The organism is Pseudomonas fluorescens (genome assembly GCF_019212185.1).
Lineage (GTDB): Bacteria > Pseudomonadota > Gammaproteobacteria > Pseudomonadales > Pseudomonadaceae > Aquipseudomonas.
Genome location: NZ_CP078138.1, coordinates 4,638,284 through 4,694,470 on the forward strand (window position 1 = coordinate 4,638,284; position 56,187 = coordinate 4,694,470).

Here is a 56,187-nt window from a genome sequence, read left to right on the forward strand (position 1 = left end):
GGTACTTGACCCCGGCGCCATTGAGCAAGGCATCCCGCAGGATTGACACCATGGCAATACTTACTTTGACAGCCATATCAACCCCTAATAGCGTGCCGAAAACAGGTTCAATTAGAGATAGACCTTTTTCATGACCAGATCAATTGTCGCAAGCGGCACTGCACGGACGGCTAACACCCACTGGCTAGCGGGCATGGTAACCAGCCTGCTGTTTCTCGTTGTGTGCCTGAGTTGGGGCACTACTTGGCTGGGGATCAAAATCGCCGTCGAAAGCGTGCCGCCGCTGACGGCGGCCGGGCTGCGCTTTTTGATTGCGTTCCCGCTGTTCCTGGGCTTCGCCGCCTGGCGCCGCGAACCGCTGATGTTCCCCAAGGGCAGCCGCTGGTTTTTCCTGTTCGTCACCCTGGCGTACTTCAGCCTGCCGTACTACTTGCTCAACTACGGCGAGATGCACGTCTCATCGGGGCTCACCGCATTGCTGTTCAGCTGCATGCCGGTGTTCATCCTGATCTTCACCGCGCTGTTTCTGCGCGAAAGAATTTACGCCTCGCAAGTACTGGGAATCGCGATTGGCTTTGCCAGCCTGTTCATGATCATTCGCAGCCAGGGCTTGCACCTGGATCATGCGGAGCTGTTCGGTGTGCTGGCAATTCTGACGGCGGCGATTCTGCACGCGCTGTGCTACGTGGTGACCAAGAAACACGGCAGCGCCATCAGCGTCATCACCTACAACACCCTGCCCATCGGCATTGCCGGGCTGATGCTGTTTGTCGCCGGCCTGGGGCTGGAGAACCCAAACTTTTCGGCCATCAGCGCACGCTCATGGGGCGCCCTGCTGTACTTGGGATTGGTGGCTTCGGTGGGCGGATTTATCGTGTACTTCCTGCTGCTCAAGCGCTTGAGCCCAATCATCCTGTCGTTCGTGTTTATCATCTTTCCGGTGTTCGCGGTGATGATTGGCGCGTGGTACGAGGGGCAGGAGATTTCAGCGCAATTGATGGGTTATTCGGCGGTGCTGCTGGCAGGGTTTGCGATTACCAAACTGCCGGTGGAGAGGTGGTTCAAACGCTGAAAACTTGCTGTGGGAGCAGCCCGGGCGGCGTTCCGCTGCTCGCGATGGCAGAGTGTCAGGCAACATCAATTCTGCCTGTGCCAACACCATCGCGAGCAAGGGTGCGGGGTGACTAGAAGCAGTCACCCGGCACGCGCACCCAGCCTTCCATCAACACCCGCGCACTGCGGCTCATGATGGCTTTGGTGACGGTCCATTCGCCATCGACCAGATTAGCCTCGGCGCCGACGCGCAAGGTGCCGGATGGGTGGCCGAAGCGTACAGCGTTGCGCTCGATACCGCCGGCCGCCAGGTTCACCAGGGTGCCGTTGATTGCAGCCGCAGTGCCGATGGCCACGGCGGCGGTGCCCATCATGGCGTGGTGCAATTTGCCCATGGACAAGGCCCGCACCAGCAGGTCGACATCCCCGGTCGCCACCGGCTTGCCGCTGGAAGATACGTAATCGGTCGCCGGCGCAACGAACGCCACTTTCGGCGTGTGCTGACGCTTGGCCGCTTCGTCGACATTGGCGATCAGGCCCATGCGCAACGCGCCGTAGGCACGGATGGTTTCGAAAATCTGCAGCGCTTTCGCGTCACCGTTGATCGCGCCCTGCAGCTCGGTCCCGGTATAGCCGATGTCCTGTGCATTGATAAAAATTGTCGGGATGCCCGCGTTAATCATGGTCACTTTCAAGGTGCCAACGCCTGGAACCTCGAGGTCGTCGACCAGGTTGCCGGTGGGGAACATCGAACCACCCGCGCCCTCTTCCTCGGCTGCCGGGCTGATGAATTCCAGCTGCACTTCGGCGGCCGGAAAGGTCACGCCGTCGAGTTCGAAATCACCGGTTTCCTGCACCGCGCCATCGGTCACTGGTACGTGAGCGATGATGGTCTTGCCGATGTTGGCCTGCCAGATGCGCACCACGGCCACGCCGTTGTGCGGCACACGGCCGGCGTCGACCAGGCCGCTGCTGATGGCGAAGGAACCGACGGCTGCCGAGAGGTTGCCGCAGTTGCCGCTCCAGTCGACAAAAGGCTTGTCGATCGAGACCTGGCCGAATAGGTAGTCAACGTCGTGATCGGCCTTGATGCTTTTGGACACGATCACCGTCTTGCTGGTGCTCGATGTCGCCGCGCCCATGCCATCGATCTGTTTTTCATAAGGGTCGGGACTGCCGATGACCCGCAGCAGCAATGCGTCGCGGGACGGGCCCGGGACCTGCGCCGACTCGGGCAGATCCTGCAGGCTGAAGAACACGCCTTTGCTGGTGCCGCCGCGCATATAGGTGGCGGCAATTTTGATTTGCGGTGCGTGAGCCATGATGCTCCTTTTGGCCTGCGCGGGACCTGCGTCCCACGCGGCGCGTCGGGGGTTAAACGGCGGCTGCCGATTCGAGGAAGTCCTGGGCAAAACGCTGCAGCACGCCACCGGCCTCGTAGATCGAAACTTCTTCGGCGGTGTCGAGGCGGCAGGTCACCGGCACCGACACCTGCTCACCGTTCTTGCGAGTGATGACCAGGGTCAGGGTCGCACGCGGAGTGCGCTCGCCGACCACGTCGTAGGTTTCGGTACCGTCGATGCCGAGAGTCTTGCGGTCGGTGCCCGGCTTGAACTCCAGCGGCAACACGCCCATGCCCACCAGATTGGTGCGGTGGATGCGCTCGAAACCTTCGGCGGCAATCGCTTCGACACCGGCCAGGCGCACGCCCTTGGCCGCCCAGTCACGGGACGAGCCCTGGCCGTAGTCGGCACCGGCGATGATGATCAGCGGCTGTTTGCGGTCCATGTAGGTTTCGATCGCTTCCCACATACGCATCACTTGGCCTTCCGGCTCGACACGGGCCAGCGAACCCTGCTTGACCTTGCCGTTTTCCTGGACCATTTCGTTGAACAGTTTCGGGTTGGCAAAGGTTGCGCGCTGCGCGGTCAGGTGGTCGCCACGGTGGGTCGCGTAGGAGTTGAAGTCCTCTTCCGGCAGGCCCATTTTCGCCAGGTATTCGCCAGCGGCGCTGTCCATCATGATCGCGTTGGATGGCGACAGGTGGTCGGTGGTGATGTTGTCCGGCAGCACCGCCAATGGACGCATGCCCTTGAGCGGACGCGCGCCGGCCAGTGCGCCTTCCCAGTACGGCGGACGGCGAATGTAGGTGCTCATTTCACGCCACTCGTACAGCGGCGCCACTTTCGGGCCGGTGTCTTCGTGGATCGCGAACATCGGGATGTAGACCTGGCGGAACTGCTCCGGCTTGACCGAGGCCTTGACCACGGCGTCGATTTCCTCGTCGCTTGGCCAGATGTCTTTCAGGCGGATTTCCTTGCCGTCAACCACGCCCAACACGTCTTTTTCAATGTCGAAACGGATGGTCCCGGCAATAGCGTAGGCCACCACCAGCGGCGGCGAGGCGAGGAACGCCTGCTTGGCGTACGGGTGGATCCGGCCGTCGAAGTTACGGTTACCGGACAGCACGGCGGTGGCGTACAGGTCACGGTCGATGATCTCTTGCTGGATCACCGGGTCCAGTGCACCGGACATGCCGTTGCAGGTGGTGCAGGCGAAGGCCACGACACCGAAACCAAGCTGGTCCAGCTCTTGGGTCAGGCCTGCCTCGTCGAGGTACAGCGCCACGGTTTTCGAGCCCGGGGCCAGGGACGATTTGACCCATGGCTTGCGGGTCAGGCCCAGCTTGTTGGCGTTACGCGCCAGCAGGCCGGCGGCAATCACGTTGCGCGGGTTGCTGGTGTTGGTGCAGCTGGTGATCGCCGCGATGATCACCGCGCCGTCCGGCATCTGGCCAGGGACTTCTTCCCATTTGCCGGAAATGCCTTTGGCGGCCAGGTCCGACACCGCGACACGGGCGTGCGGGTTGCTCGGGCCGGCCATATTGCGCACCACCGACGACAGGTCGAAGGTCAGGCCGCGCTCGTATTGCGCGCCTTTGAGGCTGTCTGCCCACAGGCCAACCTGCTTGGCGTAGCTCTCCACCAATTGCACTTGCTCGTCTTCACGGCCGGTGAGTTTGAGATAGTCGATGGTCTGCTGATCGATGTAGAACATCGCTGCGGTGGCGCCGTATTCCGGGGCCATGTTGGAAATGGTTGCGCGGTCGCCGAGGGTCAGGGCCGAGGCGCCTTCGCCGAAGAACTCCAGCCAGGCACCCACGACTTTTTGCTTGCGCAGGAACTCGGTCAGCGCCAGCACCATGTCAGTGGCGGTGATGCCCGGTTGCAGTTTGCCGGTCAATTCGACGCCGACGCTTTCCGGCAGGCGCATCCAGGACGCACGACCGAGCATCACACTCTCGGCTTCCAGGCCACCCACGCCAATGGCGATCACACCCAGCGCATCGACGTGCGGGGTGTGGCTGTCGGTGCCGACGCAGGTATCAGGGAAGGCCACGCCATCACGGACCTGGATCACCGGAGACATTTTCTCCAGGTTGATCTGGTGCATGATGCCGTTGCCTGGCGGGATCACGTCGACGTTCTTGAACGCCTTCTTGGTCCAGTTGATGAAGTGGAAACGGTCTTCGTTACGGCGGTCTTCGATAGCGCGGTTCTTCTCGAACGCCTCGGGATCGAAACCACCGCGCTCGACGGCCAGGGAGTGGTCGACGATCAATTGGGTCGGCACCACCGGATTGACTTGCGCCGGGTCACCGCCTTGCAGGGCGATGGCGTCACGCAGGCCGGCGAGGTCGACCAGCGCGGTCTGGCCCAGAATGTCGTGGCAGACCACGCGGGCGGGGAACCACGGGAAGTCGAGATCGCGCTTGCGCTCGATGAACTGCTTCAGGGATTCGGTGAGCGTGGCCGGATCACAGCGACGCACAAGGTTTTCCGCCAGCACGCGGGAGGTGTACGGCAGGGTGTCGTAGGCGCCAGGCTGAATGGCTTCGACCGCCGCACGGACGTCGAAGTAATCCAGTTGGCTGCCTGGCAGCGATTTGCGAAATTCTGTGTTCATCGTCGGGACTCGGTCACGGTAGTTTCAAGAGGTGGGGCCAGGCGCCGAATTCGAAATTCACACTGTCCACTGTGGGAGCTGGCCTGCCAGCGATGGTGGGTCATTCAACATCATCATTGATTGACCCACCGCCATCGCGAGCAGGCTCGTTCCTACAGGGATCTGCGTTGATTCAGATCCCGCTACCGGCCCCCACCATTCAGCGTTGTTCGATTGGCACGAACTTGCGCTGTTCGACGCCGGTGTACTCGGCGCTCGGGCGGATGATGCGGTTGTTGGCACGCTGTTCGAACACATGCGCCGCCCAGCCAGTCAGGCGCGAGCAGACGAAGATTGGCGTGAACAGCTTGGTCGGGATGCCCATGAAGTGGTACGCCGAGGCATGGTAGAAATCGGCGTTGGGGAACAGTTTCTTCTGCTCCCACATGGTCTTGTCGATGGCTTCCGAAACCGGGAACAACACGTTGTCGCCCACTTCGTCAGCGAGTTTTTTCGACCAACCCTTGATCACTTCGTTACGCGGATCGCTGTCTTTGTAGATCGCATGGCCGAAGCCCATGATCTTGTCCTTGCGCTCCAGCATGCCGAGGGTGCCCTTGATCGCCTCTTCAGGCGAATTGAAGCGCTCGATCATTTCCATCGCCGCTTCGTTGGCGCCACCGTGCAGCGGACCGCGCAGCGAGCCGATGGCGGCGGTGATGCAGGAGAACAGGTCGGACAGGGTCGAGGCACAGACGCGCGCGGTGAAGGTCGAGGCGTTGAACTCGTGCTCGGCGTAGAGAATCAGCGAAACGTTCATCACCTTGACGTGCAGCTCGCTCGGCTTCTTGTCGTGCAGCAGGTGCAGGAAGTGCCCGCCGATTGACTCTTCGTCGCTCACGCAGTCGATGCGCTTGCCATCGTGGCTGAAGCGATACCAGTAGGTCATGATCGCCGGGAATGCGGCCAGCAGGCGGTCGGTCTTGTCGTGCTGCTCGGAGAAATCGTTCTCCGCTTCCAGGTTGCCGAGGAACGAGCAACCGGTGCGCATCACATCCATCGGATGGGCGTCGGCCGGAATGCGCTCCAGCACTTCCTTCAGCGCTTGCGGCAGGTCGCGCAGCTTGCTCAGCTTGGTCACGTAGGCAGCCAGTTGCGCCTTGCTCGGCAATTCGCCGTAGAGCAACAGGTAGGCCACTTCTTCGAAGCGCGCCTCGGCCGCCAGTTCGCGCACGTCATAACCGCGATACGTCAGGCCTGCGCCTTCCTGGCCAACGGTGGACAGTGCAGTTTGTCCGGCCACCTGGCCACGGAGCCCGGCGCCACTCAGTACTTTTGCTTCGGCCATTGCTGTCTCCAGTTTTCTTGAATTTGTTAGGGAATCGGCAAATACATTGATCGGGATTCACACCCGACCTTGTAGGAGCGAGCCTGCTCGCGATGCAGGTCCCGACACCACGGTGTGTCAGGGGGCCCGCGTTATCGTTGACGCCCATCGCGAGCGGGCTCGCTCCTACAGGTACAGGGGGTTCATCATTTTTTCGCGGCGAACAACGCATCGAGCTTCTGCTCGAAGGTGTGGTAGTCGATGCGATCGTAGAGCTCCATGCGAGTCTGCATGGTGTCGATGACATTTTGCTGGGTGCCATCGCGGCGGATTGCGGTGTAGACGTTTTCCGCGGCCTTGTTCATGGCGCGGAACGCCGACAGCGGGTACAGCACCAGCGACACATCGGCGGCCTTGAGCTGCTCGGTGGTGTACAGCGGGGTGGCGCCGAATTCGGTGATGTTGGCCAGGATCGGCGCTTTCACACGGCTGGCGAACAGCTTGTACATTTCCAGCTCAGTAATGGCTTCCGGGAACACCATGTCGGCACCGGCTTCGATGCACGCGGCGGCGCGATCCAGCGCCGACTCCAGGCCTTCAACGGCCAGGGCGTCGGTACGGGCCATGATCACGAAGCTGTCATCGGTACGGGCATCGACGGCGGCCTTGATGCGATCGACCATTTCCTGCTGAGTGACGATTTCCTTGTTCGGGCGGTGACCGCAACGCTTGGCGCCGACCTGGTCTTCGATGTGAATCGCCGCAGCGCCGAACTTGATCATCGACTTCACGGTACGGGCCACGTTGAAGGCCGAGGAACCGAAACCGGTGTCGACATCGACCAGCAGTGGCAGGTCGCAGACGTCGGTGATGCGGCGGACGTCGGTCAGCACGTCATCCAGGCCGGTGATGCCCAGGTCCGGCACGCCGAGGGAACCGGCAGCGACGCCGCCACCCGACAGATAAATAGCTTTGAAACCGGCGCGCTTGGCCAGCAGCGCATGGTTGGCGTTGATTGCGCCGACCACTTGCAACGGTTGCTCGCTGGCAACCGCATCACGGAAACGCTGGCCTGGTGTGCTCTTGTTGGAACTCATGACTCACCTCGTGGAGTGACTGTCTGATGGGCGCCGTCCTGATAGTGACGGGCGATGTTGCGTTTCGAGGCGCCGATGTGACGGCGCATCAGTAACTCGGCCAGCTCACCGTCACGGTCGGCGATGGCATCGAGAATTCGGTGGTGCTCAGCGAACGCCTGGCGCGGCCGATTGGGCGTGGCGGAAAACTTCATGCGGTACATACGCACCAATTGATACAGCTCGCCGCAGAGCATTTGGGTCAGCGTGCGGTTGCCGCTGCCCTGGATGATTCGGTAGTGGAAGTCGAAATCGCCTTCCTGCTGGTAGTAGCCGACACCGGCCTGGAACGCGGCATCACGCTCGTGGGTTTCCAGCACCTGGCGCAGCTCGTCGATTTCTTCATTGCTCATGCGCTCGGCGGCCAAACGACAGGCCATGCCTTCGAGGGACTCGCGAATTTCGTAGAGCTCAATCAGCTCGGCGTGGTTCAGCGATACCACACGGGCGCCGACATGGGGCACGCGCACCAGCAGGCGCTGACCTTCGAGACGGTGTATCGCCTCGCGCAGCGGGCCGCGACTGATGCCGTAGGTGCGCGCCAGCTCCGGCTCGGAGATTTTGCTACCCGGGGCGATGTCGCCTTTGACGATGGCTGCCTGAATACGCCGGAAGACGTTTTCAGAGAGGGTCTCCGAATCGTCAGGGGTAATCACCGGGGGATCGAGTTGATCCAGCATATTGTCGACACCTTGTAAGTCAATGAGGCAAAAACTAACCAATATCCTCATCGCAGTCAAAGGAAATAGTGAGATTGTCGACAATCGTCTAATAAACGTTTTTGCTAAAGCAAAATCAAAGGACCGCCTCGGCGCTGGCACCAGAAAAACAGCGTGTTAGAATGCCGCCCGCATTTGCCTGTCATCTTCGCGTGATAGGCATACGAGGGCGCTTGTGCAGTTAATGCCAGTCTCCTTGAACTGAAGAATGGACAGCAACGCGCCAGGATTTATGAGACTCAAGCACCTCCCTTCATTACTTTGCCTTCTCTGCCTTCCAGGCCTCGGTCATGCAGGCGAAAAAACCGTGTACGGCCTCAACGAGTACGCCCAACTGTCAGGCATCGACCTGGAAGTCGCAGCCAAGCTCGACACCGGGGCAAAAACCGCCTCCCTCAGTGCCCGCGACATCAAGCGCTTCAAACGCAACGGTGAGTCCTGGGTGCGTTTCTACCTGGCCATCGACGCCGCACATTCGCACCCGATCGAGCGTCCATTGGCGCGGGTCAGCAAAATCAAACGACGTGCCGGCGACTACGATCCCGAGGAAGGCAAGAAGTACACCGCGCGCCCGGTCATCGAACTGGATATCTGCATGGGCACCGCCTTGCGCAGCATAGAAGTGAACTTGACCGACCGAAGTGCATTCCAATACCCGCTCCTGATCGGCTCCGAAGCGCTGAAACGCTTCGATGCACTGGTCGACCCAAGCCTTAAATACGCTGCCGGCAAGCCTGCCTGCGCTACCGCCGCTCACACCGCAGAGTAATACCCATGCGCTCTCTTACCCTCCACCTGAAAGTCCTCATCGCCATCCTGGTGGTCCTGGGCATTTCAGTTACGGCCTACCAGATTTTCGTGCTGGGCATTCCGGTGACCGAAGACGCCACCGACGACCTGTGGAACATCGACGCCAAGGTCGAGTTCGTCGCCAGCGCCAAGGATCCGGTGAAGATCCAGATGTTCGTGCCGCCGCTGAGCCGCGACTACGTGAGCCTCAATGAGAGCTTCATCTCCAACAACTATGGGGTTGCGGTGAACCGTGTCGACGGCAACCGCAAGGTCACCTGGTCTGCTCGTCGCGCCAAGGGCAACCAGACCCTGTACTACCGCCTGGTGCTGACCAAGCGCTACACCGGGGAAAAACCCAAGGTCAAAGGCCCGACTTTCCGCGACAGCATTGCCATCGAAGGCCCGGAAAAAATCGCCGCCGAAGCCCTGCTCGCGCCGATTCGCCAGCACTCGGCGGACGTCGAGACCTTCATCAGCGAAGCGATCAAGCGGGTCAACAACAGCAACGACGACAACGCCAAGATGCTCCTGGCGGGCGACCCGACGCCGGCGCACAAGGCCAAGATCGTCGAACTGCTGCTGTCGATCGCCCACGTTCCGGTGGAAAAGGTCCACACCATTCGCCTGGTGGCCGACCAGCCGCAGTCTCCTGAACTGTGGCTGCGCAGCTTCAACGGCACCGACTGGCTGTACTTCAATCCGGAAACCGGCGAGCAGGGCCTGCCCAGCGATCGCCTGCTGTGGTGGACCGGCGATGACAACCTGATCACCGTCGACGGCGGCAAGAAAGCCACCGTGACCTTCAGCATGAACAACAGCGAAATGAACGCCATTCGCCTGGCCAAGCTGACCGACGAAAATACTGACGCCAACTTCCTCGAATACTCGCTGTACGGCCTGCCGCTGCAGACCCAGCAGACCTTCATGATCATGGTAATGATCCCGATCGGCGTGCTGGTGATCCTGATCCTGCGCAACCTGATCGGCCTGCAGACCCTCGGCACTTTCACCCCGGTACTGATCGCCCTGGCCTTCCGCGAGACCCAACTGGGCTTCGGCATCGTGCTGTTTACCGTAATCACCGCACTCGGCCTGTCGCTGCGCTCGTACCTTGAGCACCTCAAGCTGCAGATGCTGCCGCGACTGTCGGTGGTGCTGACCTTCGTCGTGGTGCTGATCGCCGCCATCAGTCTGTTCAGCCACAAGCTGGGCCTGGAACGCGGCCTGTCGGTGGCGCTGTTCCCGATGGTGATCCTGACCATGACCATCGAACGCCTGTCGATCACCTGGGAAGAACGCGGTGGCGGCCATGCGATGAAAGTGGCCATAGGCACGCTGTTCGCCGCGTCCCTGGCGCACCTGATCATGAGCGTGCCGGAACTGGTGTATTTCGTATTCACCTTCCCGGCGATCCTGCTGATCCTGGTGGGCTTCATGCTGGCCATGGGTCGTTATCGCGGCTACCGCCTGACCGAACTGGTGCGTTTCAAAGCCTTCCTCAAGGCTGATTCGTAATGTTCGGTTTCTGGAAGACCTGGAAGGCCCTGGAAGCGCGGGGCATCATGGGCATCAACCGGCGTAACGCCGACTACGTGCTCAAGTACAACAAGCGCAGCCTGTACCCGATCGTCGATGACAAGATCATCACCAAGGAACGGGCGATCAAGGCCGGCATCCATGTGCCGCAAATGTACGGGGTGATCTCCACCGAGAAGGAAATCGACAAGCTCGGCGAGATTATCGACGGCCACAGCGACTTCGTGATCAAGCCGGCACAGGGGGCCGGCGGTGACGGCATCATGGTGATCGCCGATCGCTTCGAGGGCCGTTACCGCACAGTGTCGGGGAAGATCATCAGCCACGAGGAAATCGAGCATCAGATCTCCAGCATCCTCACCGGCCTATATTCCCTGGGTGGGCACCGCGACCGTGCGCTGATTGAATACCGGGTGATCCCCGACCAGATCTTCAAGAGCATCAGCTATGAAGGTGTACCGGACATCCGCATCATCGTCCTCATGGGCTACCCGGTGATGGCCATGCTGCGCCTGCCGACCCGTCAGTCCGGCGGCAAGGCCAACCTGCACCAGGGCGCGATTGGCGTCGGCGTCGACCTGGCCACCGGCCTGACCCTGCGCGGTACCTGGCTGAACAACATCATCAACAAACACCCGGACACCACCAACGCCGTCGACGGCGTACAACTGCCCTACTGGGACGGTTTCATGAAACTCGCCGCCGGCTGCTATGAGCTGTGCGGCCTGGGTTACATCGGCGTCGACATGGTCCTCGACCAGGAAAAAGGCCCGCTGATTCTTGAGCTGAATGCGCGGCCGGGGCTGAACATCCAGATCGCCAACGACTGCGGGCTGACGTTGCGCACCCATGCAGTCGAAGCCCGCCTGGAAGAACTGAAGGCACGCGGTGTGACGGAGAGCGCCGAAGAGCGCGTTGCGTTTGTTCAGGAAATGTTTGGGCATATTCCGCCGGTTGAGGGTTGATCCAGATTTTTTCGCGAGCAAGCCCGCTCCTGTAGGAGCGGGCCTGTCGAATTGTCGCACCGTCGCGAAGCCCCTCTGACAAACACCTAAACCCTCAACCTGCCAATTCCCGACATCTCCTCTAGAGGCATTTCCTACAGAGGAATACAATCGCCACCCCGCCTCAATGGCTGATCTACCCCGCTCATGCAGACTTGCTCCGTATACCCCCTGCCCTATCGCTCCAATCCCGCCGACTATTTTGCGGCGATCCGCCATGCCCCCGGCAGCGTGCTCCTCGACAGCGGACGGCCGAGCGCCCAGCGCGGCCGCTACGACCTGCTCAGCGCCTGGCCATTGGCGACCCTGGCGGTAGCGCCAGAGGAAAGCGGTGCGACGTTTCTGCAACGCCTGCGCGACACCCTCGGCCAACTGGGCAACGCTTTGCTGCCGAGCGGCCTTGAATTGCCATTCGCCGGTGGCTTGATCGGCTACCTCAGCTACGACTTCGGCCGTCACCTGGAAGCCCTGCCCGCCCAGGCCCATGACGACCTGCAACTGCCCGACGCACGTTTCGGCCTGTATCCCTGGGCACTGATCAGCGATCACCAGGCGTGCAGCAGCCAACTGGTGTTTCACCCACAGTTGGTGGACAGCGAACGCCAGCGCCTGATCGACCTGTTCAGCCAACCAACCCTGGCCATCGACTCGAGCTTTCACCTCAAGGGCGTGATGCAGGGCGACTTGAGCGCCGGCGAATACCGGCAGGCCTTCGAGCAAATCCAGCAGTACATCCAGGCCGGCGACTGTTATCAGGTCAACTTTGCCCAACGCTTCCGCGCCCAGTGCCAGGGCGATGCCTGGGCCGCCTATTGCGCCTTGCGCGCAGCGTGCCCGACGCCATTCTCGGGCTTCCAGAGCCTGCCCGGCGGCGATGCGATTCTCAGCCTGTCACCGGAACGCTTCGTCAAAGTCACTGCCGGTCATGTCGAAACCCGACCGATCAAAGGCACCCGCCCACGCGGGGCAAACGCCAGCGAAGATGCGGCCAACGCCGCCGAACTGCTGGCCAGCCCCAAGGATCGGGCGGAAAACCTGATGATCGTCGACCTGCTGCGTAACGACCTTGGCCGCACCTGCCGTATCGGCTCGGTGCGGGTGCCGGAGCTGTTCAGCCTGGAAAGCTATCCCAACGTTCACCACCTGGTGAGCAGCGTCACTGGCGAACTGGCCGCCGATAAGGATGCCCTCGACCTGATCGGCGGAAGCTTTCCCGGCGGCTCGATCACTGGCGCACCGAAGATACGGGCGATGCAGATCATCGACGAGCTGGAGCCTACCCGCCGTGGCTTGTATTGCGGCTCGCTGTTGTATCTGGACGTGCGCGGGGAAATGGACAGTTCGATCGCCATCCGCAGCTTGTTGGTCAAGGACGGTCAGGTGTGCTGCTGGGGCGGCGGCGGGATCGTGGCCGACTCGGATTGGCAAGCGGAATACCAGGAATCGATCACCAAGGTCAAAGTGCTGCTGGACACCTTGCAGGGGCTATGAGGCTGACCGGCCGGGGGAGCGCACTCCCCCGCCAGTTACTTACAAGCTCAACTCACGATTCGACGCTTTGAGGAACTCTTGCTTGAGAGCGTCGAAGCTGTGCACCGCAGGGAATTGCGGGAATTCCCGAATCACGTTGTCCGGCGCATGGAACAGAATCCCGGCATCCGCCTCACCAAGCATGGTGGTGTCGTTGTACGAATCACCCGCCGCAATCACCCGGTAGTACAGGCTCTTGAAGGCCAGTACCGACTGACGCTTGGGATCTTTCTGACGCAGTTGATAGCCCGTGACGCGCCCGGTTTCGTCAGTGATCAGACGATGGCAGAGCAAGGTCGGGAAGCCCAGTTGGCGCATCAGCGGCTGGGAAAATTCGTAGAAGGTGTCGGACAGAATCACCACCTGGAAGCGCTCGCGCAGCCAGTTGACGAACTCGATGGCGCCGTCCAGCGGCTTCAGGGTGCCAATCACTTCCTGGATGTCGGCCAGTTTCAGGCCGTGTTCATCGAGAATCCGCAAGCGCTGCTGCATCAGCACGTCGTAGTCGGGAATATCCCGGGTGGTTGCCCTGAGGGATTCAATCCCGGTTTTTTCGGCGAAGGCGATCCAGATTTCCGGAACCAGGACACCTTCCAGATCGAGACAGGCAATTTCCACAACACACTCCCATTTGTACTGATTATTGAGTTGAGCGAGCAAAAGGACTGCCGAACTCTAGCGAGTCGCAACCGGCGGCGCAACGCAGACGAGCGCGCCAGGCGCCCCGGGTTTTTGTTACCATCGCCAACATATAGAGCGCTTAGCGCCACCGACCTGTAGGAAACCGCCCTGATGAGCCCATCGTTCGACGTCGCCGAACTCGCCGCGACCTATGCCAACAAATCCGCCCAGGACATTCTCAAGCTGGCGTTCGCCGAATTCGGCGACGAGCTGTGGATCTCCTTCAGCGGCGCCGAAGACGTGGTGCTGGTGGACATGGCCTGGAAGCTGAACAAGAACGTCAAGGTGTTCAGCCTGGATACCGGGCGCCTGCACCCGGAAACCTACCGTTTCATCGATCAGGTGCGCGAGCACTACAACATCCAGATCGAACTGGTCTCGCCGGATCACAGCAAGCTCGAGCCGTTCGTCAAGGAAAAAGGCCTGTTCAGTTTCTACAAGGACGGTCACGGCGAGTGCTGCGGCATCCGCAAGATCGAACCGCTGCGCCGCAAGCTGTCCACCGTGCGCGCCTGGGCCACTGGCCAGCGCCGCGACCAGAGCCCGGGCACCCGCAGCCAGGTGGCGGTGATGGAGATCGACAGCGCGTTCTCCACCCCTGAGCGCCCCCTGTACAAGTTCAACCCACTGGCACAAATGACCAGCGAAGAGATCTGGGGCTACATCCGCATGCTGGAATTGCCCTACAACAGCCTGCACGAGCGCGGCTTCATCAGCATCGGCTGCGAACCCTGCACCCGTCCGGTACTGCCAAACCAGCACGAGCGCGAAGGTCGCTGGTGGTGGGAAGAAGCCACGCAGAAAGAGTGTGGTTTGCACGCGGGCAATATCATCAAGAAAGCCTGATTCCCCTCTCCCCCGTAGGAGCCAGCTCCTACGGGGTGCAATTTGCCCGCCCCATATATTGCATGCAATTTTTGTATGCAATCATCTCGAACCACGGTACAACTGCCATTCCCGCACCCACAACAGAACGTTGCAAGGACGGTCCATGCGCATACTCGTGGTCAACGTCAACACCTGCGAATCCATCACCCAGGCCATCACTCGCCAGGCGCAAAGCGTGGCAGCGCCCGGCACCGAAATCATCGGCCTGACCCCGCACTTCGGTGCCGAGTCGATCGAAGGCAACTTCGAAAGCTATCTGGCAGCCGTCGCTGTGATGCAGCGGGTCATGGCCTATGACCAGCCGTTCGATGCAGTGATCCAGGCCGGCTATGGTGAACACGGTCGCGAGGGTTTGCAGGAGTTGCTTGAGGTGCCCGTGGTGGATATCACCGATGCTGCCGCCAGTACCGCGATGTTCCTGGGGCACGCCTACTCGGTGGTCACTAGCCTCGACCGCACGGTGCCGTTAATCGAAGATCGCCTGAGACTGTCCGGGCTCTGGCAACGCTGTGCCTCGGTGCGTGCCAGTGGGCTGGCAGTACTGGAACTCGAGCAAGATCCCGAGCGCGCCCTGCAGGCCATCCTGCAGCAGGCCGAAATCGCCGTACGCGAGGACAAGGCCGAAGTCATTTGCCTGGGCTGCGGCGGCATGGCCGGGCTGGCCGAGCAGATTCGCCAGCGCAGCGGCGTGCCGGTGGTGGACGGGGTGACAGCGGCGGTGACGTTGGCCGAATCGCTGGTCCGACTCGGCCTGTCGACCTCCAAGGTACGCACCTATGCCGCCCCGCGGGCGAAAGCCATCGTCGGCTGGCCCGCCCGCTGAAATCGAGGCTCAGAGCGCACTGAAACGCCGCGCCAGGCCCTGTTCGGTAAATTGCTCGATAACAAAATCGACGAACGCTCGGGTCTTGCCCGGCAACAGTTTGTGCTCGGCGTAATAGATCGAGATATTTCCATCATCGACATACCAGTCCGGTAACACTCGCTGCAGGGTTCCCGCCTGCAAATACCCCAGCGCGAAAGGCATGCTTACCAAAGCGATGCCCAGGCCCTGGGCCGCCGTGGCGCAAGCCGCCTCCGAATCGCTCATGGTCATCCGCGCCCGCAGGCTCAGCGGACTGTGCCGCTGATCACGACTCGTCAGCTGCCAGGAACGCACACGCCCGGTCTGCGGCGAACGAATCAAGATGCCGTCATGCAGTTTCAGATCATCCGGCTCGAGCACCGCAGGATTGCGCGCCAGGTACTCGGCGGATGCCACCAGCACCCGATGCGCCGGCGTCAGCTTGCGCGCCACCACGCCCTGGGGCAGTTCGAAACCGCCGCCGATGGCCGCATCGAAGCCCTGCCCGATCAAGTCGACCTGACGGTTATCGAAGTGCCAGTCAGGGTTGATCGCCGGAAAACGCCGCAGAAACTCGCCGAGCAACGGCACGATGTACAGGCGCCCGAACACCGTCCCCATGCTGACCTTGAGTGTGCCGGCCGGTCGCCCCTCGGCGCTGGCCAGGTTGGCCACCGCGTTCTGGATGGTGTGCAGGCTGGCGCTGACCTCACTCAAAAACAGCTGTCCGGCCTCGGTCAGTGTCAGGCTGCGGGTGCTGCGCTGGAACAGCCGCACACCGAGGCGCACCTCCAGTTTGGCGACACTCTTGCCCACCGCCGCCGGCGTCAGACTCAAGCGCCGCGCCGCCTCGGCGAAGCTGCCGACTTCGGCGCTGCGGACGAAGCATTCGATACTGCTGAAGGTTTCCATGGCCGCCACTATCAACTTCTGGTTTACACAGACTATCGCAATTACCGTCTACACAGCAGGTAATCGGAAATCGATACTAGGCTCCATCAACCGCGGCATCTCGCCTCGGGACTTTGGAGATCAACATGACCACTCACACCCTCAGCGGCAAAGTAGCGCTGATCCAGGGCGGCTCCCGCGGCATCGGTGCAGCCATCGTCCAACGCCTGGCCGCTGAAGGCGCCGCCGTGGCCTTCACCTATGTCAGCTCCGCCGCCAAGGCCGAAGCACTGCGTGACAGCATCACCGCCAATGGTGGCAAGGCCCTGGCGATCAAGGCCGACAGCGCCGACGCAGAGGCCATCCGCAGCGCGGTCAACGCCACGGTGCAGACTTTTGGCCAGTTGGACATTCTAGTCAACAACGCCGGCGTACTGGCAGTCGCACCGCTGGAAGATTTCAAACTGGAAGACTTCGACCAGACTCTGGCGATCAATGTGCGCAGCGTGTTCATCGCCACCCAGGAAGCCGCCCGGCACATGACTGAAGGCGGTCGCATCATCAACATCGGCAGCACCAACGCCGACCGCATGCCCTTCGCCGGTGGCGGGCCCTATGCCATGAGCAAGGCGGCGCTGGTCGGCCTGACCAAGGGCCTGGCGCGCGACCTTGGTCCACGGGGCATCACCATCAATAATGTGCAACCCGGCCCGGTCGACACCGACATGAACCCGGCCCACGGTGACTTTGCCGAGAGTCTGATCCCGCTGATGGCTGTGGGTCGCTACGGCACTGCCGAGGAAATAGCCAGCTTTGTCGCCTACCTGGTGGGCCCGCAAGCGGGTTACATCACCGGCGCGAGCCTGACCATCGATGGTGGTTTCGGCGCCTGACGCCAGACCAGCAAAACCAACGCCGGGAAACCCTGATCAGGTTACCCGGCGTTTTGTTCAGACCGCCTCGAACACCGGCAAGCCATAGGCCTGCAGCGGGAAGGCATCGAGACTGCGCAGAATGCGATCGGCATGAGCATACTTTTCATCGGCCATGGCCGCGTCCGGCACCGCAATGGCGGTCATGCCTGCCGCCTTGGCCGCGGTCACGCCGAACGGCGAATCCTCGAACACCAGGCAATCGGCGGGCGCCACGCCCAGGCGTCTCGCGGCGGTGAGGAAGATATCCGGTGCCGGCTTGGCCGCGCCCACCTCAGGGTCATCCGCTGTGACAATGGTGTCGAACAGGGCAAACCAATCACCATGCCGGGTGGCTTTCTGGGCGAATGAACCGCTCGAGGAACTGGTGCCAATGGCGATCGGAATCCGCCAGGCCTTCAAGTGCTCAACCAACTCGCGCGCGCCCGGCATTGCCGGGGCGTGGGGGAATCGCTCCTGCAGCAACGGCTCGCGAATCCGCAGGAACTCCTCGGCGCTGATCGGCAAGTCCAATGCCTGCACCACGTAACCCGCCAGGTCCAGAGCACCGCGACCAATGATGTTCTGCTTGATGGTCCAGTCGAAATGGCGGCCATAGCGCTGCGCAATGATCTGCGTAACCTCGGTGTAAATCCCCTCGGTATCGAGTAACAGACCATCCATATCGAAAATAACGGCCTTGATCGGGGCCAGCTTCAACGGTGCATTCATCGCATCTGATCCGTTATCAACACAACATTCCGGGAACGGCTCAGGTAAAGCCATGACCCAATCCACCTCGCAGCCTGGCGCGATGAAAGGGTTCAGCAGCATAGCGAGACAGGTTTACATGGAGCAACCATTTGCCAGCTACTCCTCTTCGATCCCTGTCTAGGGTGATTCGTGATCGCAAGGAAAGCGTGGATCAATGACTTATTTTTTTATAAGTCAACCATTGCAAGTCTTATTGATAACTTATTAAACTCTCATGAATTCAATTTTCTGGACCCGCAAAGCCGTCAAGCAGTTGTTGCGAATACACAGCGAACACCGTGTCAGGATCCGCGATGCGGTCACTCAACTCGAACACATGCCCGATGTGCCCAATGTCAAAGCTCTCACCTTGCACACCTATGGCTATCGGCTGAGAGCCGGCGATTACCGGGTGTTATTCGACTGGGACGGCGCGATTCAGGTGACCAGCATTCAAGAGGTTAAAAAACGCGATGAACGCACCTACTGACGTACAAATCATCCACGGCCCCGACGGCGAGCCGGCCTTCGTGGTGATCCCCTACCAGCAGTACGTCGCCCAGCAAGGTAGCGACGAACTGATTCCCCATGCCGTGGTCAGCCGTATTGTCGACGGCGCGACCCCAATCCGCGCCTGGCGCGAACACCTGAACCTGACCCAGGATGAAGTCGCCCGACGCCTGGGCATCTCCCAGCCGGCGCTTGCCCAGCAGGAAGCGGTCAACAAACCGCGCCGGGCGACTCGCGAAAAAATTGCCGCAGCGTTCGGCATCCGCGCTGATCAACTGGAGTTGTAACGGCTCCCGCGCCCCTCCCGGCACCATGCAAAAGCCCGGCATTTCGCCGGGCTCTGGTGCTGCAGACGGGGCGAAGGATCAGTGCCCTTTCTTGCCCATGCTGTTGCCCACTGCGCCACCTGCCGCGCCGCCAAGACCGGCACCGATAGTCGCGCCGTCCTTGCCACCCAACGAACGGCCGATCACCGAACCACCGGCAGCGCCAACGCCACCGCCGATAGCCGCCTTGGTGCGGTTACCCTTGTGCGCACCGGCTGCGCCACCGGCCGCACCCGCGACACCGGCACCGATGGTCGCGCCAGTGCTGCCGCCGAGCTTTTGTCCAACCACGTTGCCCAGCGCACCACCCAAGCCACCGCCCAGCGCTGCGGTGCCATTGCTGGCCGCCATTGCACCTTGAGCAACCAGAAGGCCCAGAACCAGAGCAGGCAGAGTTAAACGCATGACATGAACCTCAAAAAGTGTACGAATCCGTTGATTATTGGCTGCGGATGAAGGGCGTATGTTCAGCCAATACGGCGGCAACCCTTCTACGCGCGAGGGTTGGACAGCATTTTCGCCAAGAGTTTTATCGCAGGCAAAAAAAAGCCCGCTGGGGAACGGGCTGACAAACTTGCTTCTAACGGATGATTCAAGACTACGGCCTGAGTTGTGAAAGAAACGTGAAAGGACCAGGCCGTCCCAACCGACTTCAATACAAGATGTGACACCAATAAGCAGACAGAAAAAACCCCGCACATCGGCGGGGTCAGTGGGGCGTTGGATCACTTGCGCAAGCGCATTGCGACCTTGGGCATAAAGGGTTTCGTCGTGGTTTTGCTGGTTGAAGGTAACCGGGCTTGGCCTGGCTTGATCGGCGTTTCACCAAACCCCGAGACGTAATCCGTCTGCCCGCAGTGCACGCAGTTATTCACCGGGTACTCAGCGCCATCATCTTCAATATACGGATTGCTCATCTCTGCGTCCCTCCATACGGGCCTGCGCCGGCAAGCAACTGATTGCCTAAAGAACACAGCCCCTCAAGAGATTCCAGACTAGCCGGTCATTCCAGGACCACCCATTCAACCTGCAAGCAACCGACGAATGGCTCTAAACCGCCTATTTGAGCCTGACCGCCGTGCCCGTCACGAACACCACCAGCATACTGCCCTTGCCCGACGGCATGCTGATTTCAAAGTTGACCCCGACCACCGCGTCGGCTTGCAGTTTTGCAGCACGCTCCTTGAGCTCGTCGGTCGCCTGGGCCCGTGCTTCGCGCAAAGCTTTCTCCAGCGTCTGCGAGCGCCCGCCGAAGAAGTCGCGCATCCCGGCGAACATATCCCGCACAACGTTGATGCCCTGTACCGACTCGGCGCTGACGACGTCCAGGTAGGCAGCAATCTGCCGGCCCTCGACACTGTGGGTCGTGGTGATAATCATGAAGTGTTCCTTGTAGAACTGGCCGAAGCCTTGGAGACGTACATACTCAATGATGACGGCAGTTGCCTGCCGCTCAAGGATGCGCAGGAGTGTGTATGACGGTATTTCTGTTGCTGTACCTGTGCACCGACGCGTCGCGCAGCAGTTGCCAGGTGATCCCGGTCGAACACTGGGTGCAGGCTGACGCCTACCAACTGTGCGTCGCCGAGGCCAAGCGGTTGACCCGCGACCTTACCGCGAAAAACCGCCAAAGCAACTACTTCGTCTGCGAAACCCAGGTCGCCCCCTGACCTACAGGCAATCGCGCACCGCCTTGCGCAATGCCCCGGACTTGGCCCACGGCGGCCCCTGATAGAGCGAGACCTTGCTGCCGTCCTTGTATTTGACGATGTCCAGAATCTCGTCAGCGGTGATCAGGCTAGGTGCGTTGATCCTGTAACCATTGGATACCGAGGTCTGACTCGCTTTGGGCACCTCACGCTGCCAGGCTGGCAGCACGCATTCGGCGACCTCTTTGGGTGGCTTGGCCGATTCCTTGCTCAGGTTCGGCTCACCCGGCACCAGCGAAGCCGGCAACGAGCATCCTGCCAACAGCACACCCGCCAGCGCCGCGATCCATATCCGCATGATTGTTCCTTGCACCCAAAAGGGAAAATGTAGCTGCACTTGCCCTCCCCGACCAGCACCCACAACTGCCCAGACGCTGGCAACGGGCTGCAGCACCAACGCACAGGTCTTCGCCAACCAGCCGTTGGTGGCCAAGGTCAAAGACGGCATGAGCCAGGCCCAAGTCGAGCAAATCGGCGGCAAACCGCTCTCCACCAGCGCCCGCACCATCGAACCCGGCACCTGCAACGACTACCTGCTGACCCAGTCGGATCGCACGCAACACTACAACGTCAGTTTTGATGGCAACGACAAGGTCGATCACAAAAGCTTCATGACCTGCGCCGAATGGAGCATGGCGCAGAAAAAAGCGCGGGAACCTTCGAGTGGGGGTGGTGGGGGCGGGTATTGAGAATACTTGAGTCGAAATTCCCACGACCGCTCCCATATCACCCATTTTCCACACGCCAAAAACCACAAACCCCCGACTTTCTCTAGGAAAATCAGGGGTTTGTGTTTGCAGAATGTGGCGGTGAAGGAGAGATTCGAACTCTCGATACAGTTTCCTGTATACACACTTTCCAGGCGTGCTCCTTAAGCCACTCGGACACTTCACCGTATCTCTTCAAACAAGTTCTGTCTGTCGAGGCGCGCTAATGTAGTCGAAAGCTTTTCTGATGGCAAACATTTTTTTCAGAATTTTCATGCGCTTAAGCGATTTGGCGATTCCTGTGGGTTTGCGGACAGGGCAAACCGGCCAATCTTCGGCCAGGCGCGTGCGTCTATATAGAAGCGAAGGCTGTGCAAGCGTGGCTGATAGTAGCGGGCGGCGTTGGTTTGGCTGACTGGCCGGTCAGTCACGGCGCTTTACCTGGCCTGCGGCCATGGGTAACGTCTGCCCCACTTCTCTATAAGGAATAGCGTCATGAGTGAGTTGATTTCGTACCACCTCGAAGACGGTATCGCGACCCTGACCTTGAGCAATGGCAAGGTCAATGCCATCTCGCCGGACGTGATCGGCGCTTTCAATGCTGCGCTGGATCAGGCGGTGACGGATCGGGCGGTGGTGATCATCACCGGCCAGCCGGGCATCCTCTCTGGCGGCTACGATCTGAAGGTCATGACGTCCGGGCCGAAAGAAGCCGTGAGTCTGGTCACTGCCGGCTCAACCCTCGCCCGCCGGCTACTGGCCCACCCGTTCCCGGTGATCGTCGCGTGCCCTGGGCATGCGGTGGCCAAGGGTGCGTTCATTCTGCTGTCAGCCGACTACCGGATTGGTGTCGACGGCCCGTTCAGCATTGGCCTGAACGAAGTGCAGATCGGCATGACCATGCACCATGCCGGCATTGAACTGGCCCGTGATCGCCTGCGCAAGTCGGCGTTCCACCGCTCAGTGATCAACGGCGAGATGTTCGATCCGCAAGGCGCGGTGGATGCAGGGTTCCTCGACAAGGTGGTGACCGCCGAAGAACTGCACGGCGCAGCGTTGGCCGCAGCGCGCCAATTGAAGAAGATCAACATGACCGCACACAAGAACACCAAGCTCAAGGTACGCAAGGCCCTGCTGGATACCCTGGATGCAGCGATCGTCCAGGATCAGGCCCATCTGGTTTAACGGCTCAGCCGCCACCAAAGAAAAGTCCGACAAAAGAGTCGGGCTTTTCCCTACACAGTAGATGAATCCAGCCTCAACAGCTCTAGCCTGCGTCTGACAGCAAATCCCGGAAACATGCGCTTAAACATCGCCCATCTCCCGTCGCTATCGCAGTAATTGCCGAAAACAGTGCACATCCGTACACTGCGCCACCTTTTGTCCCCGGTGGGCCTGTTGATGCTGTTTGTGTTTCGTATGTTATTGATGGGCCTGCATTTTGTTCTGGCCGGCGTGCTCGGCGTGGTGCTCGGCCTGGTTCGCCCGTTCAATCCGGACAATAGTCGCCTGTGTGCCCGGCTGTATGCCTGGCCGGCCATGTGCATTCTGCGCTTGCGGGTCAGTGCCGATGTCGACTCGCTGACACACAAGCAACAGAGCTGCGTGGTGATTGCCAATCACCAGTCCAACTACGATTTGTTCGTGCTGGGCAACGTGGTGCCCCATCGTACGGTGTGCATCGGCAAGAAAAGCCTGAAGTGGGTGCCATTGTTCGGCCAGTTGTTTTGGCTGGCGGGCAATGTGCTGATCGACCGCGGCAACGCGCACAAGGCGCGCCAAGCGATGCTGACCACTACCGATACGCTGCAACACAAGGACACCTCGATCTGGGTGTTCCCCGAGGGTACGCGCAATCTCGGCAAGGAGCTGCTGCCGTTCAAGAAAGGCGCGTTCCACATGGCCATCGCCGCCGGCGTGCCGATTGTCCAGGTGTGCGTCAGCAACTACATCAATCACATGCGCCTCAATCGCTGGAACAGCGGCAGGATCCTGATCCGCTCGCTGCCGCCGATTCCGACCGCCGGCCTGACCCTGGATGACATACCGGCGTTGATCGAACAGTGCCAGGCGCAGATGCGCGAGTGCATCGATGGGCTGGATCGGCAACTGCAGGCGGCTTGAGCACCCCGCTCCACCCACAAGCAGGCTAAGCTGCACGCTGATTGTCACTGGAAGAAGTGAATAGGCACTATGGGTAGAGTCGTTGCGGCTGCTGTTTACAGCGCCGGGAAGAAAGTCACCAATATCACCCTCGATGAAGGCGCGGCCTGGGCGGCGAAACCGGATCACTTTGTCTGGATCGGTCTCGAAGAGCCGAACGCCCAGGAGCTGGCCAACCTGCAACGCCAGTTCAACCTGCACGAACTGGCCATCGAAGACGCCCTGGAAAAGCACAGTCGACCCAAGCTCGAGACCTTTGGCGACGCCCTGTTCATCGTCACCTACTCACCGGTGCGCGAGAACGGCGTACTGGTGTTTATCGAGACCCATATTTTCGCCGGCAACGGCTACATCATCACCTGCCGCAATGGTCACTCAGCCTCCTACGGCCACGTGCGCCAGCGTTGCGAAGCGCGACCGCTGCTGCTGGAGCATGGCGAAGATTTCGTGCTCTATGCCTTGCTGGATTTCGTGATCGAGAACTATCAGCCGGTGGGCGAAGCGATCCATGCCGAGATCGATGAGCTGGAGCGCAACGTGTTATGCAGCGCTCTCAACGAGCGAGATATCCAAAACCTCCACGGCCTGCGTCGCGACGTGCTCCGCCTGCGCCGCTATGCCGCGCCGATGGTGGAGATCAGTGAGGAATTGCAGAAGCTCAAGTTCCCGTTTATCGACAAGAACATGCGCCCCTACTTCCGTGACGTGCAGATCCATGTCACGCGGCAGATGGAAGACCTCACCACCCTGCGCGACATTGCCAGCCAGACCATCGAGATCGGCGTCCTGCTGGAGGCTTCACGGCAAAGCGTGGTGCAACGCAAATTCGCCGCCTGGGCGGCAATCCTCGCGTTTCCCACGGCCGTGGCAGGGATCTACGGGATGAACTTCCAGAACATGCCGGAATTGAGCTGGCACTACGGCTATTTCGGTGTGCTGGGGTTCATCACCGTCGGCTGTATTGGTTTGTGGGCGAGCTTCAAACGCTCGGGATGGCTATAGGAGGACTCACGTGCCCTCCCATTGCCGCAGGCGCACGCGGCAATGTTTCATCGCGTTGACGATTTGCTTCTCCACCAGGCTGCGGGAAATACCCAGGCGTTCGGCGATTTCCGGGTGCGACATGCCGTCGAGTTTGCGCAGCAGGAAACTCTCGCGGCATAGCGGCGGCAGTTCGTCCAATGCCCGTTGTAGCAAGTCCAGTCGCTGGCCGTGGTCGAAGCTGCCATGGGGTGACGGCGTCTCGAAACGCTCTTCGCTGTCGAGCACTTCCAGGGGCTCGACCTGACGCACGACATTGCGCCGATGACCGTCGATCACCAGGTTCAATGCGGTGCGATAGAGAAAGGCCCGGGGTTGCTCGATGGGCGTATCGCTGGCCCGCTCAAGCACCCGGACATAGGCGTCGTGCACCACATCTTCGGCCACCTGACGGTTGCCCAGCTTGGCGTTGATAAAACACACCAGCTCGCGATAGTAGTTTTCCAACCTGACTCCCGACCGCTTGAATGAGCAGCTTCAATCCCTGAACCCGAGCCATGCCTGCGAAAAAAAGGTAAAGGCACGATGATGGCAACTTCCAGTGGTGTAATTTATAGTAATTCTCATATAGATTTAAAGCACCGCTTCCGTTGCGCAGCAAATAAAGCTCGATCACAGGTAAAAACCTTTGTGTCGAGGCCTAAATTTGCGTGTTTTTTCTTCGTACTAAGGACAGTTCCCCATAGCTGCCAGTGGCATGGCGGCGCCCAGTGCTGCGCGGGACGCGCCGCCGGCTGGGCAACGGGACGATTTCCATTGACCGGAACCCTGCATGAAACACCCCCGAAAGCCTCGTCGTGCCCTGCTTGTCGCCCTGTGCCTGATTCCCGCAATTGCGTTCGCCGCCTGGCAGATGATTCCGCCCGGGCGCGATAAATTCGCTACCGTGCAGGTCAGTCGAGGCGACATCGAAAGCAGCGTCACCGCCCTCGGCACCCTGCAACCGCGACGCTATGTCGACGTTGGCGCTCAGGCGTCGGGGCAGATTCGCAAGATCCATGTCGAGGTCGGCGATCAGGTCAAGGAAGGCCAATTGCTGGTGGAAATCGACCCTGCGACCCAGAACGCCAAGCTCGATGCCGGGCGGTTTTCCATCGACAACCTCAAGGCGCAACTGCTGGAACAACGGGCACAGAACGAGCTGGCGCGACAGAAATACCAGCGCCAGCAAAACCTCGCCGCCGGCGGCGCCACTCGCGAAGAGGACGTGCAGACCGCCCACGCCGAACTGCGCGCGACCGAGGCGCGGATTCAGATGTTCCAGGCGCAGATTCGCCAAGCCGAAGCCAGCTTGCGCAGCGATCAGGCCGAACTGGGCTACACGCGCATCTATGCGCCAATGTCCGGCACCGTGGTCGCGCTCGACGCCCGCGCCGGCCAAACCCTCAACGCCCAGCAGCAGACACCGCTGATCCTGCGCATTGCCAAACTGTCGCCAATGACCGTCTGGGCGGAAGTCTCGGAGGCCGATATCGGCCACGTCAAACCTGGCATGCAGGCCTACTTCACCACCCTCGCCGGCGGTGCACGGCGCTGGCAAAGCACTGTGCGGCAGATCCTCCCGGTGCCGCCCAAGCCTCTGGATCAAAGCAGCCAGGGCGGTGGAGGCAGCCTGTCCAGCAGCAGTAAAAGCGGCAGCGGCCGGGTGGTGCTGTACACCGTGCTGCTCGACGTCGACAACACCGATAACGCGCTGATGGCGGAAATGACCACCCAGGTATTTTTCGTCAACGGCGAGGCAAAAAACGTCCTGACCGCACCGGTGTCCGCCCTGCAGAACGGCACGCAGGCCGGCATCCAACGCGCACGGGTCGTGGCGAAAAACGGCGACATTCAGCCGCGGGAAGTGCGTACTGGCCTCAGCGACCGCTTGCAGGTGCAGATCCTCGAGGGCTTGAACGAGGGCGACCACCTGTTGATCGGCCCACTCGACGGTCACGAGGGTTGAATGCAAACGCCGCTGATCGACCTTAAAGACCTGCGTAAATCCTACGGCGGCGGTGACGCCCCGCAAGTCCATGTGCTGCGCGGCATCGACCTGGCGATTCACGCCGGCGAGTTCGTGGCGATCGTCGGCGCCTCCGGTTCCGGCAAGTCAACGCTGATGAACATCCTTGGCTGCCTGGATCGCCCGTCCTCAGGCGAGTACCGCTTTGCCGGGGAGAACGTCGCCCATCTGGACAGCGATGAACTGGCCTGGCTGCGCCGCGAAGCGTTCGGCTTCGTGTTCCAGGGCTATCACCTGATTCCTTCCGGCTCGGCCCAGGAAAACGTCGAGATGCCGGCGATCTATGCCGGCACCCCGGCAGCCGAACGCCATGCCCGCGCCGCCGCGCTGCTTGCCCGTCTCGGCCTGGCCGAACGCACTGGCAACCGCCCACATCAACTCTCCGGTGGTCAGCAGCAGCGGGTGTCGATTGCCCGTGCACTGATGAACGGCGGGCACATCATTCTCGCCGACGAACCCACCGGCGCCCTCGACAGTCACAGCGGCGCCGAGGTCATGGCCTTGCTCGATGAGTTGGCGAGCCAGGGCCACGTAGTGATCCTCATCACCCACGACCGCGAAGTGGCTGCCCGGGCAAAGCGGGTGATCGAGATTCGTGACGGCCTGATCATCAGCGACAGCGCCGTCGACAATCCCGACGCGCAGCACTCGGCCAACCCCGGCGCCTTGCAGGCCGTCGATCTGCGCAAGCGTCTGAGCGAAGGCAGTGAAGCCACCGGTGCCTGGAAAGGCGAATTGATGGATGCGCTGCACGCCGCCTGGCGAGTGATGTGGATCAACCGCTTCCGCACCGCCCTGACCCTGCTCGGGATTATCATTGGCGTGGCCTCAGTGGTGGTGATGCTGGCGGTGGGTGAAGGCAGCAAGCGCCAGGTCATGGCACAAATGGGCGCCTTCGGCTCGAACATCATTTACCTCAGTGGCTCGGCGCCCAATCCGCGTACGCCGCCGGGCATCGTCACCTTGAGCGACGTCGCCGCTTTGGCGCGCCTCCCGCAGGTCAAGCGGATCATGCCGGTCAACGGCTCGGAGGCCGGGGTGCGTTCTGGCAACGCTGATCACCTGAGTTACGTCGGCGGTAATGACACCAATTTCCCGGACATTTTTAATTGGCCAGTGGTCGAGGGCAGTTACTTCACCGACGCCGACGAGCGCAATGCCGCCGCCGTGGCGGTGATTGGCAAGAAGGTCCGCGACAAGCTGTTCAAGGACATGGCCAGCCCCATCGGCCAGTACATCCTGATCGAAAACGTGCCGTTCCAGGTGGTCGGCGTGCTGGCTGAAAAAGGCGCCAGCTCCGGGGACTCGGACAGCGACGACCGCATCGCCATCCCCTATTCCGCCGCCAGCGTGCGCCTGTTCGGCAAGTACGAGCCGGAGTACATCGCCATCGCTGCGGCGGACGCGCGCAAGGTCAAGGAAGCGGAACAGGCCATCGACCAGTTGATGCTCAAACTGCACAACGGCAAGAAGGACTACGAGCTGACCAACAACGCGGCGATGATTCAGGCCGAAGCGCGCACCCAGAACACCCTGTCGCTGATGCTCGGCTCGATTGCCGCGATCTCGCTGCTGGTGGGCGGCATCGGGGTGATGAACATCATGCTCATGACCGTCCGCGAGCGCACCCGCGAGATCGGCATCCGCATGGCCACCGGCGCCCGTCAACGCGACATCCTGCGCCAGTTCCTGACCGAAGCGCTGATGCTCTCTGTGGTCGGCGGTATTGCCGGGATTGCCCTGGCCTTGCTGGTCGGCGGCGTGCTGATCCTCAGCGAAGTCGCGGTGGCGTTTTCCCTATTCGCGGTCCTCGGCGCCTTTGCCTGCGCACTGGTTACCGGCGTTGTCTTCGGCTTCATGCCGGCCCGCAAAGCTGCCCGGCTTGACCCGGTCACGGCCCTTACCAGTGAATAATCGAGTGATGAAGTCGCCCTTGAGCCTGTTGTCCCTGTGCCTGTTACTCAGCGCCTGCGCCTCCCCCACCGAGCCGTTGGACAGCGGCATCGTCGCGCCGTCGACCTGGCAATCACCCAACACCCGTGCCGCCGCCGAGCACCGCCAGCAATGGTGGACGACCTTTGGCAGCGCCGAACTCGACCGCCTGATTGCCCAGGCGCAACTCGGCAGCCATGACCTCGCCGCAGCGGTCGCGAGAGTGCGCCTGGCACAGGCCAGCGCGGTGGTCGCCGGCGGCCCGCTGCTGCCCCAGGTGCAGGCCGGCTTCAACGCCAGCCGCGAGAAGCTGCTGCGCGGCAATGGCTACAGCCAACTGGATGCCGACAGCAGCAATAAGGCGGTGGATTACTTCGACACCAGCCTCAGCGCCAGCTATGAAGTCGACTTCTGGGGTGGCCGCCACGCCGCCCGCGACAGCGCCTTGCAAGGAGTACGCGCCAGCGAATTCGACCAGGCCACCGTTGAGCTGACCCTGCTCAGCGGCGTCGCCAACAGCTACACGCAGAGCCTGGCGCTAATCGAGCAAAGGCGCATTGCCGAGCTGAACCTGAGCAATGCGCAAAGCGTGTTGAAGCTGGTGCAGACCCGCTATGACTCAGGCTCGGCCACCGCCCTGGAACTGGCCCAGCAAAAAAGCCTGGTGGCCGCCCAGCAACGGCAACTGCCGCTTGTACAGCAACAAGCTGAAGAAGCGCGGATCACCCTCGCCGCCCTGCTCGGCCAGCCGGTGCAGGCGCTGCCGCCCAGCAGCGAGCGCTTCGAGCAGTTGCATTGGCCGCAAATCAACGCCGGCGTGCCCAGCGACCTGCTGCGCCGCCGCCCTGACATTGCCCGCGCCGAGGCGCAACTGGCCGCCGCTCGGGCCGACGTCACTGTGGCCCGCGCCGCGATGCTGCCGACCCTGACGCTGACGGCCAACCTCGGCTCGGGCGCCGATACCTTTGGCGACCTGCTGCGCAGTCCTTTCTATAACCTCACCGCTGGCTTGGTGGCGCCGATCTTCAACAACGGCCGCCTCAGCGCCGAACGCGACCGCGCCACCGCGCGCCAGCAGGAGCTGCTGGAAAACTATCGCGGGGCGATCATCAACGGCTTTGCCGACGTCGAAAAAGCCCTGACCGCGATCCACGGCCTCGACCAGCAGCGTCAGTGGCAAACCGAAGAACTGAATCACGCGCAGACCGCCTTCGACATCGCCCAAAGCCGCTACCAGGCCGGCGCCGAAGACCTGCTGACGGTGCTGGAAACCCAGCGCACCCTGTACGCCGCCCAAGACCTCAACGTGCAACTGCGCCTGGCACGGGTGCAGGCCAGTGTCGGGCTGTACAAGGCCTTGGGGGGTGGCTGGTAACCCGACGGAAAAGCTGGTCCTAGAGCCGTAGCGAGCATGACTGTGAGAATTTCGTAAATAAAAACGTAGGAACTTTCCGGTTTCCCGAAGGTGCAACGTCTTACTTACAGCGAATAGAAATAGTTCTCAGTCAACACCTTGAAGAGTAAAAGAATAATGCCCGCATCACTCGGTCTCCACCCACTCGCCAAGGCTCTGCGCCTGCGCCATTCCTTCCGTCCACGCCTGCCGACGCTTTGCGCCCTGGCGCTGACCGCACCGCTGATGAGCCAGGCCCAGGCACAGGTGGTCGAGGTCAATATCCAGGCCCAACCCCTCGCCAGTGCGCTGCAGGAATTTGGCCGCCAGACCAACCTGCAAGTGCTGTACAGCCCGGATGACGTGGCCGGCCTGCGCAGCACCGCAATCAAGGGCAGCCTGGATTCCAACGCGGCGATTGCCCAGTTGCTGCAAGGCACCGGGATCAATTACAGCGTGCAAGGCAACACCGTGACCCTGCGGGTGCGCAGCAGCGCGAACTCGGTGGACCTCGACCCGACCAACGTATTCGCCATCCAGGAGCAGGCCTACGGGCCGGTCGACGGGATTGTCGCCAAGCGCAGCGGCACCGGCACCAAAACCGATACCCCGCTGAATGAAATCCCGCAGACCGTCAACGTGGTCACCGCCGACGAAGTCAAGGTGCGGGGTGCGCAGACTGTCACCGAAGCCCTGCGCTACACCGCCGGCATGACCGGTGGCGGCTTCTCCGACCGCGTAGGAATTTTCGACGAGCCGACCTCCCGTGGCTTCTCGCCCACACCGGTGTACCTCGATGGCCTGCACCTGCCCTACGGCGGCGGCAGCACCGGCGGTTCGCTGCAGATCGACCCCTACACCCTGGAACGCATCGAAGTGCTCAAGGGCCCGGCCTCGGTGCTCTACGGACAGAACCAGCCAGGCGGCATCGTCAACCTGGTGGGCAAGCGCCCGACCGCCACGCCGCTGCATGAAGTGGTGCTGGGCACCGGCAGCTACGACCGCAAATACGGCGCCTTCGACTTCGCCGGGCCAATCGACGATCAGGGCGAGTTCCTCTATCGCCTGACCGGCCTGGCCAGCGACGCCAACTCGAGCATCGACTACGCCGACACCAACCGCATGCTGCTCGCGCCCAGCCTGACCTGGCTGCCGAACGACCGCACCAGCGTGACCGTATTCGCCCAATACCAGAAAGACCGCGACACCCCGGAAGCCCAGGGCCTGCCGGCGGAAGGCACGGTGTTCGACAGCCCCAACGGCAAGATCAGCCGTGACCTGTTCATTGGCGAGCCGGGCCTGAACAAGTACGACCGCGAACAGTTCGTGATGGGCTACGACGTCGCCTACGAGCTCAACGACATCTGGACCCTCAAGCAGCGCACCAGCTACGCCTACGTCGATGACCAGTACGTCGCGCCGCTGCACGGTTACTCCTATGCGACTAACCCGAACACCGGGATCAATGACCGACGCTACCAGAATCGCTTCGGCGTGGACTGGTCGCAGACCAACAAGGTGTACGGCATCGACAGCACCGCCCAGGCCAAATTCAAGACCGGCGAACTGGACCACACGGTGCTCCTGGGCGTCGACTACTACCACTTCAACACCCAGTTCCTCGGACTGTACGACCGCAGCGGTCCGCCAATTGACCTGTTCAATCCGGTGTACGGCAGCGAATTCACTTTCACCCAACCCTATCGCTGGGACAACACCATCAAGCAGACCGGCCTGTACGTGCAGGACCAGATGAAGTGGGACAAATGGTTCCTGACCCTCGGTGGCCGATATGATTACGCCACCACCGAGAACACCCAGCCTGGCAGCGCTGCGGCGGATACCAAGTCCACCGACGAGAAATTCACCGGGCGTGCCGGCCTTGGCTATATGTTCGAGAACGGTCTGACGCCGTATGTCAGCTATTCCGAGTCGTTCCTGCCACAAGCCGGTGTCGACTTCGACAACAAGCCGTTCAAGCCCACCGAAGGCAAGCAGTACGAAGCCGGGGTGAAGTACGAGCCAACCATCATCGATGGCTTTATCCAGCTGTCGGTGTATCAGATCGACCAGGAAAACATGCTGACCAACGACCTCTTCAACCCGGGTCGCAGCGTGCAGAGCGGTGCAGTACGTTCGCGCGGTGTGGAGCTGGAAGGCAAGGTCAACGTCACTCAGAACCTGCGAGTGCTGGGTGCGGTGTCGCGCAATCAGATCAAATGGCAGAGCATCAACGACGGTCGCGAAGGCCGCACCCTGGCCACGATGCCGCCATTGACCGCCTCCGGCTGGGTTGACTACAGCTTCGACCAGGGCGCCCTCGCCGGCCTCGGCGCTGGCTTGGGTGTGCGCTACGTGCGCAGCAGCTACGGCTCGGATTACGAGGGCGATTCGTTCCAGATCCCGTCCTACACCGTGTACGACGGCATGGTCTCCTACGACCTCGAACGTTCGCCACTGCGGGTCAAGGGCGTCAAGGTCAAGCTGAACCTGGAAAACATCGAAGACAAGAAATACGTCGCCAGCTGCAACAGCACCCTGGACTGCTACTACGGCGAAGGCCGCACCGTCACCGCGGACATGACCTACAACTTCTGATCACTTCCCCGAGCAACACAACGCCGCTGACCCAAGGATGGGCAGCGGCGTTTTTTTTGCGCCAGCGGTGGGTGTGCCGTCGCTCACTTCAAGCAGCGATAACTCTGCCACGCCGCCAGCAACACCACCAGGCCGCCCACCAGCGCCAGCCAGAAACCGCTGCGCGCGCCATAGGCATCCACCAGCCAGCCGGAACCGGCGGCGCCAACCGCCACGCCGATGCTCAGGCCCGTCACCAGCCAGGTCAGGCCTTCGGTCAATTTGGCCGGCGGCACGATGCGCTCGATCAGCGCCATGGCAACAATCAGGGTCGGGGCGAAGAACAGGCCGGCGACAAATACCGTCAACGCCAGACTGAGGATGTCGCTGGCCAGCAGCAGCGGCAAGGTGGTCAGCGCCGTGGCGACCCCGCCGTAAAGAAACAGCCGTGGCAGCGGCACGTCGAGCTTCAACGCGCCGAAGACCAGGCCGGCCAGGCAGGAGCCGATCGCATACACCGACAGCACAATGCTCGCCGCCGCAGGCTGCCCCTGCTGCTGGGCGAAGGCGACGCTGACCACATCCACCACGCCAACGATGGTGCCCAGGGCGACCATCAGCAGGATCAGCCAGCGCACCGGCACCGAGGCAATCGCCGAGCCGGGTTGCTGCTGATCATGGGGATGGATCGCCGGCTCGGTGCTGCGCTGCAGGACGAACGCGGTCACCCCGATAGCCAGCGCCAGCAAGGCCGCCAGTGGCCCGGCTTCGGGAAACAGCACCACGCACAAACCCACGGATAGCGGCGGCCCGACGATAAAACATACCTCGTCCAGGACTGACTCCAGCGCATAGGCAGTTTGCAGTTGTGGCTGGCCGCGATAGATCTCGGTCCAGCGCGCCCGCACCATCGCTGACATGCTCGGCATGCAGCCGGCCAGCGCGGCGAATACAAAGAGGGTCCACTGTGGCGCCTGCAAACGTGTGCACAGCAACAGCAGCAACAAAGCGCCGCCACCGACCAGGGCCGCGATAGGTAACACCCGACCCTGACCGTAGCGGTCGACCAGTCGCGACACTTGCGGCGCACAGAAGGCTGTGGCCAGGGCGAAGGTCGCCGCCACCGCCCCGGCCAGTGCATAGCCACCGTGCAACTGCGAGAGCATGGTGATCAGGCCGATGCCGGTCATGGAGATCGGCATGCGCGCAATCATCCCCGCCAACACGAAAGCTCGGCTGCCGGGGGCGGTGAAAAGCGCTGAGTAAGGGTTTGCCATGGGTGTCCAACCTCTCCTTGAGGGCGAGCAACTTGCTATAAAACAGCGCAGCAGGAAAAATACATACGGCGCGTATGCGAGAAATCATGTAAACATACGCAGCGTATGTCAAATCAAAAAAGCCGTGCAGAGGATGTCATGAGCCAAAAGCCCCGCGCCGAAATGATCGAGCAAACCCGCGCCAAACTGATCGCCAGCGCCCGCCAGGCATTCGCCAGCCAAGGCTACGGCAACACTTCGATGGATGACTTCACCGCCCAGGTCGGCCTGACGCGCGGCGCGTTGTATCACCATTTCGGCGACAAGAAAGGTTTGTTGGCGGCGGTGGTTGCGCAACTCGACAGCGAAGCGGACAGCCGTCTCGATGCCATCTGCGCCGACGCCAGCGATCCGTGGACGGGTTTTCAGCAGCGCTGCACGGCCTACCTGCAAATGGCCCAGGAACCGGAGATCCAGCAAATCCTGCTGCTCGACGCGCCCGCCGTGCTGGGAGAAATGACGCTATCGCTGCAACTCGATTGCATCGCCACCCTGACCGGCCTGCTGCAACAACTGATAGACGAGCACTACATCCCCCCCGCCCCGGCCGAATCCCTGGCGCGCCTGATCAACGGCAGCCTGGTGCACGCCGCGCTGTGGATTGCCCGCGACGAGACGCCCGGCGACCGGTTAGACGGGGCGCTGCAGGCGCTGGAGATAATGTTGCAAGGCTTGCGCAACGGAGCCGCAAATAAACCAGGCCAAAGCTGAACTCCACCCGCCTTGCACCAGTCAGCTGAATACCTCCTCTGTGCAAGGCTGAGCTGGCATGTCCGATCCTCACCAAGAACGCCAAAGTGCCATTGATGCCCACGGCATCATCGGCGACCTGCGCAGTGCTGCGCTGATCAACGACAAGGGCAGCGTGGATTTTTTCTGCTGGCCGGAGTTCGACAGTCCTTCCGTCTTCTGCTCGCTGCTGGACACCCCAGACGCCGGGATTTTCCAGCTGGCCCCGGACCTGCCCGATGCCCGTCGCGAACAGATCTACCTGCCCGATTCCAACGTCCTGCAAACCCGCTGGCTGAGTGCGCGGGCGGTGGTGGAGATCACCGACCTGCTGGCCATCGGCGACAGCGAAGATGACTTGCCGCTACTGATCCGCCGCGTGCGCGTGGTCAGCGGCAGCGCGCGTTTGGACCTGCGTTGCGCGGTGCGTTTTGATTACGCCCGAGCCGCGACCACCGCACAGAGTGCCGGCGACGACGTTTGTTTTATGGCGAACGGTCAACCTGGCCTGCGCCTGCGCAGCAGCCAGCCGTTGCAGATCACCGACAACGCCGCCTGCGCCAGTTTTGAACTGCAACAGGAGCAGTGCGCCGAGTTCATTCTCGGTGCGGTTGATGACCCACGTTTCCAGGCCGACAACAGCGACCTGTGCCTGCAACGCACGCTCAAGTTCTGGCGCGACTGGATCGCCCACTCGACTTACCGTGGACGCTGGCGCGAGATGGTCAATCGTTCGGCGCTGGCGCTCAAGCTGCTGACCTCACGCAAGCACGGCGCGATACTCGCCGCCGCGACCTTCGGCCTGCCGGAAACCCCGGGCGGTATCCGCAACTGGGACTACCGCTACACCTGGATCCGCGACGCCTCGTTCACCGTCTACGCCTTCATGCGCCTGGGCTTTGTCGATGAGGCCAACGCCTACATGCGCTGGTTGCGCGGGCGAGTCAGCGACTGCCAGGGCCACTCGATGAAACTCAACATCCTGTACGCCATCGACGGCCGCCAGGAGCTGCCGGAACAGGCGCTCGAGCACTTGTCTGGCCATGGCAACGCGCGGCCGGTGCGCATCGGCAATCAGGCTTATGACCAGGTGCAGTTAGACATCTATGGCGAGCTGATGGACGCGGTGTACTTGGTCAACAAATACGGCGAAGCGATCTCCCATGAGGGTTGGAAGCACGCCGTGGAAGTGGTGGACCAGGTCTGCGCCACCTGGCAACAGGAGGACGTCGGCATCTGGGAAATGCGCGGCGAGCAGCATCACTTCCTGCATTCGCGACTGATGTGCTGGGTGGCGCTGGACCGGGCGATTCGTCTGGCCTCGAAACGCTCGCTGCCGGCGCCGTTCGCACGTTGGGACCAGACACGCCAGGCCATTTACGCCGATATCTGGAGCAACTTCTGGAACGAAGAACGTGGGCATTTTGTGCAGCACATCGGTAGCACCGCGCTCGACGGTTCGATGCTGTTGATGCCGCTGATGCGCTTCGTCAGCGCCCGGGACCCGCGCTGGCTGTCGACCCTGGAAGCGATCCAGAAATCCCTGGTTCGCGATGGCATGGTCTATCGCTACCACAACGACGACAGCCAGATCGACGGTCTGAGTGGCACAGAAGGCGCGTTCGTCGCCTGCTCGTTCTGGTACGTCGAATGCCTGGCCCGCGCCGGGCAACTGGACAAGGCCCATCTGGAGTTCGAACAGCTGCTGCGCTATGCCAACCCGCTGGGCTTGTACGCCGAGGAATTCGACAGCCACGCCCGCCACCTGGGCAATACCCCGCAAGCCCTGAGCCACCTGGCGCTGATCAGCGCCGCGTGTTTTCTCGATCGCAAGCTCAGTGGCGACGACGGGTTCTGGCAGCCCTAGCAGGCGCGATTAGCGTTGCTGCAAAAAGGCCCGGACCTTGGCGGTCAACTGATCGAGATGACGATCGCGCTGTTTTTCCGCGTCAACCATCGCCCGCTTGCCGTTGCGTTGGAGCAGGTAGCTGTGGATCTGCCGCACTTCGTTGGAGCGATAGATCGGGGCCACATCCAGCACGGCGATCAGGCCGTCGGTGACATGCTCGTGGGTGTTCATCAGCACCTGGGTCCCGCGCGCGCCCAGCACCTGGAAGCCCAGCGCCTCGAAGTACGGAACCTTGGCCACCGCGCAACTGAGTTCGATGTGCGGGCAGCGCTTGCGCAACTCCTCAAGCATGGTGCGGGCGATACCCCGGCGGCGCTGGCTGGCATCGACCGCCATGAACGCTACGCCGCAGGCCTGGGGGTTGTCTTTGACCGGCAGGTACAGCACAAAGCCGAGGACCTTGTCCGGGTCTGTGGCGTCCATGGCGGTGATCAATTCGACATTAACGCCCCGCGTGCCATCGAGGGCCTGCAGGTAGAGGTGGACTTCGTAGCCCACCGCGTATTGATAGATGGCGAACAGCGGGTTGCTCGGCGGCAAGGCGACGCTGCTGATGTCGGTCAGGTTGTCGACCACCAGCTGCAAGATCTGGTCGGTCACCGTCTCCGGGCAGGGGGTGTCGAAATGGCTCAGGGTAAACATCGATCAGGGGTTCCGAGGAAGAGGTCCGGGAAAAAATGAAAGGGCTCAGGCCTTAGCTTTCAGTGCCGCCAGCCACTCGGGCTGCAGACGGGTCTGCTCGGTATCCAGGCCCTGGGCCTGCAGGCGCTCCAGGTGCTGGTCGACCTCGCGGATCAGTTGGCTGTGGTCGCTGGAATTGCCGTCCAACTGATGCATTTGCGTCAGCCCCAGGTGGTAGAAGCGCAACAGCTTCATTGCGCTTGGGTTACCGGCCTGGACCGCATCGGTGACCTGGTGCATGACGTTGGTGATGCGCATCAGGCTGCGCTTGAGCTGCCAGCCGTAAACGGCGGCGGCCATCCAGGGCTGGGACCAGAACTTCAGTTTCATCAGCGCCGCGCAGAGCAGCAGCGCCGCAATCACGCCACCGAGGTTGTAGCGGAAATTGTCGCCACCAGGCTCACCGAAAACCATCACCGCCAAGGTCGACAGAGCCATCGCCAGGACAATGAAGGTCACGGCGATGATCAACGTGCTGCGGCGCGTCTGCTGGCGAAAGGTTTCGGGGTTCCACGGCTTGATCTCGAACATCAGGACGGCGCTCTCTGGCGAAGTTGAAGGCTTGAATGCCCGGGATTATCGCCCGTCAGGCCCGCAACAGACAGTTTTAATCCGCAGCGCGGTGCATCGTCCGTCGCCCACCCGTGCAGTCAGCGGAACTACCGGCATCACCCGCACCTCATATGAGTATGTGGCAAACCCTTTAGGCTTCACGCTTTTGGAGGACACACCATGCGCCGCCTACTGCTCGTTCCGATGCTGCTCTGCCTGCCCCTTGGTTCGGCCATGGCCGATGTCGACGCCGGCGATGTCGCGACCTCAGCCGGGGTTTCCGCCTCGCTGTATTCGACCTTCAAGGACCACAAACTGGTGGTCCCCGCCCGCGATGACCTCTCCAGCTTCGTCGCCAGCGGCGGCACCATCCGCGGCGCTTACCTGGAGTCGGTGCTCAAACAAATCCGCCAGGACAATCCGGGGTTGAATGCCACGGATGCAGAGTTGGCCGAAGCGTTGCTGATGCAGCCTGACGTTCAGTAATCGTCACGAGCAATGATCCTGTAGGAGCGAGCCTGCTCGCGAAAAACTTGAGGGCGCCGCGTGCATTCAGGATGCACGCGTAATCGTTGACGTTTTTCGCGAGCAGGCTCGCTCCTACACCACAAAAAGCCCCACACCTGAAAAAAAATGAACCCTGCCGCTGGCCATCGCCCTAACCCGATGACTATCAGGAGATTTTTCAGGAGGTAAGGCATGCAAATCGAATACCTGTGGATCGCCCTCGCGGCGCTGCTGTTGCTCGCCGAATTGTGGGCAATCAATCGAGTGGTGAAGAGCCAGGGCAAGGCCAGCAACAAAGGCGTGTGGATTGTTGCGATCGTGTTTGTGCCACTGATCGGGCTGGTGCTGTGGGCGCTGGCGGGGCCAAAACATATTGCCCATCAGCCCCAGGTTCGGCATTGATCGGCCATTCGGCACGCCCTGACACCGGGTTTCAGACAACTAACCCGACGCTTATAGTTCGCCCCGTCGCTGACAGCCGTCGGCGATAGGGCAGTTATACGCGTGAGACCTTTAAGGTCTGCCGGGGTTTAGTGTTAATCGTCCGGTCTGCGAACTCGCGTGTAACTGCCGCCCTGCCTTGCAAGGAGCAGGAGGAAAGCCCATCCAATACCTTCAGAAGTTCGCCGGCGTGTTCGCGCTAATGATTTCCGCTTCATCCGCACCAATGTTGCGGAAGCGGTGCGGCAGGGTCGTCGGGAAGTAGTAGCCATCACCGGCGTTCAGCACACTAACCTGACCATCGACAGTCAACTCCACCGTACCTCGGGTTACCAATCCGCACTCCTCACCTTCGGCATGCACGATCGGCTCTTCACCGGAGCTGGCGCCGGGGGCGTATTGTTCGCGCAGCAGGCGCATCTGCCGGCTGGGCACCGAGGCGCCGATCAGCAGCAGGCGCAGGCCGTGGCGGCCGAGGTCGGGTTGCTCGTTGGCGCGGAAAATGTATTGGTGTTCGCGGGGTGGCTGGTCGAAGGTGAAGAAGTCCGCCAACGACATGGGGATGCCTTCCAGCAGTTTCTTCAACGAACTGACGGAAGGGCTGACCCGATTCTGCTCGATCAGGGAAATGGTGGCATTGGTGACGCCGCTACGCCGGGCCAGCTCGCGCTGGGAGAGTTTGTAGCTTTCGCGTACTAATTTGAGTCGAGAGCCCGTGTCCATGACAGCCTTATGTGAGAAAAACTTAAGGGTGGTGCGAGTGGATGGCGGGCGACCGGTGTCGCGAAAATCGCCGCTCCTCTGTCCCGAAGACGTGAAAGGCGGCTATTAAATCACGTTTGTTCCCGCAGCTCAGTAGCTTCGATAAACGGTGACGCAAATGCAGACTCCCCCGCAGTGCGGCCGGTTGCGCCGCGCCTGCGAGGGCTGTGTCGATCATGCCGCAATCAGATGCCGAAACGGTCACGCATGGCGTAATACACCGCGCCCATCGCCGTCAGCGGCGCCTGGAAGGTGCGCCCGCCGAACATCGGCATGTGCGGCAGGGAGGCGAACGCGTCGAAGCGCTCGGCATCGCCGCGGATCATTTCCGAGATCAGCTTGCCGGCCAGGTGCGAACAGGTCACGCCGTGGCCACTGTAGCCTTGCATGTAGTAGGCGTTTTTCTCAATTCGACCGAATTGCGGCATGCGCGACATGGTCAGCAGGAAGTTGCCGGTCCAGCGGTAGTCGATCTTCACGTCCTTCAGTTGCGGGAAGGTCTTGAGGATTTTCGGCTTGATCAGCTGTTCGATGTCATCCGGTTCGCGCGCACCGTAGACCACGCCACCGCCGTACAGCAGGCGGTTGTCGGCGGTCAGGCGGTAGTAGTCGAGCAGGTAGTTGCAGTCCTCGACGCAGTAGTTGTTGCTGATCAGGCTTCTGGCGACTTTTTCCGACAACGGCTCGGTGACCACAATCTGCGAACCGCACGGCATGCTTTTGCGCGTCACACGGTTGTCGAGGTCTTGCGGCAGGTAGGCGTTGCCGGCGATCAGCAGGTACTTGGCGCGCACCACACCTTTGGCAGTACGAACCACGATCGGCTCGCCGTAGGTGATTTCCACCGCTGCCGATTGTTCGTAGATTTTACCGCCCAGGCTGAGTATCGCTGCGGCTTCGCCCAACGCCAGGTTCAGCGGGTGGACGTGACCACCCTGCATGTCCAGCAGGCCGCCGACGTAGTTCTTGGTGCCGACTTCCCTGGCGATTTCCGCCGCATCCAGCAAGCGCAAGTTGTGGTTGCCGTAACGCTCCCAGCCGCTTTTCTGCTCGGCCAGACCCTTGAGTTGTTTCTTGTTCAGCGCGGCGAAAATGCCACCGGGCTTGTAGTCGCACTTGATGTCGTACTGCTTGATCCGCGAGCGGATGATGTCCGCGCCTTCGAAGATCATGCTGCCGAGGACTTCGGCGGTCTTTTCGCCGTAGCGCTGCTCGATCACATCGACGTCGCGGCTGTAGGAGTTGACCAGTTGACCACCGTTGCGCCCGCTGGCGCCGTAGCCGACCTTGGCGGCTTCCAGCACAGTGACGCTGTAGCCGGCTTCGCTCAAGAACAGCGCCGAGGACAGACCGGTATAGCCAGCGCCGATCACACAGACGTCGCACTCGACCAGTTCTTCAAGCACCGGGAAGTCGATGACTTCGTTGCGGGTAGCGGCGTAGTAGCTGTTTACGTGTTTTTGCATGATTGAATTCCCGAGCGTCGGCACGCTGCTGCCTGCCGCCGCTGCTGTGAACATAGTTAGAGCTTGATCCAAGTGGCCTTGAGCTCGGTGTACTTGTCGAAGGCATGCAACGACTTGTCGCGACCGTTACCCGATTGCTTGAACCCGCCGAATGGCGCGGTCATGTCGCCGCCGTCGTACTGGTTGACCCAGACACTGCCGGCGCGCAGGCCACGGGCGAAGGTGTGGGCCTTGCTCAGGTTGCTGGTCCAGACCCCGGCGGCCAGGCCGAAGATGCTGTCGTTGGCAATCGCCAGGGCTTCTTCTGTGGTGTCGAAGCTGATCAGCGACAGCACCGGGCCGAAGATCTCCTCGCGGGCGATGGTCATGGCGTTGCTCACGCCGTCGAAAATCGCCGGCTCGACGTACAAGCCCCCCGTGTCTTCGAGAGTGCGCTGACCGCCGGCGATCAGCTCGGCGCCCTGCTCCTTGCCGATCTCGATGTAGCGCAGCACGTTGTCCAGTTGACGCTGGTCGACAAGCGCGCCGACGGTGCTCGCCGGATCCAACGCGTGCCCTGGTTTCCACGCTTGCAGAGCCTCGACCAACAGCGGGATGAACTGCTCGCGGATCGAGCGTTCCACCAGCAGCCGCGAGCCGGCGGTGCAGACTTCTCCCTGGTTAAAGGCAATGCCGCTAGCGGCTGCCTGGGCCGCCACGCGCAGGTCCGGCGCGTCGGCGAACACCACGTGCGGGCTCTTGCCGCCCGCTTCCAGCCAGACCCGTTTCATGTTGCTCTGCCCGGCGTAGATCAGCAGTTGCTTGGCGATCGCCGTCGAACCGGTGAAGGCCAGCACGTCGACGTCCATGTGCAACGCCAGCGCCTTGCCCACGGTGTGGCCGTAGCCCGGCAGGACGTTGAACACGCCCTTGGGAATGCCGGCTTCCAGGGCCAACTGAGCGATGCGGATCGCGGTCAGCGGCGACTTTTCCGAAGGCTTGAGGATGAACGAGTTGCCCGCTGCCAATGCCGGGGCGAATTTCCAGCTGGCCATGATCAGCGGGAAGTTCCACGGCACGATGGCCGCGACCACGCCGGCGGGTTCGCGCGTGACCAGGCCCAGTTGATCGTGGGGGGTGGCGGCAACTTCGTCGTAAATTTTGTCGATGGCTTCGGCGGTCCAGCGGATCGCGTTGGCGGTCGCGGGAATGTCGACGTTCATCGAATCGCTGATTGGCTTGCCCATGTCCAGGGTTTCCAGCAGCGCCAGTTCTTCGCGGTGGGCGAGGATCAGGTCGGCGAAGCGGATCAGGGTGCGCTTGCGCTCGGCCGGTGCCAGCTTGGCCCAGACGCCGGATTCGAATGTCTGGCGCGCGACGGCGACGGCGGCATTGGCGTCGGCTTCGTCGGTGCTGGCGACATTGGCCAGGAAGCGGCCGTCGACCGGGCTGATGCATTCAAAGGTCGCACCGCTTGCCGCTGCGCAGTATTGGCCGTCGATGAAGGCACGGCTTTCGATCGTGAGGGACTGGAAGCGTTGTTCCCAGTCGCTGCGGGTCATGGTCATGAGAGTGACTCACACAGAGAAAGTAGTGGACGAATCCCTGTAGGAGCGAGCCTGCTCGCGATGGCGGCGGACCAGCTACATTGATGGTGGCTGACCGGGCCTCATCGCGAGCAGGCTCGCTCCTACAGGTGATCGGTGGGGTTCGTCTTAGACGGTATGCAAGTACCAGTTGTACTCAAGGTCGGAGATGGAGTTCTCGAACTCGGCCAACTCGCTTTCCTTGCACGCGACGAACACGTCGATGTACAGCGGGTCGATGTACTTGGCCATGACCTCGCTGTCGTCCAGCACCCGCAGGGCATCGCGCAGGTTGTTCGGCAGGCTCTGCTCGTTCTGCTCGTAGCTGTTGCCTTCGACCGGCGCCCCCGGCTCGATCTTGTTGGTCAGGCCATGGTGAACGCCAGCCAGGACCGAGGCCATCAACAGGTACGGGTTGGCATCGGCACCGGCCACCCGGTGTTCAATGCGCACGGCATCCGCCGAACCGGTGGGCACGCGTACGGCCACGGTACGGTTGTCGATGCCCCAGCTCGGCGAGTTCGGCACGTAGAACTGCGCGCCGAAACGGCGGTAGGAGTTGACGTTCGGGCAGAGGAAGGCCATCTGCGCCGGCAGGGTCTCGAGCACACCACCGATGGCGTGACGCAACGAAGCGTTCTGCTCGGGATCTTCGCTGGCGAAGATGTTGTTGCCTTCTTTATCCAGAATCGAAATGTGCACGTGCAGACCGTTGCCCGCCTGACCCGGGTACGGCTTGGCCATGAAGGTGGTGTCCATTTCATGGTCGTAGGCGATGTTTTTCACCAGGCGCTTGAGCAGGACCGCGTAGTCGCAGGCTTTGATCGGGTCGGCGACGTGATGCAGGTTGACTTCGAACTGCGCCGGGGCGCTTTCCTTGACGATGGCGTCAGCGGGAATGCCCTGCTCTTTCGCACCTTCGAGGATGTCCTGCAGGCAGTCGACGTATTCGTCGAGGTCGTCGATCAGGTACACCTGGGTCGACATCGGACGCTTGCCCGACACCGGCGAACGTGGCGATTGCGGACGACCGTTCACGTTGTCCTGGTCGATCAGGTAGAACTCCAGCTCGAACGCGGCGCAGATGGTCAGGCCCAGGTCATCGAACTTGCGCACGATGTTGGCCAGCACTTCCCGTGGGTCGGCAAAGAATGGCTGGCCTTCGATTTCGTGCATGGTCATCAGCAATTGCGCGGTCGGGCGCTTCTGCCAGGGCTCGATGCTCAGGGTGCCAGGGATCGGGTAGCAGATCCGGTCGGCGTCGCCGATATCCAGGCCCAGGCCGGTGCTTTCCACCGTAGAGCCATTGATGTCCAGGGCAAAGAGCGAGGCCGGCAGGTTGATGCCTTTCTCATAAACCTTATGAAGACTGGTGCGCTCGATGCGCTTGCCGCGCACCACACCGTTCATATCCGCAATCAGAAGGTCGACGTACAAAACCTCAGGATATTTCTTAAGGAATGCGTTTGCTTCGTTGAGTTGAACGGCACGCAGAGGGACCGACATGATGCACCTATTAGCTGTTAATTATTATGTTCACTTCACTTTCTGGAGCTCAGTCAATCCGAAAGACAATGTGAAGTCAAGCAGGGGCTATCGGTGGTTTTTGTTGATTTTATTGGTCATAACAGCCACTCATCGTCGAAAAACCTTCAGCAAACCCGCAGCGGATCAGGGTTCCGACCCTCTAGCCGTTTAGAATTATTTACATGAGAGTTGTTAAAAAAAATCAACGAGGCTAAGCTCTGGAAAAGCTCGTTCAAGTGTCAAACTTCGAGGTGATAAAAATGGCATTCAAGCCATTGATCGGCGTTACTGCGTGCGTCAATCAGATTGGCCTGCACCCCTACCATGTCAGCGGCGACAAGTACTTGCGTGCTGTCAGCGTCGCGGCTTTGGGGCTGCCGGTGATCATTCCTTCCCTGGCCGAACTGACTGAAATCGATGACCTGCTGCCGCAGCTCGATGGTCTGCTACTGACCGGCTCGCCCTCGAACGTGGAACCCTTCCACTATCAAGGCCCCGCCAGCGCCCCCGGCACCGAACACGATCCACAACGGGACAGCACGACCCTGCCGTTGATCCGCGCGGCCGTGGCGGCCGGTATTCCAGTGCTGGGCATTTGCCGTGGCTTCCAGGAAATGAACGTGGCGTTCGGTGGCAGCCTGCATCAGAAGGTTCATGAGCTGCCGGGCTACCTCGATCATCGCGAAGCCAATCATCCGGACCTGGCGGTGCAGTACGCACCGGCGCACCCGGTCAATGTGCTGGCGGGCGGGGTATTCGAAGCCCTCGACCTGCCGCCGGTGTTCCAGGTCAATTCGATTCACAGCCAGGGCATCGACCGCCTGGCACCAGGCCTGCGCAGCGAAGCCGTCGCGCCCGATGGCTTGATCGAGGCGATTTCCGTCGAACACAGCAAGGCCTTCGCCCTCGGCGTGCAATGGCACCCAGAGTGGCAGGTCCTGGCCAACCCTCCCTATCTGAGAATTTTCCAGGCCTTTGGTGACGCGTGCCGGCAACGGGCCGCACAACGCAACGCGCGCTGACTTAAAAACCCGAACCAACGATTTACTGCCCCCACGAGCCAGGCGGGCCGCTTTTGCGCGTCTGCCGCTCGTGACAGCAACACCCTGCGATAACAACAAGCACTACCAGGCAGCCAGGACGGCGGCGCCGAATAAACCCGGCAGATGCACGCTGGGTTTGCAATCAACTATTAAGTCAGGCCGCGTTGGCCCGGCGACTGAAACCTGTTGGGAGTTTCACATGGCAAACGCCTCCAGCACTTACAGGAAGGCTCTTGAGGGTCACCAGCAACCGAAAAAGGTTCTGGTGAAAGTCGATCGCGTCACCAAGAAATTCGACGAGACCACGGCGGTGGACGATGTGTCCCTGGAAATCCATCAGGGCGAAATCTTCGCCCTGCTCGGTGGTTCCGGCTCCGGCAAATCGACCCTGCTGCGCATGCTCGCCGGCTTCGAGCGTCCTACTGAAGGGCGGATCCTGCTCGACGGCGTGGACATCACCGACATGCCGCCGTACGAACGGCCGATCAACATGATGTTCCAGTCCTACGCGCTGTTCCCGCACATGACCGTCGCGCAGAACATCGCCTTCGGCCTCAAGCAGGACCGTTTGCCCGCCGCTGAAATCGATGCCCGTGTTGAAGAAATGCTGCGCCTGGTGCACATGACCCAGTACGCCAAGCGCCGCCCCCATCAGTTGTCCGGCGGCCAGCGCCAGCGTGTGGCCCTGGCCCGCTCCCTGGCCAAGCGCCCGAAGCTGCTGCTGCTCGACGAACCGATGGGTGCGCTCGATAAAAAGCTGCGTTCGCAGATGCAACTGGAACTGGTGGAGATCATCGAGCGTGTCGGCGTGACCTGCGTGATGGTGACCCACGACCAGGAAGAAGCCATGACCATGGCCGAGCGCATCGCGATCATGCACCTGGGCTGGATCGCCCAGATCGGCAGCCCGGTGGACATCTATGAAGCGCCGGTCAGCCGCATGGTCTGCGAATTCATCGGCAACGTGAATGCCTTCGACGGCACCGTGGTCGAAGACCTCGAAGGCCACGCGATCATCCACAGTCCGGACCTTGAGCAGAAGATCTACGTCGGTCACGGCGTCAGCACTTCGGTGCAGGACAAGTCGATCACCTACGCGATCCGCCCGGAAAAAATGCTCGTCAGCACCCTCAAACCCGAGACCCCGTACAACTGGTCCCAGGGCAAGGTGCATGACATCGCCTATCTAGGCGGCCACTCGGTGTTCTACGTCGAGCTGCCCGGCGGCAAGATTGTCCAGTCGTTCATGGCCAACGCCGAACGCCGTGGCGCCCGCCCGACCTGGGACGATCAGGTGTACGTCTGGTGGGAAGATGACAGCGGCGTGGTACTGCGCGCATGAATACCCTCACTCAGCAGTTCCAGCGGTTTTTGCCGAGCGGCCGCAAGGTCGTGATCGGTATTCCATTCCTGTGGCTGTTTCTGTTCTTCATGCTGCCGTTTTTCCTGGTGATGAAGATCAGCTTCTCCGAAGCCGCCCTGGCCATTCCGCCCTACTCCGAGATCTACAGTTTCGCCGAGCAGAAATTCCAGCTGCTGTTGAACATCGGCAACTACGCCATGCTCGGCGAGGACGAGCTGTATCTGTCGGCCTACCTCGGTTCGCTGAAGGTTGCGACGCTGAGCACCCTGATGTGCCTGGTGATCGGTTTCCCGATGGCCTACGCGATCACCAAGGCCAGCAAGGAAGCGCAAAACGTCCTGCTGCTGTTGATCATGATGCCGACCTGGACCGCGATTCTGATCCGCGTCTATGCGTGGATGGGCATCCTCAGCAACAACGGCCTGCTCAATGGTTTTCTGATGTGGAGCGGGCTGACCGATCACCCGATCGAAATCCTCAACACCAACACTGCGGTGTACATCGGCGTGGTCTACGCCTACCTGCCGTTCATGGTGCTGCCGCTGTACGCCAACCTGGTCAAGCACGATGGCAGCCTGCTGGAAGCGGCGTCGGACCTCGGTTCGAGTACCTTCAACAGCTTCTGGAAAATCACCGTGCCGCTGGCCAAGAACGGGATCATCGCCGGCTGCATGCTGGTGTTCATTCCGGTGGTCGGCGAGTTCGTGATTCCGGAACTGCTGGGTGGCCCGGAGACGCTGATGATCGGTCGCGTGCTGTGGCAAGAGTTCTTCAATAACCGCGACTGGCCGGTGGCGTCCGCCCTGGCGGTGGTGATGCTGTTGATCCTGATTGTGCCGATTCTGCTGTTCAACCGCAGCCAGGCCAAAGAGATGGAGGCACGAGGATGAAACGCTTCGGATTTGCAAAATTCATGTTGATCTTCGGCCTGACGTTTATCTATCTGCCGATGCTGATCCTGGTGATCTACTCGTTCAACGCCTCCAAGCTGGTGACGGTGTGGGGCGGCTGGTCGGTGAAGTGGTACGCCGGGCTGCTGGATAACTCGCAACTGATGGGCTCAGTCGTGCGCTCGCTGGAAATCGCCTGCTACACCGCGATTGCCGCCGTGGCGCTGGGCACACTGGCTGCGTTCGTGCTGACCCGGGTCACCCGCTTCAAGGGTCGCACCCTGTTCGGCGGCCTGGTCACCGCACCGCTGGTGATGCCGGAAGTGATCACTGGTCTGTCGTTGCTGTTGCTGTTCGTGGCCATGGCGCAATTGATCGGTTGGCCGATGGAGCGTGGCATCGTCACCATCTGGATTGCCCACACGACATTTTGTGCCGCCTACGTGGCAGTGGTAGTCTCCGCCCGCCTGCGCGAGCTGGACCTGTCGATCGAGGAAGCCGCCATGGACCTCGGCGCCAAGCCGTTCAAGGTGTTCTTCCTGATTACCATCCCGATGATTGCGCCCTCGTTGGCTGCGGGCGGCATGATGTCGTTCGCCTTGTCGCTGGATGACCTGGTGCTCGCCAGCTTCGTTTCCGGGCCAGGCTCCACCACCCTGCCGATGGAGGTGTTCTCGGCGGTGCGCCTGGGCGTGAAGCCAGAGATCAACGCGGTGGCCAGCCTGATTCTATTGGCGGTGTCGCTGGTGACCTTCCTCGTCTGGTATTTCGGCCGCCGTGCCGAAGCCAGCCGCAAGCGGGCGATCCAGGAAGCCATGGAGCAGACGGCGAATGAGTCGTGGCGGCAACCCGCAACGGCCTGAACAATCCCCTGACCCTGTAGGAGCGAGCGCCCGCTTGCGGCTTGCTCGCGAAGAACCTGAGACCGCCACGGAGTGTCAGGTTACGCGCGACGTCGTTAACGACCTTCGCTAGCAAGCCGCTAGCTCCTACACATTTTTGACCCTGTGGTTTGAATAAAAAAAGAACTGGAGTTGTACCGATGAAAATGTTTGGCAGAACGCTGCTGACACTGTCCCTGTTGGGCGCAATCGCCACCGGCGCCCAGGCCAATGACAAGGTTCTGCGTGTGTACAACTGGTCCGATTACATCGCCCCGGACACCCTCAAGAAGTTCGAGGACGAGACCGGGGTCAGCGTCACCTACGACGTCTTCGACAGCAACGAAACCCTCGAGGCGCGGCTGCTGGCCGGCAAGTCCGGGTACGACATTGTCGTGCCGTCCAACAGTTTCCTGGCCAAGCAGATCAAGGCCGGGGTCTATCAGCCGCTGGACAAGTCGAAGCTGTCGAACTGGAAAAACCTCAACCCGGTGCTGCTGAAAAACGCCTCCGCCAGCGACCCGGACAACGCCCACGCCTTCCCCTACATGTGGGGCTCGATCGGCATCGGCTACAACCCGGCCAAGGTCAAGGACGTGCTGGGCAGCGATGCGCCGGTGAACTCCTGGGACCTGCTGTTCAAGCCGGAAAACGCGGAAAAACTCAAGGCCTGCGGTATCAGCTTCCTCGACTCGCCGACCGAAATGCTTCCAGCCGCCCTGCACTACCTGGGCTACCCGGTGAACAGCAAGGACAAGGCACAGATCGCCGAGGCCGAAGCCCTGTTCATGAAGATTCGCCCCTCGGTGGCGTACTTCCACTCATCCAAATACATCTCTGACCTGGCCAACGGCAACATCTGCGTGGCGGTCGGCTATTCCGGCGACGTCCTGCAGGCCAAAGCCCGCGCCCAGGAAGCCGGGGGCAAGGTCAAGGTCGAGTACAGCATTCCCAAGGAAGGCGCCGGCAGCTTCTACGACATGGTGGCGATTCCCAAGGACGCGGCCAACGTCGACAACGCCTACCTGTTCATGAACTTCCTGATGCGTCCGGAAATCATGGCCGAGATCACCAACAGCGTTGGCTACAGCAACGCCAACTCGGCCGCGACGCCGCTGGTGGACGAGGCGATTCGCAACGAGCCGGGGTCGTACCCGCCGGAAGCCGTGATGGCCACGCTTTACGCGGTGCCGGACGTGCCCATCACTACGCAGCGAATCATGACCCGCGGCTGGACCCGGGTAAAACTCGGCAAGTAAATCCACCACGCCCGTCGGGGGCGTGGTTTGCACCACCGTTCGGGCAGCGTACCAGCGCTGCGGCAACCTGAACGGAGACTCACCGGGCTCCCTCGGTCACGGTGATTCGAACGTCCCTGGGTTGCTGTCTGGCGGTTGTGCATTGCATGACGGCCAGGCCGCGGCCCCGGGGCGTTTTTTTGCTTTCTAGAACAAGCCCAATTGCCCACCGACCAGGGTGCTGAAGTCGTCATCGACAAACGGCAAGATCGCGTCCGCCACCGGCTGTAGCTGACGGCTGAGGTAATGCTCGTAGTCGATGGCGGCGTTGCGCGTTTCCAACGGTTCAGGTCCGGCGACGGTAATCAGGTAACTGATCCAGCCGCCGCGCTGATACTGCAGCGGTCGCCCCTGCCGGGCGTTGTACTCGTCGGCCATCCGCGCGGCCCGCACATGCGGCGGCACGTTACGCTCGTAGTCATCCAGGCGCCGACGCAGGCGCTTGCGATAGATCAGCAACTCGTCATGTTCACCCGCCAGGGTAGTGCGCACGAATTCACGTACGTAGTCCTGATAGGGCCGGCGATGGAATATCCGCAGGTAGAGCTCCTGCTGGAACTGCCGGGCCAGTGGCGACCAGTCGGTGCGCACCGTTTCCAGGCCCTTGTAGACCATTTCCTCGCTGCCATCGTCGCGCATCACCAGGCCGGCATAGCGTTTCTTGCTGCCCTCCTCGGCACCGCGGATGGTCGGCATCAGGAAGCGCCGGAAGTGGGTTTCGTACTGCAACTCCAGCACACTGTGCAAACCGAACTCGGCCAGCAGGTGCTCGCGCCACCACTGATTGACGTGCGCCACCAGGGCACGGCCGATCTGCGCCGCTTCTTCCTGGCCGTGGGGGCGACGCAGCCAGACGAAAGTCGAGTCGGTGTCACCGTAGATCACCGCATGCCCCTGGGCCTCGATCAACTGCCGGGTGCGCTGCATGATTTCGTGCCCGCGCAGGGTGATCGAGGACGCCAGGCGCGTGTCGAAAAAACGGCAGCCGCTGGAACCGAGTACACCGTAAAACGCATTCATGATGATCTTCAGCGCCTGGGACAACGGCGCGTTGTGCTCGCGCTTGGCCACTTCGCGACCTTCGGAAACCCGAGCCACAATAGCCGGCAGACAATGTCGACTGCGGGAGAAACGCGCGCCGCGAAAGCCCGGTACTGAGTCACTGTCGGCGGGATGGCGCAAGCCCTCTATCAGACCTACTGGGTCGATGAGAAAGGTGCGGATGATCGAGGGGTACAGGCTCTTGTAATCGAGCACCAGCACTGACTCGTACAGGCCCGGTTTCGAGTCCATGACAAATCCCCCGGGGCTGGCCTGGGGCGGGCGTTCGCCCTGGTTCGGCGCGACAAAGCCCTGGCGATGCATCAGCGGCATGTACAGGTGAGTGAACGCTGCCACCGAGCCGCCGCTGCGATCGGCCGGCAAACCAGTGACGCTGGCGCGCTCGAGCAGGAAGGTGAGCAGTTCGGTCTTGGCGAAGATCCGCGTGACCAACTCACAGTCCTTGAGGTTGTAGCGCGCCAGGGCCGGCTTGTCCTCGGCAAACATGCGGTTGATTTCATCCATGCGCTGGTAAGGGTTGTCGATCGACTTGCCTTCACCGAGCAGGGTTTGCGCGACGCTCTCGAGACTGAACGAGGGAAAGCTCCAGGTGGCCGATCGCAGCGACTCGATGCCATCGATAATCAGCCGACCGGCCGCTGAAGCAAAAAAGTGATTGTTGCCCGAACCATGTTCACGCCATTGCATTTCCTCCGCCCCACGGCCCAGGCGCAACGGCACCGCCAAGCGACGCGCATGCTCGTGCAGTACCCGCAGGTCGAACTGCACCAGGTTCCAGCCGATGATGGCGTCCGGATCGTGCTCGGCGAACCACTGGTTGAGTTTTTTCAGCAGCGTGGCACGGGAGTCGCAGTACTCCAGGTCGAAGTCCACGTTCTGGTCATCGCCATTGGCGGCGCCAAGCATGTACACCTGGCGCTGGCCGCAGCCTTCGAGGGCAATCGAATACAACTCGCCCTGCTCGGTGGTCTCGATGTCCAGCGAGACCAGTTTCAGGCGTGGACGATAGTCGGGAGCAGGCTTGAGGTGGGCATCGACCAGCACGCCCTCGGCGTCGGGCGTACCGCGAAAAGTCACGGGGGCGGTGATGAAACGCTCCATCAGGTAGCGCTCGGGTGGGCGGATGTCCGCTTCGAAGATGTCGATGCCGGCGCGGCGCAGTACACCTTCCAAGTGCATCAATTGCCGGTGCTGCTGGCAATAGAGACCGAACACCGGGCGATGCTGGAAATCCTGCAGCCCCAGAGGACGCAGTTCGACACCCGCCTCCTCGCGCACCAACGCCTCGGTTTGTGCGCGAAATTGCTCGGGGATGAACGCCACCGACGGTTGCACGGGTAGGCGCACGCGCCGAGGACCAGAATCGGTAGCCAGCCAGAACTCGACGAGCGTGCCGGCCGGGGTGTCGCGCCAATGCCGGGTCAGGACAAAGCCCTGCTGTGAATCCACCACTGCTACCTCGAAGATGATCTAAGGGTGATTCTACCCGTCATTGAGGCATGAGGTTGCCTTTGCATGTCTTGCGCAAGGGATTGTAGGACAAGGTGAAATCCGCTCTGTCACAGCCTCTAGTTATTTTTGTAGTGAATGAAATATTTCACTACAAAACCGTTGACGAGCGGTTTTTCACCTTGCATGATGCAGCCATCTCCCCGATCGGGAGTTCAGGCAAAAGTGTTGTGAAAAAGGCTCGACTGACCGCCGAGCTGTTCCCGGATGTGTACTGCCCACAAGGCAGATTGATGAAGCTGACCTGGCAAGGGCGTCCACTACTCGGGCGAGAAACGCCGGCGATCAATCCTCAAGATGCTTGTGGCCGAGCTGGCAAGAGTCGGTAGCAACTTCCAGGCAATCGCTGTTTCTCCCCGCTGTGCCGCCAGTGCGTAGCAGTTTCTCGGCAAGACTACATGCATCCATCCAAGGCCCTGCCGATATTCGGCAGACAACCACTGTCGCCCTGGTTTCGGTACCAGATATCAACTTACCGAATTAGAGAAGTGAACGTGCGGATCAACTAGACAGATCAAACATTGGTCAAGGGGCTTTAACATGAATCTGAACAACCAACCGACTATCGATCAACTGGCTCGTATCATTGCCGCTCAGAAAGACACCCATGACAGTCATATCCTGTGGGTTGCCGAGTCTGGCCAGGTACACATTGACTGCCTGTCGCCCCACGCCCATGAAGACGATTTCGAAAAGAACACCCGTGAGTTGCGCGCCCGGATGAAGATGTTCCGCCGTGGCCAGGGTTATGTCGGTAAAAAAGCCGCCGCCGACAAAGACTTCGTTGGCCGGGTCCTGGCGACCCTGACCCAGGAATGGCAGAACCTGCAGGCCAAGCCTGAAGTGCGCGTCATCGACCGCTACTGCTGAGTTGCCTCGCAGAGCCGCTGATGACCTGAGAGGGTGATCAGCGGCTTTTTTGTGGCCGTCGACTTTACAGTGACGTTATCGAATGCGATTGACGCCGCTTTGCCTACTTGCTCAGTGGGCTGGCGTCGAGGATGCTGTACTCATGCCCGGGCGCCTGGCGCCTGCTAACAATGACAACACTGCAGAGGCTCCTCCATGAAAACCGTCGCGCAACTGCTCAAGCTGAAAGCCGAGCAAGAGGTTCATACCATCAAGGCCGATCAGTCGGTATTCGAAGCACTGGTGGTGATGGCGGCGAAAAACGTCGGTGCCCTACCAGTTCTGAAGGAAGGGCAAATCGTTGGCATCATCAGCGAACGAGATTACGCGCGCAAACTGATACTCAAGGGTTTGTCATCCGTGGTGACCCCCGTCAGCGCGATCATGAATTCGCCGGTCATTACCGTTGACTCGCATCAGAACGTGCAGACCTGCATGAACATCATGACCGACAAACACCTGCGCCACTTGCCGGTGTTCGAAGATGGCAAGTTGCTGGGGCTGCTGTCGATTGGCGACCTGGTCAAGGAGTCCATTGCCGAGCAGGCCGAGTTGATCCAGCAATTGGAACAGTACATTCGCGGGGAGTGAATATCTCTCGGCATCACGAACTGCGCGCCTGCCTGGAAGGGGGAGCGCAGTTTTTCATTGATGCCCGCGCAATCCTCGAAACTTTGTATTTGCTATATCGCGAGGCACTTCTATATTCATTTGACTCCCTGAAGCGTTTTGCCTCCCCTTGAGTGCTAACCATGGCCAGGAATGACCCTCTGATCATCTGTGAGCACTGCGATGGCGTGTATGAAAAAGCCACGCTCGCCAAACACCAGACTGCTGTTTGTCAGCGTTGCGGTGGTGTGCTGCAGCGCTACAACGGCTTGACCGTGCAGCAACGCTTGGCGCTGACCTTCACCGCCGGCGTGTTGTGGATTTTCGCCAACTTCTACCCGGTCATGAGCATCAGCCTCAAGGGCCTGAAAAACAGCGCAACCCTCTGGGACTCGGTCGTAGCCCTGAGTCAGGGGCCGATCCTGTTCATTGCCATGGTAGCGGCCATCTCCATCATTATTGCCCCGGCATTCCAGCTGTTGCTGCTGATCTGGGTATTGAGTTTTGCCCTCGCATCGCGTCGCTCACCCGCGTTCAAACTGTGCATGCGCTGGCTGGAAACCTTGCGCCCTTGGAGCATGCTCGAGGTCTGCCTGCTGGGCGCGATGGTCGCGGTATTCAAGCTCGCCGGGCTGTTGGATGTGATTCCCGGTATCGGCCTGTTCGCCCTGGCGGTCCTGAGCCTGTTGCTGATCCGCATCGCGGGACGCGACGTGCGCGAGCTGTGGGACATCCTATGAACGATCTTCCCGAGGCACGCGACCTAAACCTGTGCCTGTGCCACAGCTGCGGCCTGGCCTGCGACATGACAGGCGAACCACATGAGTGCGAACGCTGTGGCGCCCCCCTTCACCGGCGCAAGAGCAATTCGCTGACCCGGACATGGGCCTACCTGTTGGCGGCGTTGGTGTTCTACATTCCGGCCAACCTGTTGCCCGTGATGAATACCAGCATGCTCGGCAGTGGTTCCGACAGCACCATCATTGGCGGTGTGCTGGAATTCTGGGAGCACGGCGCCTGGGACATTGCGCTGATAATTTTCATCGCCAGTATCGCCGTACCCGGCGTCAAATTCGTCGCCCTCAGTTTGCTGCTGATCACCGCGCAACGGGGCAGTTTGTGGGCGCGCAAGGAGCGCTCCAAGCTGTACCGTTTTGTCGAACTGATCGGCTACTGGTCGATGCTCGACGTGATTGTCGTGGCACTGGTGGCTGCACTCGTTAAATTTCAGGCGCTCGGTGATATCGAGCCGCGAGCCGGCATTCTTTTCTTCGGCATGGTGGTGGTGTTCACCATGCTTTCGGCCATGAGCTTCGACCCACGGCTGATTTGGGATACCCGTCAATCAGAGGAGATCATGGATGGAATCGCGAGTCACTGAGGGGCAGCCGCAGCCGGGGTCAGCCAAAATCAAGACCCGTCGCTGGAGTGTGTCGCTGGTCTGGATCGTGCCTATCGTGGCCGTGCTGGTGGGCATTTCCCTGGTGATCCACAACGTGATGCAGCAGGGGCCGGTGATTGTCCTCAACTTCAAGACCGGCCAGGGGCTGACGGCCAACAAGACCGAGGTCAAGTACCGTAACGTGGTCATCGGCCATGTGTCTGACGTCGAACTGAGCGAGGACCAAAAGAGTGTCAATGCCACGGTGAAACTGGCCAAGACTGCCGAGTCGTTCACTCGCAAGGACTCGCAGTTCTGGGTGGTGCGCCCGCGGATTGGCGCCGGTGGCGTCTCGGGGATTGATACCCTACTGTCGGGTGACTTTATTGGCGCCGATGCTGGCCAGTCGAATGACCGCGCGAAACACTTTGTCGGCCTGGAGGCCCCCCCACCGATCACCTATGGCGAACCCGGCAAGCGCTTCATGCTGCACGCCGAAGACCTCGGCTCGCTGGATATCGGCTCGCCGGTGTACTACCGCAAAATTCCAGTCGGCCAGGTGGTCGCCTATGCCCTGGACGCCGATGGCAAAGGGGTGAACATCGAGGTATTCGTCACCTCACCGAACGATGCCTACGTCACCGAAAATACCCGTTTCTGGAACGCCAGTGGCCTGGACATCGACGTCGACGCCAATGGTTTTGCAGTCAAGACCGAATCCCTTTCCGCCCTACTGCTCGGCGGCATCACGTTCCGCGCGCCCGACTATAGCCCCGGAGACAAACCCGCCGCCGAAGACCGGAACTTCGAACTGTTCGAGGATCAGGTGACCGCCCTCGCCCCACCGAATGGCAAGCCACAGTATCTGGCGCTGCGCTTCGACCAGGCCTTGCGCGGTCTCAAGGTGGATGCGCCGGTTGAATTCCAGGGGCTGGAAATCGGTAAAGTGGTGGCGATCAACCTGGACTTCGACGAAAAAACCCGCTCCTTTCCGATCAACGTCGGCATCGTGATTTACCCACAACGCCTCGGCCAGGCCCATCTGAAAATGCTCGCGGCACTCAATCACAACCCCGAGGACGAGCAGGCCGGCATCCGCCTGATCGGCACGTTTATCGAGAACGGTCTGCGTGCCCAGGCACGCAGTGGCAACCTGCTGACCGGCCAGCTGTATATCGCCCTGGAATTCGTGCCCAAAGCGCCGAAAGTGGTGTTCGACGTCAATGCGCGCCCTGTGATGATTCCAACCATACCAGCCAGCCTCGAGCTGTTGCAGGCGCAATTCCAGGCGATGATCGAGAAGATCAACAAGCTGCCGATCGAACGAATTGCCAACAACCTCGACAGCAACCTGACAGAAATGCGCAAGGGCATCAAACAGTTCAGCGGCCAGACCCTGCCAGGTGTACAG

55 protein-coding genes and 1 tRNA gene (2 of these 56 only partly in view) are annotated in these 56,187 nt (G+C 61.1%); 33 read left to right on the forward strand and 23 right to left on the reverse strand.

Translation table 11 applies throughout. The features are described 5' to 3' along the window. Window positions 1-76, reverse strand: the 5' end (the start) of a protein-coding gene (locus KW062_RS20525; RefSeq protein ID WP_105754498.1) for an aminotransferase-like domain-containing protein. It extends 1,355 nt beyond the left edge of the window; 76 of the gene's 1,431 nt are visible here — the first part of the coding sequence; the start codon lies at window positions 74-76; the stop codon falls past the left edge of the window. Between the two features lie 54 nt (window positions 77-130). Here KW062_RS20525 and KW062_RS20530 point away from each other — a divergent pair, with 54 nt between their 5' ends. Next, the gene (locus KW062_RS20530) at window positions 131-1,072 is read left to right on the forward strand and encodes a DMT family transporter (RefSeq protein ID WP_105754497.1); all 942 of its coding nucleotides are present in this window, start codon (window positions 131-133) and stop codon (window positions 1,070-1,072) included. Between the two features lie 112 nt (window positions 1,073-1,184). Here KW062_RS20530 and prpF read toward each other — a convergent pair whose 3' ends face one another. The 5 genes from prpF to KW062_RS20555 all read right to left on the reverse strand — a co-directional run bounded on the left by prpF (window position 1,185) and on the right by KW062_RS20555 (window position 8,138). Then, entirely contained in the window at window positions 1,185-2,375 is a 1,191-nt protein-coding gene (gene prpF, locus KW062_RS20535; RefSeq protein WP_105754496.1) for a 2-methylaconitate cis-trans isomerase PrpF, read from the reverse strand. 52 nt (window positions 2,376-2,427) lie between these two features. Next, window positions 2,428-5,019, reverse strand: coding sequence for a Fe/S-dependent 2-methylisocitrate dehydratase AcnD (acnD, locus tag KW062_RS20540; protein ID WP_027618047.1), 2,592 nt, complete (start codon window positions 5,017-5,019; stop codon window positions 2,428-2,430). A gap of 199 nt (window positions 5,020-5,218) precedes the next feature. Beyond that, the gene (prpC, locus tag KW062_RS20545) at window positions 5,219-6,346 is read right to left on the reverse strand and encodes a bifunctional 2-methylcitrate synthase/citrate synthase (protein WP_027618048.1); all 1,128 of its coding nucleotides are present in this window, start codon (window positions 6,344-6,346) and stop codon (window positions 5,219-5,221) included. Window positions 6,347-6,531: 185 nt separating this feature from the next. Continuing rightward, entirely contained in the window at window positions 6,532-7,422 is an 891-nt protein-coding gene (prpB, locus tag KW062_RS20550; protein WP_027618049.1) for a methylisocitrate lyase, read from the reverse strand. Beyond that, window positions 7,419-8,138 carry a GntR family transcriptional regulator gene (locus tag KW062_RS20555; RefSeq protein ID WP_177327233.1) on the reverse strand — a complete coding sequence of 240 codons (720 nt, stop codon included), beginning with the start codon at window positions 8,136-8,138 and terminating at the stop codon, window positions 7,419-7,421. Before KW062_RS20555 ends, prpB begins: the two co-directional genes overlap by 4 nt. A gap of 274 nt (window positions 8,139-8,412) precedes the next feature. Between KW062_RS20555 and rloA the strand changes: the two genes are divergently transcribed. From rloA to pabB, 4 genes are all read left to right on the forward strand, one after another. Beyond that, the gene (gene rloA, locus KW062_RS20560) at window positions 8,413-8,949 is read left to right on the forward strand and encodes a retropepsin-like aspartic peptidase RloA (RefSeq protein WP_027618051.1); all 537 of its coding nucleotides are present in this window, start codon (window positions 8,413-8,415) and stop codon (window positions 8,947-8,949) included. Between the two features lie 5 nt (window positions 8,950-8,954). After that, the gene (gene rloB, locus KW062_RS20565; protein ID WP_105754493.1) at window positions 8,955-10,487 is read left to right on the forward strand and encodes an osmotic stress tolerance membrane protein RloB; all 1,533 of its coding nucleotides are present in this window, start codon (window positions 8,955-8,957) and stop codon (window positions 10,485-10,487) included. After that, window positions 10,487-11,473: an alpha-L-glutamate ligase-like protein gene (locus KW062_RS20570; protein ID WP_105754492.1), complete on the forward strand. Its 987-nt coding sequence runs from the start codon at window positions 10,487-10,489 to the stop codon at window positions 11,471-11,473. The genes rloB and KW062_RS20570 overlap by 1 nt, the downstream gene beginning before the upstream one ends. A gap of 186 nt (window positions 11,474-11,659) precedes the next feature. Then, complete coding sequence (gene pabB / locus KW062_RS20575) at window positions 11,660-13,003, forward strand: aminodeoxychorismate synthase component I (protein ID WP_105754491.1); 1,344 nt, start codon at window positions 11,660-11,662, stop codon at window positions 13,001-13,003. 39 nt (window positions 13,004-13,042) lie between these two features. On the opposite strand, the gene thrH is transcribed toward pabB, so the two are convergent. Beyond that, a complete protein-coding gene (gene thrH / locus KW062_RS20580) occupies window positions 13,043-13,660 on the reverse strand; it encodes a bifunctional phosphoserine phosphatase/homoserine phosphotransferase ThrH (RefSeq protein WP_105754490.1) in 618 nt (205 codons plus the stop codon). Window positions 13,661-13,834: 174 nt separating this feature from the next. Here thrH and KW062_RS20585 point away from each other — a divergent pair, with 174 nt between their 5' ends. Then, a complete protein-coding gene (locus KW062_RS20585; protein WP_105754489.1) occupies window positions 13,835-14,569 on the forward strand; it encodes a phosphoadenylyl-sulfate reductase in 735 nt (244 codons plus the stop codon). A 145-nt stretch (window positions 14,570-14,714) separates the two neighbouring features. Next, the gene (locus KW062_RS20590; protein WP_105754488.1) at window positions 14,715-15,434 is read left to right on the forward strand and encodes an aspartate/glutamate racemase family protein; all 720 of its coding nucleotides are present in this window, start codon (window positions 14,715-14,717) and stop codon (window positions 15,432-15,434) included. 9 nt (window positions 15,435-15,443) lie between these two features. Here the strand turns inward: KW062_RS20590 and KW062_RS20595 are convergent, their stop codons facing one another. Beyond that, window positions 15,444-16,367: a LysR family transcriptional regulator gene (locus tag KW062_RS20595; protein ID WP_027618058.1), complete on the reverse strand. Its 924-nt coding sequence runs from the start codon at window positions 16,365-16,367 to the stop codon at window positions 15,444-15,446. A 125-nt stretch (window positions 16,368-16,492) separates the two neighbouring features. Between KW062_RS20595 and KW062_RS20600 the strand changes: the two genes are divergently transcribed. Continuing rightward, the gene (locus KW062_RS20600; RefSeq protein ID WP_027618059.1) at window positions 16,493-17,239 is read left to right on the forward strand and encodes a 3-oxoacyl-ACP reductase family protein; all 747 of its coding nucleotides are present in this window, start codon (window positions 16,493-16,495) and stop codon (window positions 17,237-17,239) included. 57 nt (window positions 17,240-17,296) lie between these two features. Here the strand turns inward: KW062_RS20600 and KW062_RS20605 are convergent, their stop codons facing one another. Then, on the reverse strand, window positions 17,297-17,989 hold the full coding sequence (locus KW062_RS20605) for an HAD-IA family hydrolase (protein ID WP_027618060.1): 693 nt from the start codon (window positions 17,987-17,989) through the stop codon (window positions 17,297-17,299). Between the two features lie 256 nt (window positions 17,990-18,245). Between KW062_RS20605 and KW062_RS20610 the strand changes: the two genes are divergently transcribed. Then, a complete protein-coding gene (locus KW062_RS20610; RefSeq protein ID WP_027618061.1) occupies window positions 18,246-18,500 on the forward strand; it encodes a type II toxin-antitoxin system RelE family toxin in 255 nt (84 codons plus the stop codon). Continuing rightward, the gene (locus tag KW062_RS20615) at window positions 18,484-18,807 is read left to right on the forward strand and encodes a helix-turn-helix domain-containing protein (RefSeq protein ID WP_105754487.1); all 324 of its coding nucleotides are present in this window, start codon (window positions 18,484-18,486) and stop codon (window positions 18,805-18,807) included. The genes KW062_RS20610 and KW062_RS20615 overlap by 17 nt, the downstream gene beginning before the upstream one ends. Window positions 18,808-18,885: 78 nt before the next feature. Here KW062_RS20615 and KW062_RS20620 read toward each other — a convergent pair whose 3' ends face one another. The 3 genes from KW062_RS20620 to KW062_RS20630 form a co-directional block, all read right to left on the reverse strand. After that, a complete protein-coding gene (locus KW062_RS20620; RefSeq protein WP_027618063.1) occupies window positions 18,886-19,251 on the reverse strand; it encodes a glycine zipper domain-containing protein in 366 nt (121 codons plus the stop codon). A 320-nt stretch (window positions 19,252-19,571) separates the two neighbouring features. Further along, the gene (locus KW062_RS20625; protein WP_027618064.1) at window positions 19,572-19,763 is read right to left on the reverse strand and encodes a hypothetical protein; all 192 of its coding nucleotides are present in this window, start codon (window positions 19,761-19,763) and stop codon (window positions 19,572-19,574) included. 142 nt (window positions 19,764-19,905) lie between these two features. Next, complete coding sequence (locus tag KW062_RS20630; protein ID WP_027618065.1) at window positions 19,906-20,226, reverse strand: YbjQ family protein; 321 nt, start codon at window positions 20,224-20,226, stop codon at window positions 19,906-19,908. Window positions 20,227-20,321: 95 nt separating this feature from the next. Here KW062_RS20630 and KW062_RS20635 point away from each other — a divergent pair, with 95 nt between their 5' ends. Continuing rightward, window positions 20,322-20,516: a hypothetical protein gene (locus KW062_RS20635; protein ID WP_051550495.1), complete on the forward strand. Its 195-nt coding sequence runs from the start codon at window positions 20,322-20,324 to the stop codon at window positions 20,514-20,516. Window position 20,517: 1 nt separating this feature from the next. Here the strand turns inward: KW062_RS20635 and KW062_RS20640 are convergent, their stop codons facing one another. Next, the gene (locus KW062_RS20640; protein WP_027618066.1) at window positions 20,518-20,853 is read right to left on the reverse strand and encodes a hypothetical protein; all 336 of its coding nucleotides are present in this window, start codon (window positions 20,851-20,853) and stop codon (window positions 20,518-20,520) included. 76 nt (window positions 20,854-20,929) lie between these two features. Here KW062_RS20640 and osmE point away from each other — a divergent pair, with 76 nt between their 5' ends. Continuing rightward, window positions 20,930-21,244 carry an osmotically-inducible lipoprotein OsmE gene (gene osmE / locus KW062_RS20645; protein WP_256351143.1) on the forward strand — a complete coding sequence of 105 codons (315 nt, stop codon included), beginning with the start codon at window positions 20,930-20,932 and terminating at the stop codon, window positions 21,242-21,244. A gap of 115 nt (window positions 21,245-21,359) precedes the next feature. On the opposite strand, the gene KW062_RS20650 is transcribed toward osmE, so the two are convergent. Beyond that, window positions 21,360-21,449: transfer RNA gene (locus KW062_RS20650), tRNA-Ser, on the reverse strand. Between the two features lie 308 nt (window positions 21,450-21,757). On the opposite strand from KW062_RS20650, the gene KW062_RS20655 reads away from it, so the two are divergent. The 3 genes from KW062_RS20655 (at window position 21,758) to KW062_RS20665 (ending at window position 24,427) form a co-directional block, all read left to right on the forward strand. Further along, the gene (locus tag KW062_RS20655; RefSeq protein ID WP_027618068.1) at window positions 21,758-22,447 is read left to right on the forward strand and encodes a crotonase/enoyl-CoA hydratase family protein; all 690 of its coding nucleotides are present in this window, start codon (window positions 21,758-21,760) and stop codon (window positions 22,445-22,447) included. Window positions 22,448-22,663: 216 nt separating this feature from the next. Beyond that, window positions 22,664-23,386 (forward strand): lysophospholipid acyltransferase family protein, encoded by a 723-nt coding sequence (locus tag KW062_RS20660; protein ID WP_027618069.1) that lies wholly within the window; start codon window positions 22,664-22,666, stop codon window positions 23,384-23,386. 69 nt (window positions 23,387-23,455) lie between these two features. Then, window positions 23,456-24,427: a magnesium and cobalt transport protein CorA gene (locus KW062_RS20665; RefSeq protein ID WP_027618070.1), complete on the forward strand. Its 972-nt coding sequence runs from the start codon at window positions 23,456-23,458 to the stop codon at window positions 24,425-24,427. A 6-nt stretch (window positions 24,428-24,433) separates the two neighbouring features. On the opposite strand, the gene KW062_RS20670 is transcribed toward KW062_RS20665, so the two are convergent. Then, on the reverse strand, window positions 24,434-24,913 hold the full coding sequence (locus tag KW062_RS20670) for a sigma-70 family RNA polymerase sigma factor (RefSeq protein WP_105754485.1): 480 nt from the start codon (window positions 24,911-24,913) through the stop codon (window positions 24,434-24,436). Window positions 24,914-25,238: 325 nt separating this feature from the next. On the opposite strand from KW062_RS20670, the gene KW062_RS20675 reads away from it, so the two are divergent. The 4 genes from KW062_RS20675 (at window position 25,239) to KW062_RS20690 (ending at window position 32,397) form a co-directional block, all read left to right on the forward strand. After that, window positions 25,239-26,414, forward strand: coding sequence for an efflux RND transporter periplasmic adaptor subunit (locus KW062_RS20675; RefSeq protein WP_105754484.1), 1,176 nt, complete (start codon window positions 25,239-25,241; stop codon window positions 26,412-26,414). Continuing rightward, a complete protein-coding gene (locus KW062_RS20680; protein WP_105754483.1) occupies window positions 26,415-28,388 on the forward strand; it encodes a MacB family efflux pump subunit in 1,974 nt (657 codons plus the stop codon). Between the two features lie 7 nt (window positions 28,389-28,395). Then, window positions 28,396-29,781 (forward strand): efflux transporter outer membrane subunit, encoded by a 1,386-nt coding sequence (locus KW062_RS20685; protein WP_105754482.1) that lies wholly within the window; start codon window positions 28,396-28,398, stop codon window positions 29,779-29,781. A gap of 156 nt (window positions 29,782-29,937) precedes the next feature. Further along, complete coding sequence (locus KW062_RS20690) at window positions 29,938-32,397, forward strand: TonB-dependent siderophore receptor (protein ID WP_105754481.1); 2,460 nt, start codon at window positions 29,938-29,940, stop codon at window positions 32,395-32,397. Between the two features lie 83 nt (window positions 32,398-32,480). Here KW062_RS20690 and KW062_RS20695 read toward each other — a convergent pair whose 3' ends face one another. Further along, complete coding sequence (locus KW062_RS20695) at window positions 32,481-33,653, reverse strand: MFS transporter (protein WP_105754480.1); 1,173 nt, start codon at window positions 33,651-33,653, stop codon at window positions 32,481-32,483. A 138-nt stretch (window positions 33,654-33,791) separates the two neighbouring features. Between KW062_RS20695 and KW062_RS20700 the strand changes: the two genes are divergently transcribed. Beyond that, window positions 33,792-34,403, forward strand: coding sequence for a TetR/AcrR family transcriptional regulator (locus tag KW062_RS20700; protein ID WP_105754479.1), 612 nt, complete (start codon window positions 33,792-33,794; stop codon window positions 34,401-34,403). Between the two features lie 58 nt (window positions 34,404-34,461). Then, window positions 34,462-36,288 carry a glycoside hydrolase family 15 protein gene (locus tag KW062_RS20705; RefSeq protein ID WP_105754478.1) on the forward strand — a complete coding sequence of 609 codons (1,827 nt, stop codon included), beginning with the start codon at window positions 34,462-34,464 and terminating at the stop codon, window positions 36,286-36,288. Between the two features lie 9 nt (window positions 36,289-36,297). Here KW062_RS20705 and KW062_RS20710 read toward each other — a convergent pair whose 3' ends face one another. Together KW062_RS20710 and KW062_RS20715 are read right to left on the reverse strand one after the other, a co-directional pair. Next, on the reverse strand, window positions 36,298-36,972 hold the full coding sequence (locus tag KW062_RS20710; protein WP_105754477.1) for a GNAT family N-acetyltransferase: 675 nt from the start codon (window positions 36,970-36,972) through the stop codon (window positions 36,298-36,300). 45 nt (window positions 36,973-37,017) lie between these two features. Next, window positions 37,018-37,542: a DUF3087 domain-containing protein gene (locus KW062_RS20715; protein WP_105754476.1), complete on the reverse strand. Its 525-nt coding sequence runs from the start codon at window positions 37,540-37,542 to the stop codon at window positions 37,018-37,020. Between the two features lie 201 nt (window positions 37,543-37,743). Between KW062_RS20715 and KW062_RS20720 the strand changes: the two genes are divergently transcribed. Both KW062_RS20720 and KW062_RS20725 read left to right on the forward strand, forming a co-directional pair. Beyond that, a complete protein-coding gene (locus tag KW062_RS20720) occupies window positions 37,744-38,049 on the forward strand; it encodes a DUF2388 domain-containing protein (protein WP_027618081.1) in 306 nt (101 codons plus the stop codon). A 213-nt stretch (window positions 38,050-38,262) separates the two neighbouring features. Beyond that, complete coding sequence (locus tag KW062_RS20725; protein WP_105754475.1) at window positions 38,263-38,472, forward strand: PLD nuclease N-terminal domain-containing protein; 210 nt, start codon at window positions 38,263-38,265, stop codon at window positions 38,470-38,472. A gap of 213 nt (window positions 38,473-38,685) precedes the next feature. Here KW062_RS20725 and KW062_RS20730 read toward each other — a convergent pair whose 3' ends face one another. The 4 genes from KW062_RS20730 to KW062_RS20745 form a co-directional block, all read right to left on the reverse strand. After that, complete coding sequence (locus tag KW062_RS20730) at window positions 38,686-39,234, reverse strand: cupin domain-containing protein (RefSeq protein ID WP_027618083.1); 549 nt, start codon at window positions 39,232-39,234, stop codon at window positions 38,686-38,688. A 224-nt stretch (window positions 39,235-39,458) separates the two neighbouring features. After that, window positions 39,459-40,742, reverse strand: a complete 1,284-nt coding sequence (locus KW062_RS20735) for an NAD(P)/FAD-dependent oxidoreductase (RefSeq protein WP_027618084.1) — start codon at window positions 40,740-40,742, stop codon at window positions 39,459-39,461. 53 nt (window positions 40,743-40,795) lie between these two features. After that, on the reverse strand, window positions 40,796-42,286 hold the full coding sequence (locus KW062_RS20740; protein ID WP_105754474.1) for an aldehyde dehydrogenase: 1,491 nt from the start codon (window positions 42,284-42,286) through the stop codon (window positions 40,796-40,798). Window positions 42,287-42,433: 147 nt separating this feature from the next. Beyond that, the gene (locus KW062_RS20745) at window positions 42,434-43,810 is read right to left on the reverse strand and encodes a glutamine synthetase family protein (RefSeq protein WP_027618086.1); all 1,377 of its coding nucleotides are present in this window, start codon (window positions 43,808-43,810) and stop codon (window positions 42,434-42,436) included. A 281-nt stretch (window positions 43,811-44,091) separates the two neighbouring features. Here KW062_RS20745 and KW062_RS20750 point away from each other — a divergent pair, with 281 nt between their 5' ends. The 5 genes from KW062_RS20750 to KW062_RS20770 all read left to right on the forward strand — a co-directional run bounded on the left by KW062_RS20750 (window position 44,092) and on the right by KW062_RS20770 (window position 49,267). Next, window positions 44,092-44,853, forward strand: coding sequence for a gamma-glutamyl-gamma-aminobutyrate hydrolase family protein (locus KW062_RS20750; protein WP_105754473.1), 762 nt, complete (start codon window positions 44,092-44,094; stop codon window positions 44,851-44,853). A gap of 220 nt (window positions 44,854-45,073) precedes the next feature. After that, the gene (locus KW062_RS20755; protein ID WP_027618088.1) at window positions 45,074-46,216 is read left to right on the forward strand and encodes an ABC transporter ATP-binding protein; all 1,143 of its coding nucleotides are present in this window, start codon (window positions 45,074-45,076) and stop codon (window positions 46,214-46,216) included. Window positions 46,217-46,245: 29 nt separating this feature from the next. Beyond that, entirely contained in the window at window positions 46,246-47,127 is an 882-nt protein-coding gene (locus tag KW062_RS20760; protein ID WP_177433257.1) for an ABC transporter permease subunit, read from the forward strand. Next, window positions 47,124-47,990, forward strand: coding sequence for an ABC transporter permease subunit (locus KW062_RS20765; RefSeq protein ID WP_027618090.1), 867 nt, complete (start codon window positions 47,124-47,126; stop codon window positions 47,988-47,990). Before KW062_RS20760 ends, KW062_RS20765 begins: the two co-directional genes overlap by 4 nt. 179 nt (window positions 47,991-48,169) lie before the next feature. After that, window positions 48,170-49,267 (forward strand): polyamine ABC transporter substrate-binding protein, encoded by a 1,098-nt coding sequence (locus KW062_RS20770; protein ID WP_027618091.1) that lies wholly within the window; start codon window positions 48,170-48,172, stop codon window positions 49,265-49,267. Between the two features lie 186 nt (window positions 49,268-49,453). On the opposite strand, the gene KW062_RS20775 is transcribed toward KW062_RS20770, so the two are convergent. After that, window positions 49,454-51,817: a DNA polymerase II gene (locus KW062_RS20775; protein ID WP_027618092.1), complete on the reverse strand. Its 2,364-nt coding sequence runs from the start codon at window positions 51,815-51,817 to the stop codon at window positions 49,454-49,456. 600 nt (window positions 51,818-52,417) lie between these two features. On the opposite strand from KW062_RS20775, the gene KW062_RS20780 reads away from it, so the two are divergent. The 5 genes from KW062_RS20780 to KW062_RS20800 all read left to right on the forward strand — a co-directional run. Further along, entirely contained in the window at window positions 52,418-52,747 is a 330-nt protein-coding gene (locus KW062_RS20780) for a hypothetical protein (RefSeq protein WP_027618093.1), read from the forward strand. A 195-nt stretch (window positions 52,748-52,942) separates the two neighbouring features. Continuing rightward, entirely contained in the window at window positions 52,943-53,377 is a 435-nt protein-coding gene (locus tag KW062_RS20785) for a CBS domain-containing protein (protein ID WP_027618094.1), read from the forward strand. A 161-nt stretch (window positions 53,378-53,538) separates the two neighbouring features. Then, complete coding sequence (locus tag KW062_RS20790) at window positions 53,539-54,135, forward strand: paraquat-inducible protein A (protein ID WP_105754471.1); 597 nt, start codon at window positions 53,539-53,541, stop codon at window positions 54,133-54,135. Continuing rightward, window positions 54,132-54,776 carry a paraquat-inducible protein A gene (locus KW062_RS20795; protein ID WP_033866079.1) on the forward strand — a complete coding sequence of 215 codons (645 nt, stop codon included), beginning with the start codon at window positions 54,132-54,134 and terminating at the stop codon, window positions 54,774-54,776. The genes KW062_RS20790 and KW062_RS20795 overlap by 4 nt, the downstream gene beginning before the upstream one ends. Then, on the forward strand, window positions 54,757-56,187 hold the 5' portion of the coding sequence (locus KW062_RS20800) for a PqiB family protein (protein WP_105754470.1). It continues 225 nt past the right edge of the window; only the first 1,431 of its 1,656 coding nucleotides appear in the window; it begins with the start codon at window positions 54,757-54,759; the stop codon falls past the right edge of the window. Before KW062_RS20795 ends, KW062_RS20800 begins: the two co-directional genes overlap by 20 nt.

Excerpts from the sequence above, each read along its gene's own strand:
- KW062_RS20750 (WP_105754473.1), top strand. The coding sequence starts at position 44,092 with ATGGCATTCAAGCCATTGATCGGCGTTACTGCGTGCGTCAATCAGATT.
- KW062_RS20770 (WP_027618091.1), top strand. The coding sequence starts at position 48,170 with ATGAAAATGTTTGGCAGAACGCTGCTGACACTGTCCCTGTTGGGCGCA.
- prpC (WP_027618048.1), bottom strand. The coding sequence starts at position 6,346 with ATGGCCGAAGCAAAAGTACTGAGTGGCGCCGGGCTCCGTGGCCAGGTG.
- KW062_RS20795 (WP_033866079.1), top strand. The coding sequence starts at position 54,132 with ATGAACGATCTTCCCGAGGCACGCGACCTAAACCTGTGCCTGTGCCAC.
- KW062_RS20725 (WP_105754475.1), top strand. The coding sequence starts at position 38,263 with ATGCAAATCGAATACCTGTGGATCGCCCTCGCGGCGCTGCTGTTGCTC.
- KW062_RS20705 (WP_105754478.1), top strand. The coding sequence starts at position 34,462 with ATGTCCGATCCTCACCAAGAACGCCAAAGTGCCATTGATGCCCACGGC.
- KW062_RS20710 (WP_105754477.1), bottom strand. The coding sequence starts at position 36,972 with ATGTTTACCCTGAGCCATTTCGACACCCCCTGCCCGGAGACGGTGACC.
- KW062_RS20620 (WP_027618063.1), bottom strand. The coding sequence starts at position 19,251 with ATGCGTTTAACTCTGCCTGCTCTGGTTCTGGGCCTTCTGGTTGCTCAA.
- KW062_RS20685 (WP_105754482.1), top strand. The coding sequence starts at position 28,396 with ATGAAGTCGCCCTTGAGCCTGTTGTCCCTGTGCCTGTTACTCAGCGCC.
- KW062_RS20655 (WP_027618068.1), top strand. The coding sequence starts at position 21,758 with ATGAGTGAGTTGATTTCGTACCACCTCGAAGACGGTATCGCGACCCTG.
- KW062_RS20665 (WP_027618070.1), top strand. The coding sequence starts at position 23,456 with ATGGGTAGAGTCGTTGCGGCTGCTGTTTACAGCGCCGGGAAGAAAGTC.
- KW062_RS20720 (WP_027618081.1), top strand. The coding sequence starts at position 37,744 with ATGCGCCGCCTACTGCTCGTTCCGATGCTGCTCTGCCTGCCCCTTGGT.
- KW062_RS20590 (WP_105754488.1), top strand. The coding sequence starts at position 14,715 with ATGCGCATACTCGTGGTCAACGTCAACACCTGCGAATCCATCACCCAG.
- KW062_RS20680 (WP_105754483.1), top strand. The coding sequence starts at position 26,415 with ATGCAAACGCCGCTGATCGACCTTAAAGACCTGCGTAAATCCTACGGC.
- KW062_RS20695 (WP_105754480.1), bottom strand. The coding sequence starts at position 33,653 with ATGGCAAACCCTTACTCAGCGCTTTTCACCGCCCCCGGCAGCCGAGCT.
- KW062_RS20745 (WP_027618086.1), bottom strand. The coding sequence starts at position 43,810 with ATGTCGGTCCCTCTGCGTGCCGTTCAACTCAACGAAGCAAACGCATTC.
- KW062_RS20640 (WP_027618066.1), bottom strand. The coding sequence starts at position 20,853 with ATGCGGATATGGATCGCGGCGCTGGCGGGTGTGCTGTTGGCAGGATGC.
- rloA (WP_027618051.1), top strand. The coding sequence starts at position 8,413 with ATGAGACTCAAGCACCTCCCTTCATTACTTTGCCTTCTCTGCCTTCCA.
- KW062_RS20715 (WP_105754476.1), bottom strand. The coding sequence starts at position 37,542 with ATGTTCGAGATCAAGCCGTGGAACCCCGAAACCTTTCGCCAGCAGACG.
- KW062_RS20730 (WP_027618083.1), bottom strand. The coding sequence starts at position 39,234 with ATGGACACGGGCTCTCGACTCAAATTAGTACGCGAAAGCTACAAACTC.
- KW062_RS20615 (WP_105754487.1), top strand. The coding sequence starts at position 18,484 with ATGAACGCACCTACTGACGTACAAATCATCCACGGCCCCGACGGCGAG.
- KW062_RS20755 (WP_027618088.1), top strand. The coding sequence starts at position 45,074 with ATGGCAAACGCCTCCAGCACTTACAGGAAGGCTCTTGAGGGTCACCAG.
- KW062_RS20785 (WP_027618094.1), top strand. The coding sequence starts at position 52,943 with ATGAAAACCGTCGCGCAACTGCTCAAGCTGAAAGCCGAGCAAGAGGTT.
- KW062_RS20780 (WP_027618093.1), top strand. The coding sequence starts at position 52,418 with ATGAATCTGAACAACCAACCGACTATCGATCAACTGGCTCGTATCATT.
- prpB (WP_027618049.1), bottom strand. The coding sequence starts at position 7,422 with ATGAGTTCCAACAAGAGCACACCAGGCCAGCGTTTCCGTGATGCGGTT.
- KW062_RS20570 (WP_105754492.1), top strand. The coding sequence starts at position 10,487 with ATGTTCGGTTTCTGGAAGACCTGGAAGGCCCTGGAAGCGCGGGGCATC.
- KW062_RS20630 (WP_027618065.1), bottom strand. The coding sequence starts at position 20,226 with ATGATTATCACCACGACCCACAGTGTCGAGGGCCGGCAGATTGCTGCC.
- KW062_RS20610 (WP_027618061.1), top strand. The coding sequence starts at position 18,246 with ATGAATTCAATTTTCTGGACCCGCAAAGCCGTCAAGCAGTTGTTGCGA.
- KW062_RS20635 (WP_051550495.1), top strand. The coding sequence starts at position 20,322 with ATGACGGTATTTCTGTTGCTGTACCTGTGCACCGACGCGTCGCGCAGC.
- KW062_RS20765 (WP_027618090.1), top strand. The coding sequence starts at position 47,124 with ATGAAACGCTTCGGATTTGCAAAATTCATGTTGATCTTCGGCCTGACG.
- KW062_RS20625 (WP_027618064.1), bottom strand. The coding sequence starts at position 19,763 with ATGAGCAATCCGTATATTGAAGATGATGGCGCTGAGTACCCGGTGAAT.
- KW062_RS20790 (WP_105754471.1), top strand. The coding sequence starts at position 53,539 with ATGGCCAGGAATGACCCTCTGATCATCTGTGAGCACTGCGATGGCGTG.
- KW062_RS20690 (WP_105754481.1), top strand. The coding sequence starts at position 29,938 with ATGCCCGCATCACTCGGTCTCCACCCACTCGCCAAGGCTCTGCGCCTG.
- prpF (WP_105754496.1), bottom strand. The coding sequence starts at position 2,375 with ATGGCTCACGCACCGCAAATCAAAATTGCCGCCACCTATATGCGCGGC.
- KW062_RS20740 (WP_105754474.1), bottom strand. The coding sequence starts at position 42,286 with ATGACCATGACCCGCAGCGACTGGGAACAACGCTTCCAGTCCCTCACG.
- KW062_RS20605 (WP_027618060.1), bottom strand. The coding sequence starts at position 17,989 with ATGAATGCACCGTTGAAGCTGGCCCCGATCAAGGCCGTTATTTTCGAT.
- acnD (WP_027618047.1), bottom strand. The coding sequence starts at position 5,019 with ATGAACACAGAATTTCGCAAATCGCTGCCAGGCAGCCAACTGGATTAC.
- KW062_RS20600 (WP_027618059.1), top strand. The coding sequence starts at position 16,493 with ATGACCACTCACACCCTCAGCGGCAAAGTAGCGCTGATCCAGGGCGGC.
- KW062_RS20585 (WP_105754489.1), top strand. The coding sequence starts at position 13,835 with ATGAGCCCATCGTTCGACGTCGCCGAACTCGCCGCGACCTATGCCAAC.
- pabB (WP_105754491.1), top strand. The coding sequence starts at position 11,660 with ATGCAGACTTGCTCCGTATACCCCCTGCCCTATCGCTCCAATCCCGCC.
- KW062_RS20595 (WP_027618058.1), bottom strand. The coding sequence starts at position 16,367 with ATGGAAACCTTCAGCAGTATCGAATGCTTCGTCCGCAGCGCCGAAGTC.
- rloB (WP_105754493.1), top strand. The coding sequence starts at position 8,955 with ATGCGCTCTCTTACCCTCCACCTGAAAGTCCTCATCGCCATCCTGGTG.
- KW062_RS20700 (WP_105754479.1), top strand. The coding sequence starts at position 33,792 with ATGAGCCAAAAGCCCCGCGCCGAAATGATCGAGCAAACCCGCGCCAAA.
- KW062_RS20675 (WP_105754484.1), top strand. The coding sequence starts at position 25,239 with ATGAAACACCCCCGAAAGCCTCGTCGTGCCCTGCTTGTCGCCCTGTGC.
- KW062_RS20530 (WP_105754497.1), top strand. The coding sequence starts at position 131 with ATGACCAGATCAATTGTCGCAAGCGGCACTGCACGGACGGCTAACACC.
- KW062_RS20660 (WP_027618069.1), top strand. The coding sequence starts at position 22,664 with ATGCTGTTTGTGTTTCGTATGTTATTGATGGGCCTGCATTTTGTTCTG.